General features: G+C 62.7%; 48 protein-coding genes and 3 tRNA genes (2 of these 51 cut by a window edge). 23 read left to right on the top strand and 28 right to left on the bottom strand.

Annotated features, from left to right (window positions below):
• On the bottom strand, positions 1–186 hold the 5' end (the start) of the coding sequence (gene purM, locus ACR0LD_RS04185; protein WP_480635681.1) for a phosphoribosylformylglycinamidine cyclo-ligase. Its footprint begins 861 nt before the window's first position; the window shows 186 of its 1,047 coding nt (coding positions 1–186); its start codon is at positions 184–186; its stop codon lies off the left edge, out of view.
• 106 nt (positions 187–292) lie between these two features.
• On the opposite strand from purM, the gene ACR0LD_RS04180 reads away from it, so the two are divergent.
• Positions 293–369, top strand: a tRNA-Ile gene (locus ACR0LD_RS04180).
• A 13-nt stretch (positions 370–382) separates the two neighbouring features.
• On the opposite strand, the gene ACR0LD_RS04175 is transcribed toward ACR0LD_RS04180, so the two are convergent.
• A complete protein-coding gene (locus ACR0LD_RS04175; RefSeq protein WP_170363378.1) occupies positions 383–1,702 on the bottom strand; it encodes an ATP-binding protein in 1,320 nt (439 codons plus the stop codon).
• A gap of 44 nt (positions 1,703–1,746) precedes the next feature.
• On the opposite strand from ACR0LD_RS04175, the gene ACR0LD_RS04170 reads away from it, so the two are divergent.
• Both ACR0LD_RS04170 and ACR0LD_RS04165 read left to right on the top strand, forming a co-directional pair.
• Positions 1,747–2,661 (top strand): MBL fold metallo-hydrolase, encoded by a 915-nt coding sequence (locus ACR0LD_RS04170; protein ID WP_480635680.1) that lies wholly within the window; start codon positions 1,747–1,749, stop codon positions 2,659–2,661.
• Between the two features lie 74 nt (positions 2,662–2,735).
• Positions 2,736–2,810 (top strand) — tRNA-Asn (locus ACR0LD_RS04165).
• Between the two features lie 258 nt (positions 2,811–3,068).
• Here ACR0LD_RS04165 and ACR0LD_RS04160 read toward each other — a convergent pair.
• Positions 3,069–4,391, bottom strand: a complete 1,323-nt coding sequence (locus tag ACR0LD_RS04160) for a metal-dependent hydrolase family protein (RefSeq protein WP_480635679.1) — start codon at positions 4,389–4,391, stop codon at positions 3,069–3,071.
• 256 nt (positions 4,392–4,647) lie between these two features.
• Between ACR0LD_RS04160 and ACR0LD_RS04155 the strand changes: the two genes are divergently transcribed.
• A tRNA-Asn gene (locus ACR0LD_RS04155) sits at positions 4,648–4,722 on the top strand.
• Between the two features lie 21 nt (positions 4,723–4,743).
• Here ACR0LD_RS04155 and ACR0LD_RS04150 read toward each other — a convergent pair.
• From ACR0LD_RS04150 to ACR0LD_RS04130, 5 genes are all read right to left on the bottom strand, one after another.
• The gene (locus tag ACR0LD_RS04150; protein WP_480635678.1) at positions 4,744–6,363 is read right to left on the bottom strand and encodes a long-chain-fatty-acid--CoA ligase; all 1,620 of its coding nucleotides are present in this window, start codon (positions 6,361–6,363) and stop codon (positions 4,744–4,746) included.
• A gap of 175 nt (positions 6,364–6,538) precedes the next feature.
• Positions 6,539–8,149 (bottom strand): glucose-6-phosphate isomerase, encoded by a 1,611-nt coding sequence (pgi, locus tag ACR0LD_RS04145; RefSeq protein WP_480635677.1) that lies wholly within the window; start codon positions 8,147–8,149, stop codon positions 6,539–6,541.
• A gap of 4 nt (positions 8,150–8,153) precedes the next feature.
• Positions 8,154–8,825 carry a 6-phosphogluconolactonase gene (gene pgl, locus ACR0LD_RS04140; protein WP_480635676.1) on the bottom strand — a complete coding sequence of 224 codons (672 nt, stop codon included), beginning with the start codon at positions 8,823–8,825 and terminating at the stop codon, positions 8,154–8,156.
• Positions 8,822–10,276, bottom strand: a complete 1,455-nt coding sequence (gene zwf / locus ACR0LD_RS04135) for a glucose-6-phosphate dehydrogenase (RefSeq protein ID WP_170359052.1) — start codon at positions 10,274–10,276, stop codon at positions 8,822–8,824. Before zwf ends, pgl begins: the two co-directional genes overlap by 4 nt.
• Positions 10,277–10,569: 293 nt before the next feature.
• A complete protein-coding gene (locus tag ACR0LD_RS04130) occupies positions 10,570–10,839 on the bottom strand; it encodes an usg protein (RefSeq protein ID WP_093962206.1) in 270 nt (89 codons plus the stop codon).
• A gap of 224 nt (positions 10,840–11,063) precedes the next feature.
• Here ACR0LD_RS04130 and gyrA point away from each other — a divergent pair, with 224 nt between their 5' ends.
• The 3 genes from gyrA (at position 11,064) to ACR0LD_RS04115 (ending at position 15,133) form a co-directional block, all read left to right on the top strand.
• Positions 11,064–13,766, top strand: a complete 2,703-nt coding sequence (gene gyrA, locus ACR0LD_RS04125; RefSeq protein ID WP_170366759.1) for a DNA gyrase subunit A — start codon at positions 11,064–11,066, stop codon at positions 13,764–13,766.
• A 138-nt stretch (positions 13,767–13,904) separates the two neighbouring features.
• Positions 13,905–14,630 carry an ArsR/SmtB family transcription factor gene (locus ACR0LD_RS04120; protein WP_170359051.1) on the top strand — a complete coding sequence of 242 codons (726 nt, stop codon included), beginning with the start codon at positions 13,905–13,907 and terminating at the stop codon, positions 14,628–14,630.
• 56 nt (positions 14,631–14,686) lie between these two features.
• Positions 14,687–15,133, top strand: coding sequence for a YqfO family protein (locus tag ACR0LD_RS04115; RefSeq protein WP_170359049.1), 447 nt, complete (start codon positions 14,687–14,689; stop codon positions 15,131–15,133).
• A gap of 38 nt (positions 15,134–15,171) precedes the next feature.
• On the opposite strand, the gene ACR0LD_RS04110 is transcribed toward ACR0LD_RS04115, so the two are convergent.
• The 3 genes from ACR0LD_RS04110 to ACR0LD_RS04100 are packed head-to-tail and all read right to left on the bottom strand — an operon-like array spanning position 15,172 to position 18,595.
• Positions 15,172–16,641, bottom strand: a complete 1,470-nt coding sequence (locus ACR0LD_RS04110) for a carboxypeptidase M32 (RefSeq protein ID WP_170439086.1) — start codon at positions 16,639–16,641, stop codon at positions 15,172–15,174.
• 4 nt (positions 16,642–16,645) lie between these two features.
• On the bottom strand, positions 16,646–17,791 hold the full coding sequence (gene ctaA / locus ACR0LD_RS04105) for a heme A synthase (protein ID WP_170523547.1): 1,146 nt from the start codon (positions 17,789–17,791) through the stop codon (positions 16,646–16,648).
• A gap of 60 nt (positions 17,792–17,851) precedes the next feature.
• On the bottom strand, positions 17,852–18,595 hold the full coding sequence (locus ACR0LD_RS04100; RefSeq protein ID WP_005982870.1) for an RNA methyltransferase: 744 nt from the start codon (positions 18,593–18,595) through the stop codon (positions 17,852–17,854).
• Positions 18,596–18,757: 162 nt separating this feature from the next.
• Here ACR0LD_RS04100 and ACR0LD_RS04095 point away from each other — a divergent pair, with 162 nt between their 5' ends.
• Positions 18,758–19,387, top strand: coding sequence for a thiamine phosphate synthase (locus ACR0LD_RS04095; protein ID WP_170599677.1), 630 nt, complete (start codon positions 18,758–18,760; stop codon positions 19,385–19,387).
• Here the strand turns inward: ACR0LD_RS04095 and ACR0LD_RS04090 are convergent.
• Positions 19,384–20,460 carry a HupE/UreJ family protein gene (locus ACR0LD_RS04090; protein WP_480635675.1) on the bottom strand — a complete coding sequence of 359 codons (1,077 nt, stop codon included), beginning with the start codon at positions 20,458–20,460 and terminating at the stop codon, positions 19,384–19,386. The two genes, ACR0LD_RS04095 and ACR0LD_RS04090, sit on opposite strands and share 4 nt — an antisense overlap.
• Before the next feature lie 203 nt (positions 20,461–20,663).
• On the opposite strand from ACR0LD_RS04090, the gene ACR0LD_RS04085 reads away from it, so the two are divergent.
• From ACR0LD_RS04085 to ACR0LD_RS04075, 3 genes are all read left to right on the top strand, one after another.
• A complete protein-coding gene (locus tag ACR0LD_RS04085; protein ID WP_170366069.1) occupies positions 20,664–21,557 on the top strand; it encodes a PfkB family carbohydrate kinase in 894 nt (297 codons plus the stop codon).
• Positions 21,554–22,468: a pseudouridine-5'-phosphate glycosidase gene (locus ACR0LD_RS04080; protein WP_170528706.1), complete on the top strand. Its 915-nt coding sequence runs from the start codon at positions 21,554–21,556 to the stop codon at positions 22,466–22,468. The genes ACR0LD_RS04085 and ACR0LD_RS04080 overlap by 4 nt, the downstream gene beginning before the upstream one ends.
• A 70-nt stretch (positions 22,469–22,538) precedes the next feature.
• Entirely contained in the window at positions 22,539–23,216 is a 678-nt protein-coding gene (locus ACR0LD_RS04075; RefSeq protein WP_149774457.1) for a DUF502 domain-containing protein, read from the top strand.
• On the opposite strand, the gene ACR0LD_RS04070 is transcribed toward ACR0LD_RS04075, so the two are convergent.
• A complete protein-coding gene (locus ACR0LD_RS04070; RefSeq protein ID WP_260063053.1) occupies positions 23,217–24,245 on the bottom strand; it encodes a patatin-like phospholipase family protein in 1,029 nt (342 codons plus the stop codon).
• A 28-nt stretch (positions 24,246–24,273) separates the two neighbouring features.
• The gene (locus ACR0LD_RS04065) at positions 24,274–25,047 is read right to left on the bottom strand and encodes a 3-hydroxybutyrate dehydrogenase (protein ID WP_480635674.1); all 774 of its coding nucleotides are present in this window, start codon (positions 25,045–25,047) and stop codon (positions 24,274–24,276) included.
• Between the two features lie 313 nt (positions 25,048–25,360).
• Between ACR0LD_RS04065 and ACR0LD_RS04060 the strand changes: the two genes are divergently transcribed.
• Positions 25,361–27,187 carry an extracellular solute-binding protein gene (locus ACR0LD_RS04060; RefSeq protein ID WP_480635673.1) on the top strand — a complete coding sequence of 609 codons (1,827 nt, stop codon included), beginning with the start codon at positions 25,361–25,363 and terminating at the stop codon, positions 27,185–27,187.
• Positions 27,188–27,664: 477 nt separating this feature from the next.
• Entirely contained in the window at positions 27,665–27,892 is a 228-nt protein-coding gene (locus ACR0LD_RS04055; RefSeq protein ID WP_093962974.1) for a hypothetical protein, read from the top strand.
• Here ACR0LD_RS04055 and ACR0LD_RS04050 read toward each other — a convergent pair.
• Positions 27,889–28,512 (bottom strand): helix-turn-helix domain-containing protein, encoded by a 624-nt coding sequence (locus ACR0LD_RS04050; RefSeq protein WP_093962221.1) that lies wholly within the window; start codon positions 28,510–28,512, stop codon positions 27,889–27,891. The genes ACR0LD_RS04055 and ACR0LD_RS04050 overlap by 4 nt on opposite strands.
• 65 nt (positions 28,513–28,577) lie before the next feature.
• Between ACR0LD_RS04050 and ACR0LD_RS04045 the strand changes: the two genes are divergently transcribed.
• From ACR0LD_RS04045 to ACR0LD_RS04025, 5 genes are all read left to right on the top strand, one after another.
• Positions 28,578–30,095 carry a class I adenylate-forming enzyme family protein gene (locus tag ACR0LD_RS04045; protein ID WP_480635672.1) on the top strand — a complete coding sequence of 506 codons (1,518 nt, stop codon included), beginning with the start codon at positions 28,578–28,580 and terminating at the stop codon, positions 30,093–30,095.
• Positions 30,092–30,751 (top strand): DsbA family oxidoreductase, encoded by a 660-nt coding sequence (locus ACR0LD_RS04040; RefSeq protein WP_480635671.1) that lies wholly within the window; start codon positions 30,092–30,094, stop codon positions 30,749–30,751. Before ACR0LD_RS04045 ends, ACR0LD_RS04040 begins: the two co-directional genes overlap by 4 nt.
• A gap of 76 nt (positions 30,752–30,827) precedes the next feature.
• On the top strand, positions 30,828–32,036 hold the full coding sequence (locus ACR0LD_RS04035; RefSeq protein WP_480635670.1) for a multidrug effflux MFS transporter: 1,209 nt from the start codon (positions 30,828–30,830) through the stop codon (positions 32,034–32,036).
• Positions 32,037–32,091: 55 nt separating this feature from the next.
• Positions 32,092–33,756, top strand: coding sequence for a hypothetical protein (locus ACR0LD_RS04030; RefSeq protein WP_480635669.1), 1,665 nt, complete (start codon positions 32,092–32,094; stop codon positions 33,754–33,756).
• Positions 33,753–34,430: an SH3 domain-containing protein gene (locus ACR0LD_RS04025; protein ID WP_480635668.1), complete on the top strand. Its 678-nt coding sequence runs from the start codon at positions 33,753–33,755 to the stop codon at positions 34,428–34,430. Before ACR0LD_RS04030 ends, ACR0LD_RS04025 begins: the two co-directional genes overlap by 4 nt.
• A 9-nt stretch (positions 34,431–34,439) precedes the next feature.
• On the opposite strand, the gene mfd is transcribed toward ACR0LD_RS04025, so the two are convergent.
• Complete coding sequence (gene mfd / locus ACR0LD_RS04020; RefSeq protein ID WP_480635667.1) at positions 34,440–37,898, bottom strand: transcription-repair coupling factor; 3,459 nt, start codon at positions 37,896–37,898, stop codon at positions 34,440–34,442.
• 21 nt (positions 37,899–37,919) lie between these two features.
• Positions 37,920–38,444 carry a component of SufBCD complex gene (locus ACR0LD_RS04015; RefSeq protein ID WP_170338382.1) on the bottom strand — a complete coding sequence of 175 codons (525 nt, stop codon included), beginning with the start codon at positions 38,442–38,444 and terminating at the stop codon, positions 37,920–37,922.
• Positions 38,445–38,563: 119 nt separating this feature from the next.
• Between ACR0LD_RS04015 and hemB the strand changes: the two genes are divergently transcribed.
• The 4 genes from hemB to ACR0LD_RS03995 all read left to right on the top strand — a co-directional run bounded on the left by hemB (position 38,564) and on the right by ACR0LD_RS03995 (position 43,397).
• Positions 38,564–39,562: a porphobilinogen synthase gene (hemB, locus tag ACR0LD_RS04010; protein ID WP_480635666.1), complete on the top strand. Its 999-nt coding sequence runs from the start codon at positions 38,564–38,566 to the stop codon at positions 39,560–39,562.
• Positions 39,563–39,706: 144 nt separating this feature from the next.
• A complete protein-coding gene (locus tag ACR0LD_RS04005; RefSeq protein ID WP_093962230.1) occupies positions 39,707–40,279 on the top strand; it encodes a lipid-binding SYLF domain-containing protein in 573 nt (190 codons plus the stop codon).
• Between the two features lie 151 nt (positions 40,280–40,430).
• Positions 40,431–42,893, top strand: coding sequence for a penicillin acylase family protein (locus ACR0LD_RS04000; protein ID WP_480635665.1), 2,463 nt, complete (start codon positions 40,431–40,433; stop codon positions 42,891–42,893).
• A gap of 108 nt (positions 42,894–43,001) precedes the next feature.
• Positions 43,002–43,397 (top strand): nuclear transport factor 2 family protein, encoded by a 396-nt coding sequence (locus ACR0LD_RS03995; protein WP_170359016.1) that lies wholly within the window; start codon positions 43,002–43,004, stop codon positions 43,395–43,397.
• Between the two features lie 3 nt (positions 43,398–43,400).
• Here the strand turns inward: ACR0LD_RS03995 and hflX are convergent, their stop codons facing one another.
• The 4 genes from hflX to trkA all read right to left on the bottom strand — a co-directional run bounded on the left by hflX (position 43,401) and on the right by trkA (position 47,959).
• Positions 43,401–44,672 carry a GTPase HflX gene (gene hflX / locus ACR0LD_RS03990; RefSeq protein WP_480635664.1) on the bottom strand — a complete coding sequence of 424 codons (1,272 nt, stop codon included), beginning with the start codon at positions 44,670–44,672 and terminating at the stop codon, positions 43,401–43,403.
• A complete protein-coding gene (gene hfq / locus ACR0LD_RS03985; protein WP_005982826.1) occupies positions 44,672–44,911 on the bottom strand; it encodes an RNA chaperone Hfq in 240 nt (79 codons plus the stop codon). Before hfq ends, hflX begins: the two co-directional genes overlap by 1 nt.
• 133 nt (positions 44,912–45,044) lie before the next feature.
• Positions 45,045–46,583, bottom strand: a complete 1,539-nt coding sequence (locus ACR0LD_RS03980; protein WP_170437710.1) for a TrkH family potassium uptake protein — start codon at positions 46,581–46,583, stop codon at positions 45,045–45,047.
• Positions 46,583–47,959 carry a Trk system potassium transporter TrkA gene (trkA, locus tag ACR0LD_RS03975; RefSeq protein WP_093962234.1) on the bottom strand — a complete coding sequence of 459 codons (1,377 nt, stop codon included), beginning with the start codon at positions 47,957–47,959 and terminating at the stop codon, positions 46,583–46,585. The genes ACR0LD_RS03980 and trkA overlap by 1 nt, the downstream gene beginning before the upstream one ends.
• 96 nt (positions 47,960–48,055) lie before the next feature.
• Between trkA and ACR0LD_RS03970 the strand changes: the two genes are divergently transcribed.
• Positions 48,056–48,535, top strand: a complete 480-nt coding sequence (locus ACR0LD_RS03970) for a hypothetical protein (protein WP_480635663.1) — start codon at positions 48,056–48,058, stop codon at positions 48,533–48,535.
• Between the two features lie 10 nt (positions 48,536–48,545).
• On the opposite strand, the gene ACR0LD_RS03965 is transcribed toward ACR0LD_RS03970, so the two are convergent.
• From ACR0LD_RS03965 to dusB, 7 genes are all read right to left on the bottom strand, one after another.
• A complete protein-coding gene (locus tag ACR0LD_RS03965; RefSeq protein WP_480635662.1) occupies positions 48,546–49,727 on the bottom strand; it encodes an MFS transporter in 1,182 nt (393 codons plus the stop codon).
• 43 nt (positions 49,728–49,770) lie between these two features.
• Entirely contained in the window at positions 49,771–50,343 is a 573-nt protein-coding gene (locus ACR0LD_RS03960; RefSeq protein ID WP_254434990.1) for a helix-turn-helix domain-containing protein, read from the bottom strand.
• Positions 50,344–50,383: 40 nt separating this feature from the next.
• Entirely contained in the window at positions 50,384–51,793 is a 1,410-nt protein-coding gene (ntrX, locus tag ACR0LD_RS03955; protein ID WP_170338876.1) for a nitrogen assimilation response regulator NtrX, read from the bottom strand.
• Positions 51,790–54,078, bottom strand: coding sequence for a sensor histidine kinase NtrY-like (locus ACR0LD_RS03950; RefSeq protein ID WP_480635661.1), 2,289 nt, complete (start codon positions 54,076–54,078; stop codon positions 51,790–51,792). The genes ntrX and ACR0LD_RS03950 overlap by 4 nt, the downstream gene beginning before the upstream one ends.
• A 99-nt stretch (positions 54,079–54,177) precedes the next feature.
• The gene (locus tag ACR0LD_RS03945) at positions 54,178–55,545 is read right to left on the bottom strand and encodes a response regulator (RefSeq protein WP_170338872.1); all 1,368 of its coding nucleotides are present in this window, start codon (positions 55,543–55,545) and stop codon (positions 54,178–54,180) included.
• A 16-nt stretch (positions 55,546–55,561) separates the two neighbouring features.
• Positions 55,562–56,641, bottom strand: coding sequence for a two-component system sensor histidine kinase NtrB (locus tag ACR0LD_RS03940; RefSeq protein WP_170359005.1), 1,080 nt, complete (start codon positions 56,639–56,641; stop codon positions 55,562–55,564).
• Positions 56,638–57,553: the 3' portion of a tRNA dihydrouridine synthase DusB gene (dusB, locus tag ACR0LD_RS03935; RefSeq protein WP_480635660.1), read on the bottom strand. Its footprint extends 101 nt past the window's final position; only the last 916 of its 1,017 coding nucleotides appear in the window; the start codon falls outside the window, past its right edge; it ends in the stop codon at positions 56,638–56,640. The genes ACR0LD_RS03940 and dusB overlap by 4 nt, the downstream gene beginning before the upstream one ends.

The raw sequence follows: 57,553 nt of genomic DNA, 5'->3' as shown, positions 1-57,553 counted from the left end.
CAGGATCGGGTCGGAATACCCTGCCCCTTTCAGGTCGAAAAGCGCGCCGAACCCGCCAAGGCCGCTCATGACGCCGGGGCGGTTCGTCCGCTTGGCGGCGGGCTTGATCCGGTCGACCAGCGCGTTGCCCGCATCGATATCCACGCCCGCATCTGCATAGGTGATGCCGTTCTTGCCCGCTGTCATGGCCGTTCCCTCATGAATGCTTTCAGCGCGGGTTAGTCGATTGTGCGCCGCGTTGCAACGGTCAGGCTTGACGCGGCTGTTCTGCGTGGTACCCAAGCGCTCAGGCGGGCCTGTAGCTCAATTGGTTAGAGCAGAGCGCTCATAACGCTTTGGTTGGGGGTTCGAGTCCCTCCGGGCCTACCAAATACGGCCGAAATCACCGCCCGATGATGATGTCTGCGCACAAACCGCCCAAGCGTTCGCTTTGGCCCAAGCGCAAAACACCGCCGTGGACACGAGCGATATCTGCAACGATCGCCAGCCCGAGGCCCACCCCGCTGCCCTGATTCTGGTTCCGCGACGGGTCCAACCGGCTGAACGGCTTAACCGCCTCGGTCCGCTGTTCGGGCGGGATGCCGGGGCCATCATCCTCAACTCGAATGCGCAGCGATTTGTCAGTCAGGGTCATGCTGACCATCGCGTGCGACCCGTAGCGCACCGCGTTGCCGATCAGGTTTTCCACGGCGCGGCGGATTGCAGTCGGACGCAGCATCACTGCACCCTGCCCTTCGGGCGGCAGCAACTCGACACTTTGTCCGGCCCGTTGCGCATCATCCACGATCGAGCGCAGAAGCTCATCCGGACGAACCTCGACCTGCTCGCCCTCGGACGCGCCGCGCGAGAAATCAAGGAAGGCATCCAGGAGTGATTGCATTTCGTTCACGTCCTGAAGCAGCGGCTTTGCATCTTCCTCGGGCAGCATCGACAGGCCAAGCTTGAGCCGGGTCAGAGGCGTTCGCAGGTCATGGCTGACACCCGACAGCATCAGGGTCCGCTGCTCGATCTGCCGCTCGATCCGGGCGCGCATGTCAAGAAACGCGCTACCGGCGGCCCGCACCTCGACGGCCCCTCCGGGGGTGAACGGCACGACCCGACCGCGACCAAAAGCCTGCGCCGCATCGGCCAGCCGAGTGATCGGCCGCAACTGATTGCGCATGTACAAGAACGAAATCGAGGTCATGATCACCGCAAAGAACAGCATCGTGACGATCAACTGGTGCGGGGCGACCGTCGACAGACGCCGGCGATCAAAGCCAAGCTCCAACACACCCAGATGGGTGTTCAAGAACAAAGTCGCGACCTGACTGTCCGGCAACGATACCGCTACGAGGTTCGGCAGCAGCTCTCGAAGATCAGCGTCGATCTGCGGTGCGATGAAATCATACCAGCGCCGAGGTTCAATAGTAGGCGTTTCGTTGATCCCCAGAAAACGGGCCTGCATGTCCAGCACCCTCAGATCCGGACGCACCGCGGCCAGCGCCTGCTGTTGGGTTTCGGCACCCTGAATGTCTTCCAGAACCAGCCGCACTTCGCGCGACGCCGCCCGGGTCATCTGACCGGTCACATCCTCGAGGTGTTCACGCACGAATGCCACCGACACCACCAACAGAACCACGATCACCGGCAGCACCAGAATCAGGGCCGCCCGGGCATACAAGCTGCGGGGCAAATAGGGTTTGAGCCAGCGCGAGGACATGCGCTAAACCTAGCGGGCTGCCCCGCCAAGAGAAAGAGGCCAAGATGCTGCAAGCAGACGATTTCAACCCGAAACCGGGGATCCCTGTCGCCCTGCAGCCGGGCCTCAGGCTCTTGCTGGCCCCAAACCCGTCGCCGATGACCTATCTGGGGACAAATACATACCTCCTGGGCACCAGCGACCTTGCCGTAATCGACCCCGGACCGTTGAGCGACAGTCACATGCAGGCCATTCTGGATGCGCTGCAGCCCGGGCAAATGATCAGCCATATCGTGGTCACCCACAGCCACCTGGACCATTCGCCGCTAGCTGCTCCGCTGTCAGAGCGGACAGGTGCCCCGATCTACGCCTTTGGCGGGCCACAGGCAGGGCGCAGCGCGATCATGTCCCAACTGGCCGAGCAAGGCCTCGCCGGCGGCGGCGAGGGAATCGACACGGAATTCCGCCCGGACATCGAGTTGGCGGACGGCGACAGGATCGAGGGGAACGGATGGGGCCTTGAGGTCATTCACACGCCGGGTCATCTGGGCAATCACATCGCGCTGGCCTGGGGAGACGTGTGTTTCACCGCCGATCACGTGATGGGCTGGGCCAGTTCGCTGGTTTCGCCTCCGGATGGCGATCTGACAGACTTCATGAAAGCCTGCCACCGGCTACGCGCACGCGACTGGTCCGTCTTCCATGCCGGACACGGCGCGCCGATCACAGACCCTTCGGGTCGGCTTGACTGGTTGATCCGCCACCGGCTCGAACGTGAGGCACAAATCCTCGACGCGCTGGCCGAGCGCCCGGGCACAGCCCGGGATCTGGCCCAGCGGATCTATGTCGAAACCCCGCCTGCCCTGCTTCCAGCGGCCGAGCGCAACGTGTTTGCCCATCTGGTGGACCTGACCGGAAAAGACCGCGTCGCCCCCCGGGGCGCGCTGTCGGTGCAGACCAGTTTTCATCGCATCTCCTGAACGCACAAAAAATTCGCCCTCGGTGCTTTTCCCCTCTGGACGCCGAAAAACCGGATTGCTATATGCGCCTCAGTTCCGGCGTAGCTCAGCGGTAGAGCAGTTGACTGTTAATCAATTGGTCGTAGGTTCGATCCCTACCGCCGGAGCCAAAATCCTCTGATTTCAGAAGTTTGTGGCGCACCCAACCGCTCGCGTCCCGTGTATGGTCGGTTGCCGATCCGACAGGCCGGGTTTTCAGCTGGTTCCAGGCATACAATCAGCCTGCCCCCAAGGACCTGCGCCGTTAGTTTGGAGTTGGTCTTTCGATCAGCCCAATCCTGTCAATCACACCCGCGAAACATCAGAGAATTTTCCAGCGCCTGTGACGCAAGTTTGGTCCGCCATGCATTTGCACAGCAGATCGTCCGCTACAGTTCGTTTTTGTAGATCACCCCGCCCTTCATGATCAGATCTAAGCGCTCTTCGTATTCGGTCATGACAGACATGTCCTCAAGGGGGTTGCCGTCGATCAGAAGGATATCCGCATGAGCACCCTCCGCAATGACACCCAGCGCCCCGGGATAAGGATTGCGCGGCCCCGACAAGGCAAGCAACTCGGCTGATTTCGAGGTTGCCTGACGGAGTATTTCGGCATTGTCGAACCATTCCGTTCTCAGAACGAACTCCTCGTTTGCGCGCTTGATCATCTCAGGAGAAGTGATCACGTCCGTGCCGAAGACGATATTCTCGAATCCAAGCTCCTTGGCCATGGTGAACATCTGGTTGATGCCGTCATAGGCTTCGTCATGCTTGGCTTTTTGTTCGTCGTTGTAGCCTGCCGGATGGAATGTGTAGACGATGACCTGCGGCGACAGCCAGGCATCATGCTCCATCATCACGCGCATGGCCTCTTCGCTCATCAGATTGCCATGCTCGATGGACTTCACCCCATTCTCGACGGCGCGGATGATGCCATCCGAGTTGTAGACATGGGCGGTTACGTAGGTGTTCCAGTCTTCTGCCGCTTCGACGGCTGCACGGATTTCGTCTGCCGTGTACTGCGTGGTGTCCAGTGGATCAGCAAATGACCCGGTACCGCCACCGACCGAAATCTTGATCTGCGAGGCCCTGCGGCGCAACACCTCGCGTACGGTCTTCAGAACCTCGTCACGCCCATCGGCAACTGCGACATGGAAGTATTTCATCGGAATGCTGGGCTCGAACACCAATGACCCGGGCTCGTTTGCGTCCGTCCGATGATCCGAGTGGCCCGAGCTCTGCGAGATCATGGGACCCGAAGGATAGACCCGAGGCCCCGTCAGAATGCCCTCGTCTATGGCGCGTTTCAGTGAAAACGAGTTCCCGCCGACATCGCGGACCGTCGTGAACCCCTGCATCAGGTATTGTTCGGCGACGGTTGCGGCAACATAGGCCCAGTATTCGCGATCGGCATTGAATGCGATACCGAACGGCATCTGAAACATCAGATGCGCATGCATGTCGGCAAATCCGGGCATCAGGAACCGACCCTGCGCATCGATCACCGTCGCCCCCTCCGGCGCATCCAGATCAGGGCCAATGGCCGTGATCATGCCGTCTTGGATCAAAACGTCCTGACCCTCGATCAGGTCGGAACGGACACCGTCGAAAATCCGAGCGCCGGTGATCAGGGTTCCGGCCTCTTGGGCGATCCCCGGCGCGGCGAGAACAAAGAAGAAAAGCTTCGCTGCAATCCTGCAAGCTGTCCGCATCTTGGGTTCCTTTCCGATTTCAACAGGTTCACCGAAGAATGGTGCATTATCGAGAGGCTAGTCTCTTTCTGATCCGGATGAAACGATCACGTCGCGGCCGGTGCGTAGATCAACGCAACGTTTCACTGCCGCACGAAACAACAAACCTGTTCACCCCGATTGAAATCCGAAACGGAAACCTGGGGCGCGCAATTCGTCCAAAGAAAGCAATTTTCGTCTGGACCTCGTCTTTGCAGATTGGTACACGCCCCTCAGTTCCGGCGTAGCTCAGCGGTAGAGCAGTTGACTGTTAATCAATTGGTCGTAGGTTCGATCCCTACCGCCGGAGCCAAAAATCATTAAAAATCAAGCGTTAACCTGCCAAGGCGTCCTTGAATTCATCCCGCAGTTTGCGTTTCAGGACCTTGCCAGTCGCATTGAGTGGCAGCGCGTCGACGAAGACCACTTTGTCCGGCACCTGCCACTTGGCAATCTTGCCGTCGAAAAACTCCAGAAGCTCGGCCTCGGACGGGTCTTCGCCCTCGGCCTTGACGGCTACCAGCAGCGGGCGTTCGTCCCATTTGGGATGTGGCACGCCGATCACCGCCGCGGTGGCCAGTTTCGGGTGCGCTACGGCGATGTTTTCCAATTCGACTGAGCTGATCCACTCACCGCCCGACTTGATGATGTCCTTGGAGCGGTCGCGGATGGTCATGTAGCCATCGGGGTCCAGCGTTGCCACGTCGCCGGTGGCGAACCAGCCATCCTGCAGAAGATCTTGATCCTGCAGCTGGAAATAGCTGTCCAGCACCCAGTGTCCGCGCACCATCAGGTCGCCCTGCGTGACCCCGTCATGCGGCAAGTCGTTGCCGTCGTCATCAACGATCTTCAGCTCGACCCCAAAGGGCGGACGACCCTGATTCTCGCGCAGTTTGTGCTGTTCCTCGATCGGCAGCTTGCGATGCTTGGCCAGCGGAATGTTGGCAGTGCCCAGCGGGCTCATCTCGCTCATCCCCCAGGCATGCACGGTGTCGACGCCGTATTTTTCCCGGAAGGTCTCGATCATCGAGGGCGGGCACGCCGCACCGCCGATCACCGTACGTTCGAGGCTTTCCAGCTTGGTGCCGCATTTGGCGGCATGGGCCAGCAGGCCCTGCCAGATGGTGGGAACCCCCATCGCCAGCGTCACGCCATAGGTGCCGATCAGGTTCACCAGCGCCTCGCCATGCAGGTCGGGCCCGGGCAACACCATCTGCGAACCGGACATGGCGCAGCCATAGGGCGACCCCCAGGCGTTGACGTGGAACATGGGCACCACCGGCATCACCACATCCATCGCCGAATACCCGATGACGTCGCGGGTGTTCGAGGCAAAGCTGTGCAGAACGGTCGAACGGTGCGAATACAGCACGCCTTTGGGGTGGCCGGTCGTGCCCGAGGTGTAGCACAGGCTCGAGGCGGTGTTTTCATCGAAGACCGGCCATTCGAAATCGGCGTCGCCGGTCTCGATCAAGTCGTCATAGAATTCCAGTCCGGGGATCTGCTGCAGTGCGTCCTCGCTGCGCGGTCCCATCAGGACGAAATGCTTCACTTCGGTCAATTGATCGCGGATCGCGGCAACCAGCGGGATGAAGGTGGCGTCGAAGAACAGCACCCGGTCCTGCGCGTGGTTGATGATGTAAACCAGCTGTTCGGGGAACAGGCGCGGGTTGATCGTGTGGCAGACGAAACCCGCACCCGAGGCCGCATAGTAGATTTCCAGATGCCGGCGGTTGTTCCAGGCCAGGGTGCCGATCCGGTCCTGCGGCTGCAAGCCCAGCTTGGTCAGCGCCGACCCCAGTCGCCGGGCATTGGCGGCGATCTCGCCCCAGTTCGTCCGGGTGACGGTTCCGTCGGTTTCGACCGACACGATCTCGGTCTGACCGTGATAGCGCGCAGCATGATCGATCAGTGACGAAATCAACAGCGGCTGCGTCATCATCTGTCCCAGCATGGACATCCTCCCATTCATCGCGCCGGCCTGATGCGGCGTCTGTTGCGGCCAGGCGACACGGCGGCATGGCCGGCCCCAGGGCTTCTCCTCGGGGCCGATCCTGCCAATCATTTAATTGTCTGACAATAAAAGAATGCGGCCTGCCGTGGCGGCAGGCCGTCAGATTTGCAGGGCTTCAGCCCCGGTGCCGCAGCGCATAGGCCACAAGTGCGGCGGTCGAGCCGTCCTTGCCCTCGGTGCCCGCATCGCCATCGACGATTGGCCCCAGCGAGGTGGCCAACTCCTTGCCCAGCTCCACCCCCCACTGGTCGAACGAGTTGATGCCCAACAGCACGCCTTCGACGAACACCCGGTGTTCATACAGCGCAATGATCTGGCCCAGAACGAAGGGCGTCAGCTGCGGATAGATCAGCGTGGTCGAGGGCCGGTTGCCCGGGAACACGCGATGCCGGGCCTGACGCTCCAACTCGTCGCCATGCAGGCCCATCTCGGCCATGCGCACTCGCGCTTCCTCAAGCGACCGGCCACGCATCAACGCCTCGGACTGAGCCAGGCAGTTGGCCAGCAGCAGACGGTGATGATGGGCCAGTTCGGGCTCGTGGCCTTCGGCGGCCACCATGAATTCGCAGGGGATCACGTCGGTGCCCTGATGGATCAGTTGGTAAAACGCGTGCTGCCCGTTGGTGCCGGGCTCACCCCAGACCACCGGCCCCGAAGGCACGCTCAGCGCCGAGCCGTCCATGGCCACCGATTTGCCGTTCGATTCCATCTCGAGCTGTTGGAAATAGGCCGGCAACCGCAGCAACCGTTGATCATAGGGCAGCACCGCGCGGCTGGCATGGCCCAGCACCTGACGGTGCCAGATGCCCACCAGCGCGAGCATCACCGGCATGTTCTCGGCCCAGTCCGCGGCGCGGAAATGCACGTCCATCGCCTGCCCGCCGCGCAGGAACGCGTCAAATGCGTTCGAGCCCACCGCAATCATCACCGGCAGTCCAACCGGACCCCAGACCGAATAGCGCCCGCCGACCCAATCGGCGAAGCCGAACACGCGGTCAGACGGGATGCCGAAGTCCGCCGTCTTGTCCACGGCGCTGGACACGGCCGCGAACTGCCGCCCCGGGTCGCCGCCGCCGTCCAGCATCCAGGCCCGCGCCGTCCGCGCGTTGGTCATGGTTTCGATGGTGGTAAATGTCTTGGACGCCACGATCACCAGCGTCCGCGTCGGGTCCAGTTCGCGCAGCGTGTCGGCGATATGCGCGCCATCCACGTTAGAGACATAGTGCAGGCGCGGCCCATCGTGATAGGGCGCCAGCGCCAGCGTCGCCATCACTGGCCCAAGGTCCGAACCGCCGATCCCGATATTCACCACGTCGGTAAAGCTGCCCCCGCCCCCCTGGGCCGTTCCGCCCCGGACCTCTTCGGCGAACACGCGCATGCGCTGCAGGGTGTCCAGAACCTCGGGCATCACGTCCTGGCCGTCAACCTCGACCGGGCCGCCGTCCAGATTGCGCAGCGCCGTATGCAGCACCGCGCGGCCCTCGGTCTCGTTGATCTTGTCGCCCCGGAACATCGCGTCGCGCCGCTCGGCCAGACCAGCCTGATCACATAAGTCGATCAGCGCCGCGTGTATGTCCGCGTCGATCAGGGTCTTCGAATAGTCGAAAAGCAAATCGCCGGTCGAGGCCGAGAATCTCTGCGCCCGGTCGGGATCCTGCGCGAACAGGTCGAGGATGCGGGTATCCGCCGCCTGCGCGGCAAGGGTTCTGAGAGTGTCCAGTTGCATGAGATCAATCCGCCCAGTGTACCGTCATTCCATCCAAGACTGCCGCAATTGGCGCCTCCTCGGGCGGCAGGCTCATGGCACGCTCAAGCGCTGCGCGCTTTTGTTCACCATAGATGACCACGTGTTTGGACAGCGCCCCATCCAGAACCGGACCCGTCAGTGTGATGCGCGTCTCGGGCTGCGTCTGCGGGCGAGCAACGGCCAATGCCGGTGCGTTGCTGGCCAATGCCTGCGCCAGCCCCTCCATCCCCGGAAACAACGAGGCCGTATGCATGTCGTCGCCCATTCCAAGAACCAACACCGCCAACGGGCGCAGCGGCTCGATCAGAGCTTCGATTTGGGGCAGAACCTCTTCGGGCGCCTTGCCGGGAATATAGAGCGGGACATAGTCCGCCGCCGCCGCCCGGTTGGTCAGAAGACGGTCGCGAATCAAGCGTTCGTTCGACCGGTCACTGTCTGCCGGGACGCAGCGTTCGTCGGTAGGCAGCACACGGACACGCTCCCACTCAAGATCCGCGGCGCACAGGCTGTCGAAGATCGGTCCGGGCGTGGTGCCGCCGGGAACAGCAAAAGCCACGACATCGTTGTGCAGCAGTGCGGCCTCCAACTCTCCGGCCAGAACGTTGGCAACATCAATGGCCAGCATGTCCCTGTCGGCATATTCCTGAATCTTCATGGCTTGATCCCTTGCCAATGGCGACCGTCGCGTTTCATCAGCAGTTCGGCGTCGCCGGGACCGGTACTGCCGCTGTCATAGGGTTTTGGCACGTCGCCGCGTGCCTGCCACCCCGCAATGATCGGGTCGGTCCAGGCCCAAGCGGCCTCGACCTCGTCTCCGCGCATGAACAGGGTTTGATTGCCCCGGATCACGTCCATCACCAAACGCTCATAAGCATCCGGCGCTTCCTGGTTTTCGGGCCCGAGCGCTTCGGCAAAACTCATATCCAACGGGACGTCGATCAAACGCATTCCGCCCTGCCCCGGCTCTTTGATCGTGACTTTCAGCGTTATGCCTTCGTTCGGCTGCAGCCGGATCGACAGCGTGTTGGCATGCCGCCCGGCCTCGGCCCCGAAGATCGAATGCGGCGCATCCTTGAAGATGACGTTGATCACCGAGGACCGCGCCACCAGCCGCTTGCCGGTGCGCAAGTAAAACGGAGTCCCCGCCCACCGCCAATTGCTGACATGCGCCCGCAGCGCCACATAACTTTCGGTGGTCGAGCGCGGATTGCCCACCGCTTCGCGGTAGCCCGGCCCGTCGGGACCACCCGAATACTGCCCACGCACGATGTGGTGCGGCTGCACCGGGTCCAGCGCGCGGATTACCTTGAGCTTTTCATCGCGCACGGCGTCCGAATCGAACTTGGCAGGCGGCTCCATCGCGATCAGGCACAGAAGCTGCATCAGGTGGTTTTGCACCATGTCGCGCATTGCCCCAGCGCGCTCGTAATACTCTTCGCGACCATCCACGCCGACGGTCTCGGCGACGGTGATCTGGATATGGTCGACATACTGACTGTTCCACAGCGGCTCGAACAGCATGTTGCCGAACCGGACTGCCATCAGGTTCTGGACGGTTTCCTTGCCCAGATAATGATCGATCCGGTAGATTTGGTTTTCGCTGAAATACGAGGCCAGCGTGGCATTCAACGCCCGCGCGCTGTCCAGGTCGTGACCGAACGGCTTTTCGACGACGATCCTCGTCTGCTCGTTTGCCAGACCGTGCTGGCGGATTTTTTCCGCCAACGGGGCGAACAATCCGGGTCCGACCGAGAAATAGAAGGCGCGGATCCGCGAATCCGTCAACAGACCTGAAAGGTTTTCCCACCCATCATCAGAGCTGGCATCCAACCGCAGATACTGCAGCCGGTTCAGGAACCCATCAAGGTTGCCGGGATCTGCCGCTTGACGAGGTGCGTGCTGGGCCAGCGACTCGGCGACGATCGCACGATAGCCCGCCTGATCATGTGCGGACCTTGCTGCGGCGATTATCCGAACATCGTCATTCCACTGTCCCGCGCAATAACGGCGAAACAAGGCAGGCAAAATCTTGCGCTGCGCCAGATCCCCAGTGCCACCAAAAATGACCAGATCAAATGGGTCGACGGGTATAACGCGAGAAACCATGAGCCGTCCTTAACGCGCCATCGCCGGCATGTCCAATGTTAGCGCAATCATATCCTGGACTTTCTCTGGTTTTCCAATCTGTACCAATCGTGTGCGCCGCACCGGACCGCCACCGAAACGCACAAGAATATTCAACCGCTCAACGCGTCCGCCGTCAACGGATTGCCAAGATCTGGTTGTGTTCAGAAATTATGAGAGTGAGTAACCTGCGCCGAAACGCAGGTCGGCATTCATTCGATGATCCATCGGCCGGATCAAGGCGCATTGGCCTCGAGCGCAACCTGGCCGAAACGCTAGTTCAGCCGGTATTCTCCGACGACGTTCCGCCATTCTCCGGGTGCGATCATCTTGCGGTGGGTAAAGCGCACCGAATGCAGCGGACCCTCGATTTCGCGCTGCCAGAACTCGATGAAATTGAACAACTTGGGATGATCCGGCGCCAAGTCGTAATCCTGCCAGATGAACGTGTTCAGAACATGGATGTAATCCGGCATGCGATAGAAGATTTCAGCCGTTGTCAGGCCATACCCCTTCAGCATCAATTCGGTTTCGTTTTTCTCCATTCAGACCTCCAGATTTCCTCAAAGGTCCCTTCAGGGTAACATGATTCCTTTTCAATCCGTATTAAAACAATGTGTTACCCGAAAAACACCGCGGTTTCAGGCCACTTCCGGGTTGCTTGCTTGCACCCTATGTGCCGGGTCTGATAAGATGCATCCACAAGATATAGACCCAGCACAATAAACGGGCAGTTTACGTGAGCGATACGCCAGAAATCCCCGAAAACATGGATGAAACCCCGCCCGAGCGCCCGGTTTACGACGGCCCGACGGTATCCATCGAATCCGAGATGCGGACGTCCTATCTGGACTATGCGATGTCGGTCATCGTGTCCCGTGCGATCCCCGATCTGCGCGACGGCTTGAAACCGGTGCATCGGCGCATCCTCTATGCGATGCACGAGACCGGGAACACCCACGACAAAGCTTACCGCAAATCGGCCCGTCCCGTGGGCGATGTGATGGGTAAATACCACCCGCACGGTGACAGCGCGATCTATGACGCGCTGGTGCGGATGGCCCAGGATTTCTCGATGTCGCTGCCGCTGCTGGATGGTCAGGGCAACTTCGGCTCGATGGACGGCGACAACCCGGCGGCCATGCGCTACACCGAGGTCCGCATGGACAAGCCCGCCGCCGCTCTGCTGGCGGATATCGAGAAAGAGACGGTCGATTTCCAGGACAACTACGACGGCAAGGACAAGGAACCCACCGTCCTGCCCGCGCGGTTCCCCAACATGCTGGTCAACGGCGCTGGCGGCATCGCGGTGGGTATGGCCACCAACATCCCGCCGCACAACCTGGGCGAAGTGGTCGACGCGACGCTGGCGCTGATCGACGATCCGGACCTGACCAGCGAACAGCTGATCGAATACATCCCCGGCCCCGATTTCCCCACCGGCGGCGTGATGCTGGGCCGGTCCGGTGCGCGCAAGGCCTATCTGGAGGGCCGTGGCAGCGTCATCATCCGCGCCAAAACCCGCGTCGAGGAGTTGCGCAAGGACCGCTATGCCATCATCGTGGACGAGATCCCCTATCAGGTGAACAAGGCCTCGATGATCGAGAAGATCGCCGAAGCCGTGCGTGAAAAGCGCATCGAAGGCGTCAGCCACGTTCAGGACGAATCTGACCGCAACGGCGTGCGGGTGGTGGTCGAGCTGAAGCGCGACGCAACGCCCGAGGTGGTGCTGAACCAACTTTACCGGTTCACGCCGATGCAGACCTCATTCGGCTGCAACATGCTGGCGCTGAATGGCGGTCGCCCCGAGCAGCTGACCCTGCGCCGGTTCCTGACCAGCTTCATCGACTTCCGCGAAGATGTCGTTGCCCGCCGCACTGCATACGACCTGCGCAAGGCACGGGAACGCAGCCATATCCTGTGCGGTCTGGCCGTAGCGGTCTCGAACGTGGACGAGGTCGTTGCCACGATCCGGTCCTCGGCCGACGCGGCAGAGGCGCGCGAAAAGCTGATGACCCGCCGCTGGCCCGCAGCCGAGATCGAGAGCTATCTGCGGCTGATCGACGATCCGCTGTCAAAGATGAACGACGACGGCACCTACAACCTGACCGAGGTTCAGGCCCGCGCGATCCTTGATCTGCGCCTGCAACGCCTGACCCAGATTGGTGTCAAAGAGGTCACGGACGAGCTGGAAGACCTGGCCGCCAAGATCAAGGAATACCTGGACATTCTGTCCTCGCGCGAGCGCATCATGAGCATCATCGCCGACGAGCTGCGCGAGGTTCGAGAGCAGTTCGCAGTGCCGCGCCGCACTGAAATCGTCGACTGGTCCGGCGATATGGAAGACGAAGATCTGATCGAGCGCGAGGACATGGTCGTGACCGTGACCTCGGGCGGCTACATCAAGCGTACGCCGCTGGCCGACTTCCGCGCGCAGAAGCGCGGTGGCAAGGGTCTGTCGGGGATGCAGACCAAGGAAGAGGACGTCGTAACCAATCTGTTCGTGGCGAACACGCATACGCAACTGCTGTTCTTCACCACCGATGGGATGGTCTACAAGCTCAAGACATGGCGCTTGCCTCAATCTGGGCGCACCGGCAAGGGCAAGGCCATCGTCAACATCCTGCCGATTCCCACCGGTGTTTCGATTGCGGCGATCATGCCGGTCGATGTGCCGGATGAAGAATGGGAAAACCTGCAGATCGTCTTCGCCACCAGTGCCGGTGACGTGCGCCGAAACGCGCTGAGCGATTTCACCAACGTCAAGCGCAACGGCAAGATCGCGATGGATCTGCCCGAGGGTGTGGAACTGGTCAACGCGCGCATCTGTTCCGAGGATGACGACGTGATGCTGGTCACCAACTCCGGCCGGGCAATCCGCTTCCCGACCACTGCCGTGCGCGTGTTCAAGGGCCGCAAATCGACCGGTGTGCGCGGCATCAAACTGACGAATGGCGATCGAGTCGTCTCGATGTCCGTCATTCGCCACTTCGAGGCCACGGCAGACGAGCGCGCCGCCTACCTGAAGATGCGCCGCCTGATGGCAGGCGTCACCGAAGAGACCGAAACCGACGAAGACGAAGGCAACGCAGACAGCATCCTGCCTCAGGAGCGCTATGCCGAGATGTCTGCGGCGGAAAACCTTATCCTGACTATCACGGCTGGCGGGTCGGGCAAGCTCAGCTCGTCGCATGACTACCCGGTGCGCGGCCGCGGTGGAATGGGCGTGATGGCGATGGACAAGGCGATGCGGGGCGGCCCGCTGGTGGCCTCGTTCCCCGTCGAAATCGACGACCAGATCATGCTGGCCACGTCCAAGGGGCAGTCGATCCGGGTTCCGGTCGACGGTATATCGTTCCGGTCCCGCAGTGCGGGCGGGGTCAAGGTGTTCAACACCGGCAAAGGCGAGGAAGTCGTCAGCGTCGCTTGGATCGCAGACCAGGGTGACGAGGAAGACGATAGCGAAACGTAAGGATGGCCGCCTCTGATCGGCGGCCCTCATTTCAACGACGACGGAGCGGCTCTGCAACAGCAGCCGCTCCTTTTCGTTTCGGCGAATGTCGAAGCGTTCTTTCTGGGGTCAAGCCGGGTTTTGCGGTAGGCTCATCCAATGAGACCCGAACCCAGACTGGACATCATCGGCGCCGCCCTCGCCGACCCAACCCGCGCACGCATCCTGTGCAAAATGATGGACGGGCGGGCGTTCACCAACAAAGAGTTGTCCTGCGCAGCCAACATAACGCCGCCAACTGCAACGGCCCATCTCAAGCAGTTGGAGCAGGCCGGCCTGACCACTTCGATACGCAGCGGCAGGCATGTCTATCACCGGGTCGCAAACGCACAGGTCGCATCGGTTTTGGAAAAGCTGTCCACGCTAACCCCCAGCGATCATGTCCGGCGGGCCGCGAAACCGGACTCGGGCGTCCTGTTGGCCCGTTGCTGCTATAACCATCTTGCCGGGCGTCTCGGTGTGTGGATCACGGACAACCTGCTGGATACGGGCGTTCTGCAACTGGCACATGGGGCTCTGGCGCCGGGTCCGCGATATCACGCGTTTCTGACCGATCTCGACCTGGACCCACCGCGGATCAGCGCCCACCGACCGGTCGCCAAATTCTGTCTGGACTGGACGGAACGCCGCCATCATATTTCAGGCCCCTTGGGAATCGCGATTCTGGAAAAAGCTCTGAAAGAAAAATGGTTGGCGCGCCAAAGGTCCAGCCGCTCCCTGACCATCACGCCGGACGGCAAGGCCGCTCTGGCTCGTCATTTCGGCATGTCGGACGCCGCGCTTGATTGCCTCGGGCCGTCAGTTCGGTCGATGGCGAAGCGATAAGTCACACTTGAGGTGCAAACCCGGCCATTCTGACGTTGCTTGGTTAGGAGACTGGAATGACGCAAAAACCACAGGATACCGAACGGTATCTGACAGACGAAGGTTGGCGCGTGATCGTTCAGGTTCCCGAGGACCGCGCGCAGGCGGTGATTGATGCTGTTCTGGCCGAAGCCAACCTGGTTTACGGCGATTATGATCACGTCACCTTCCGGTCGACGCCCGGAACTCAGAGCTTTCGGTCACTCGGGACCGGACGCAATGCCGTCACCTGCGACACGGTCGATGTTCCCTGCGTCGAAGTCTCGTTCTTTCTGGATGTGTCGGACGGCGTGCGTTCGAAGGTGCTGCGCGCAATCTACGCGGCCCATCCCTATGAAGAACCGGTGATCTTTCTGCACCCGTGTTTTCGAACGCTGCACATCCGCGGGCAGGACGAAAACAACCCGAACCGGTTCTGGAACCGGCCACTGGAAGACTGGGTGCCTGATGCACACCGCGGCTAGATGACCCCTATCATACCCATAGCGGTCATCTTTCGAGGTCAAAGGCCGTAGAGCGTGCCGAATTTGTCTTCGAGATAAGCCAACAGCGGCTCGGGTCCGGGTTCCATGCCGCTGGCGCGGCGGATAACATCGCGTGGGGCATACAGACCGCCATGCTGCTGAACATGCTCGCGCAGCCATCCGGTTGCCGCGGAGGTATCGCCCTGCGCCAGTTGATCATCCAGACCTGGAACTGCCGCCCGCAGAGCCTGATACAGACAGCCTGCGTACACATTGCCCAGCGAATAGGTCGGGAAGTAGCCAAACAGGCCGACCGACCAATGCACGTCCTGCAGGCACCCGTTCGACGGCTTGTCGACCGCATAGCCGAAATCGGCATGGAAGCGGTCGTTCCACGCGGCCTCGAGGTCCTGCACCTGCAGATCGCCCGACATAAGTGCGCGTTCCAGATCGAACCGCAGCATGACGTGCAGATTGTACTGAACTTCGTCCGCTTCGGTGCGGATGTATCCGTTGTGCACCCGGTTGACGGCGGCATAGAAGGCATCTTCATCCGCTATGCCGAAATCACCGAAGGTGCCCGTCATCTGCCGGAACAGCCAGCCCGTGAAGGCACGCGAGCGGCCCAGTTGATTTTCGTAGATGCGGCTCTGACTTTCATGGACGCCCATCGAAACGCCCTCACCCAGCGGTGTCAGAGCGTAAGCCGGATCGATGCCCTGCTCATAGCAGGCGTGCCCGACCTCATGGATGGTCGAATAGAAACAGTTGAACGGGTCGGTTTCGCTGGTCCGCGTCGTGATCCGCACGTCATCCCCGCTGCCCGAGCTGAACGGGTGCACCGCCTTGTCCACCCGACCGCGGTTCAGGTCGTACCCGAAAGACACGGCCAGCTTTTGCGTCAGCTTCATCTGCGCAGCTTCGTCGAACGTGCCGGTCACCCCCGCCGGGGACGGCCGGTCCAGCACAGCCGCGCGCAGCGCAACCAGGCGTGGGCGCATGGCATCAAAGATCGCACCAATCTGGGCAGCGGTCGTGTAGGGCTCGTAATCCTCGACCAGTGCGTCATAGACATCGCCGCCTTGCGCCAGAGCCGCCCCTTCCTCGCGCCGCAGCGCCACAACTTCCTCCAGAACCGGAAGAAACGCGGCAACATCCTCGTCGGCGCGGGCCTGTGCCCACTTGCCCTGCGCGGCCGATGTCACGCGGGCGATGGCGGTGGCCAGATCAGCGGGCACCTTGACCGTGCGCTCGAATGTGCGACGGATTTCGCGCAGTTGCGCCTGACCAACCTCGGTGTCGGCATGGGCGTTTTCCAACCACTCGGCCACGCGCGGATCCGAGCGGCGCGCATGCAGGACGGCTTCGATCGCGGCCATCTCCTCGGCGCGCTGGTTGGCGGCCCCGCGCGGCATGACGGTCTCCTGGTCCCAGCCCAGGCGCCCGGCGATCTGTGCCAGTGCCGAGGTTTCGCGCTGAAAGGCCATCAGGTCATTGAATGCAGTCATTGGGTCAAGCTCCGCGCAGCGAGGTTGCGATGGGATAAGCGGTCAGGAACCGGGCGCGCAGGATCAAGGTCCAGACGACCACGGCCATGAACTGGTGGAAGATGGCGATCTGCCAGGGCGCGCCATAGACCACGGTGAGGATGCCCACGACCACCTGCAGCGACAGCGCCGCGAACATGGCGTTGAAGGCGAACCGGGTCTGCGGGTGGGCGCTGCTGCTGCCGCGCCGCCAGACGAAGATGCCGAAGGCGAACAGCACATAGCCCACGCAGCGGTGGATGAACTGCACCAGCCCCGGACTTTCGAAAAAGTTGCGCCACATCGGTTCAAGCGCGGTGGCGTCCGGCGGCAGCAGTTGCCCGCCGATCAGCGGCCAGTCGGTATAGGACCGGCCGGCGTCGATACCCGCCACCAATGCGCCGATCAGGATCTGCAGAAAGGCAAAGTGCAGCAGCCCGGTCGACAGGGAGAACAGCCGCGCCTCTTTCGCGCGGCGGGCCTGCATCAGGTCGCGTTCCTCGCGCCCCAGCATGAAGATGTACCAGGCCAGAAAGCCCAGGATCACGAACGCGAGGCCAAGATGGGTGGCCAGACGATAACTGGCAACGGCGGTCATCCCTTCGCCCTGCGTCACCCCCGAGGCCACCATCCACCAACCGACGGCGCCCTGCACGCCGCCCAGCAGTCCGGGGATCGCAAGGCGCCCGGTCCAGCCTGCGGGGATCTTGCGCAGCACCAGAAAGCCAAAGAACCCAAGCGCCCAGACCAGGCCGATCACGCGGCCCAGTTGCCGGTGACCCCATTCCCACCAGTAGATGGTCTTGAAGTCATCCAGCTCCATCCACTGGTTCATGATCCGCCACTGGTCGATCTGTTTGTACTTGTCGAACTCGGCCTGCCAGTCGGCCTCGGACATCGGCGGGATCGCTCCGGTGACCGGTCGCCATTCGGTGATCGACAGGCCGCTGTCGGTCAGGCGGGTCAGCCCACCCACCGCGATCATCACGACGACAAGCGCGAACAAGATCATCAGCCAGATACGGATGGCCTTGCGTGCACCGCCCCGGCCGCGGTCGATCATGCCGGGCTGGACCGTTTCCTGCTTTTGTTCACCCGAGACTTCTTCGAAGATGCTGCGCTTGCCGCTCATGCCGTCCTCATGTCCTTGATTTTCCCGCAAGCTAGGGCCAGTGCCCGGGAAGGTCCAGCCTCAGCCCTTGTCCTTCCAGCGGACCATCTGACGCATGATCCCGTGCAGCATCTGCACATCGGCCCGCGTCATGCGCATGCGCGACCACAGGTTGCGCAGGTTCACCTTCATCCCTTCGGCCTTTTCCGGCGGGTAGAAGAACCCGGCCTCCTCCAGCCGCTGTTCGTAGTGTTCTACCAGTTTCTCGACCTCGATGCCGGTGGCCCAGTCGCCTTTGCCCAGATCGGTGGCCTCGTGCACCACGTCGCCGGTCTGGCGCATCCACTCATAGGCGGTCAGCAACACGCACTGCCCCAGGTTCAGCGAGGCGTATTCGGGGTTCACCGGCACCGAGATGATCGCATTGGCCTTGGCGATGTCTTCATTCTCCAACCCGGCCCGCTCGGGCCCGAACAGCACGGCCACCTTTTCGCCCGCCGCCACCTTTTGGGCCGCGATCTGCATGGCACGCTCGGGGCTGTAGACGGGTTTGGTCAGGCCACGCTGACGGGCGGTGGTGGCGAAAACGTATGTGCGGTCGCCCAACGCGCCGGCCAGATCGTCGAACAGTTGCGCCTCGTCCAGCAGCCGCCCGGCACCGCTCGACATGGCCACGGCCTTGGGGTTGGGCCAGCCGTCGCGCGGGGCGACGATACGCATCCGGTCCAGGCCGAAATTCCACATCGCCCGCGCCGCGGCGCCGATATTTTCGCCCATCTGCGGGCGGACAAGCACGAATGAGGGCTGGGGTCTGTCGCTGGGCATTTTGATCTCCGAAAGTTGCGCCTGCCATACTGCCGCCGCTTGCACAGGGCAAGCCCGGCCGCCCTGCCCGATTGCAAATCACGCGCTCTGCGGGCAATAAAGTTTGCTTCGCCGCCGCAATCGGCTAAACCGCGCCAAAGACCAACCGCGAAGGATCCGCCAATGGACACCCCCGAGCAGCCTCAGATCTATCTGATCACCCCGCCGACCATCGACCCGGCCACCTTTCCCGACCGGCTGGCCCGCGTTCTGGACGGGACCGAGATCGCCTGCATCCGGCTGGCGCTGGCCGGCAGCGACGAGGACGCCATCGCCCGCGCGGCCGACGCCTGCCGCGAGGTGGCCCATGCGCGCGACGTGGCGCTGGTGATCTCGAACCATGTCCTGCTGGCGCAACGGCTGGGGCTGGACGGGGTGCATCTGGAGGATGCGGCCCGCTCGGTCCGGGCCGCGCGCAAAGAGCTGGGTGCGGATGCCATCGTCGGCAGTTTCTGCGGAACCTCGCGCCATGACGGGATGACCGCGGGCGAAGCCGGGGCCGACTATGTGGCCTTTGGGCCCGTGGGGGACGTGTCGTTGGGCAAAGGGACCCGCGCCGAGCGTGATCTGTTCCAATGGTGGTCCGAGATGATCGAGGTTCCGGTTGTCGCCGAAGGCGGCCTGACACCCGAACTGGTTGCCGAACTGGCTGAATGTACCGACTTCTTCGGTATCGGAGACGAGATCTGGGCCGCAGAGGACCCGCTAAGCGCCCTGAACACGCTGATCGCGCCGATGAATACCGGCGGTTAGGACATAACCGCCCAGTACAGACCCAAGCCCGCCAACAACAGCGAGGCTACTGTGGAAATACGGCCGCGCAGCCTGGGCGAATCCGGCAAGAGCACGGTCAGGGTGGCGAGGATCAGGATCGCGACTCCGCTCAGCGCCAACAGGATGCCAGCGGCAAAACCCAGCACCGCCGGCGCGACATGGTGCGGCGGCACACCAAGGCGCGACGATGCTTCTGACAGTGTCAGGCCAAGGACTGCACCGGCCGCCAAAAGGAACAGCACGCGCCAGACCCCCAACCGGTCGGTGACGAGGTTCCAAAGCGCCAACAAGGCGATGGCAGCCGGCACGACCGGCCACGGCAGGAACGGCCTCGCACTCAACACGTCGAACATCCCAAGCGGCAGCGTCACCAGAACGCCCAGCCCCAGCGCGGCAAGTTGAACAAGGACCGGGCGCAACTTCAGTGACAAGAAAACCAGCACCGAGGCCAGCGCCAGAAGCTGTGCCCCCGCGCCCGCGACATGCAGCAGCCCGGCCCGGAAAAAAGCCTCGGCCGCTTGCTGCGCCCCCAGCCCGGCCCCGCCTGCCAAGGGAATGCGAGGACTGACCTCGCCGCCGCTCAGAAACCCGGTATAAGGCGCCTCGACCCCTTGCTGGCGCAAGACCACGGGGCCGATTCCTTCAGGCCAGGTCAGGCGCAGACTGCTTGCATCGGGTGGCAGAGGACCGGCCAACAGCACTCGGGAAATCCGCGGCACGTCCGGGTTGCCGACCACCGGAATACTTGCGCCTTCATAGGACAACGCAACCGGCCCGTTCACGTCGATCTGCAAGGATTGCTTCCAATCCGTTACAAAATCGTGGACGTGTTCCTCAAGCTCGGACGAGACAAGCCGGCGCAGCTGTGCGTAGCGCGCGCTCCCGCCGTCGCCGCCCTGCGCGACTTCTTGCGGATCGAACCCGGCCAGAACGGCCTCGGCGTTCATGGCGATTTCGACCAGAAGCCGACCGTCCCGGACCTGAAAGTCAACGATTGTCCGTCCGCTTTGTTGCGCCCATGCAGGCATGGCCAAAAAAATAAATGCCAGCAATGGCGCAATTATCCAGGCGCGAAACCTCAGGAAGGTCAGCAAACGGATATTGAGACCCATCCGAAAAAATCCAAAAGAACCAAAAAACACTGTGTCCGAGTGTTTCGTCCCTCCAAACAATTGGCAAGCCAAATCGCCGACGTGGACCCAGCCCGCGCAGCTTCCGGCTTGCGCGCGCCCTGCGCCTGCGGCATGACGAGGAAATGACTCAGAACAGCGACATCCTGTGTATCGGATCCGTCCTGTGGGACGTGATCGGACGATCCGCCAGCCACATGCGGCAAGGATCGGACGTGCCCGGCCGCATCACGCGCCTGCCCGGTGGCGTGGCGATGAACATCGCCATGACCCTTGTGCGCTTCGGCATGACCCCGACCCTTCTGACCGCCATCGGCAGCGACCCCGAGGGCGACGAGTTGGTCCATGCCTGCAAGCGGCTCGGTATGGACACGACCCATATCTATCGCTCGCAGGACCTGCCCACCGACCGTTACATGGCGGTCGAAGGCGCAAACGGACTGATCGCCGCCATTGCCGACGCCCACTCGCTGGAGGCCGCCGGCGCCAAGATCCTGCGCCCGCTGATCCATGGCCCGCTGGGCTATGAAAACACCCCGTTCGAGGGGCAGATCGCGCTGGACGGCAACCTGACGCTGGACCTTCTGGAAGAAATCGCCGTCAGCCCGGCCTTCGCCCGTGCCGACCTGCGCGTAGCCCCGGCCTCGCCCGGCAAGGCCGAGCGGCTGCTGCCTTTCCTCAAGCACGGCCGGGCCACGCTGTATGTGAACCTCGAAGAAGCCGGGCTGCTGTGCCAGCGCGAGTTCGCCGATTCCGAAACCGCCGCCCGCGCTCTGCTGGACCGGGGCGCGCTGCGTGCGCTGGTGACCGACGGGGGCAACTCGGCCACCGTGGCCAGTGCCCAGGCGGTGATCACCCAGAAACCCCCGTCGGTTCTGGTCACGCGCGTGACCGGCGCGGGCGACACGTTCATGGCGGCCCATATCGCCGCCGAAGCCAATGGCGCCAGCATCGACGAGGCGCTGACCCGCGCCCTGCATGCCGCCGCAACCTATGTATCCGGAGAGACCCCCCTGTGATCGACATCCAGTATTCCGCCGAAGTGCGCGCGGCCAAGGACGATGGAACCCCCATCGTTGCCTTGGAAAGCACCATCATCACCCACGGCATGCCCTACCCGCAGAACATCGAGGTGGCGGCCCAGGTCGAGCAGGACATCCGCGATGCGGGCGCCGTTCCGGCCACGATCGCGGTGATAGACGGTCGGCTGCACGTAGGGCTGGAACCCGATCAGCTGAAGGATCTGGGACAGGCGCAGGGCGTGGCCAAGATCTCGCGCGCGGATATGGCGGCCTGCATCGCTTCGGGCGGGACCGGGGCCACCACCGTTGCCGCCACGATGATCGCGGCCCATTTCGCAGGGATCGAGGTCTTTGCCACCGGCGGCATCGGCGGGGTGCATCGCGGCGCGGAAACCAGCTTTGACATCTCGGCCGACCTGCACGAACTGGCGCAGACCCCGGTCACGGTCGTGGCTGCCGGGGCCAAGGCCATCCTCGATCTGGCCAAAACGCTCGAAGTGCTTGAAACGCTTGGCGTGCCGGTCATCGCCCATGGGCAGGATGAATTCCCGGCCTTCTGGTCGGCCAAGTCGCCCTTCGCCGCGCCCTTGCGGATGGACACGGCCGAGCAGATCGCCAAGGCCCATGCGACGCGCCGCGCTCTGGGTCTGCCCGGGGGGCAACTGGTGGCCAACCCGATCCCGCTGGCCGATCAGATCCCGTCCGAGGAACTTGACCCGATCATCGCCTCGGCCCAGCAAGACGCCGAAGCGCATCGCATTACCGGCAAGGCCGTCACGCCCTATCTGCTGCAGCGCATCTACGAGCGGACCGAGGGCCGATCCCTGATCGCCAATATCGCCCTGGTGCGCAACAATGCGCGCCTTGCGGCTGGTATAGCCAAGTCTTTGAAGGCTCAGGCTGACTAAGCGTCAAACGGACCTATTGTACCAAGGCGCCGGACTGATTAACTAGTCCGGCAAACCGCTCGGAACCGCGATGAACACACCGTTTGATGAAGAACCCCACCGCCGCCCCGGCCTGCTGTCGCGGCTACGCGCGTCGTTTCTGACGGGTATCGTCGTCATCGCACCGGTCTGGCTGACGCTGTGGCTGATCCTGTCGGTGGTCGGCTGGATCGACAGCGCGGTCCTGCCCCTGATCCCGCACCAGTTCCGCCCCGAACAATATGTGGGTATCAACCTGCGCGGCGTGGGCGTCCTGTTCTTCCTGATCTTCACGGTTCTGGTCGGCTGGATCGCCAAAGGTATCCTGGGCCGGTCACTGATCCATTTTGCCGAAAGCCTGGTCAACCGGATGCCCGTCGTCCGGTCGATCTATTCCGGGATCAAACAGATCTCGGAAACCGTCTTTGCCCAGACCGAGCGGTCGTTCGAGAAGGCCTGCCTGGTGCAATATCCCCGCCGGGGCATCTGGGCCATCGGCTTCGTCTCGACCGAGGCCAAGGGCGAGATCAACAAACGCGCCGAAACCGGCGGCGGCCTGCTGAGCGTGTTCATCCCAACCACGCCGAACCCAACCTCGGGTTTTCTGCTGTTCTTCCCCGAGGAAGACGTGATCCTGCTGGACATGACGATCGAGGATGCCGCCAAACTGGTGATCTCGGCCGGGCTGGTCTATCCGAACCAGAAAGACCCCACGCAGCCGCCCGAGTGATCAGCCGAACATCGCGGGCAGATCAACGGAGCTTCGCGCACCCAGATCGGGTTTGTGATCGGCCAGAAACCGGTCGGCCGCGGCCCGTCCCGCCTGTTTCAGGCTGTGCAGAACCACCGGGTTGGGCACTGTCTTGGTCGCCACCGACAGGCTGTTCATCAGCGCGTCATCGGCGATCATGTGCACGAAGACCCGGCTCATTTCACCCGCCTTCAGCTTGCCCTTGGCCAACAGGCGCTGCACGAAGTTGATCGCCCGCAGCTCGCGCAGAAGGGAAGAATTGAAGCTGATCTCGTTGATCCGGTTCTGAATCTGCTGCGGGGTCTTGGGAACCTCGTCGCGCTCCAGCGGGTTGATGTTCACGATCACAACATCTTCGGGCAGGCCCGCGTTGAACAGCGGAAACAGCGCCGGGTTGCCGGTATAGCCGCCATCCCAATAGGCTTCGGTCCGGTCGGTTTCGGGGTCGTGGATTTCAACCGCCTGGAACAGGTTCGGCAGGCAGGCCGAGGCGAGAATCGCGTCAGTCGTCACCTCATCGCCCGTGAAAACACGGATCTTGCCGCTGCGCACACAGGTGGCGCAGACGAACAGGCGTGGCCCCTGATCGGCGCAGACCTCGCCAAAATCAAACGCCTCGACCACCGGGGCCAGCGGATTGCGGTAGAACGGTCCATAGGCATAGGGCGACACCATCCGCGACCAGGTATCAGCCACCGAGAACGGCAAGGAATACTCCATCGCCTGCGCGATCTGGGCGGGTTCCATCCCGGCCAGCCAGTTGGCGATGCGCATGTCGCCCACCGCGCCCATCCTCTCCCACAGGGCGTTCAGGGTCTCGCGCGCGCCATCGCGACCGGCATGAACCATGCCGGCCTTGAACGCGGCTCCGTTCAGCGCCCCGGCCGAGGTTCCGGTAATCGCCGCAACCTCAATGTCTTCGTCGTCCAGCAGACGGTCCAGCACGCCCCAGGTAAATGCGCCATGCGCGCCGCCGCCCTGCAGGGCAAGATTGATGCGCTTTACCATGTCCGCCGGCCCCGGCGCGCGCCGCGGATCACAAGGCGGTCCAGCCGCCGTCGACCGAGATCGTGGTGCCGGTGATCTGGGCCGCGGCGTCCGAGCACAGGAACACGGTGGTTCCACCCAGCTGTTCGACGGTCGCGAACTCTTTCGAGGGTTGCCGTTCGAGCATGACGTTCTTGATCACGTCCTCGCGGCTCATGTTGTATTCCTTCATCGTGTCGGGAATCTGAGCCTCGACCAGCGGCGTCAGCACATAGCCCGGGCAGATGGCGTTGCAGGTGATCGGCTCCTGCGCGGTTTCCAGCGCAACGGTCTTGGTCATGCCGACGACCCCGTGCTTGGCCGCCACATAAGCCGCCTTGTAGGGCGATGCAGTCAACCCATGCGCCGAGGCAATGTTGACGATCCGCCCCCACTCGGCCTTGCGCATCATCGGAAGCGTCGCCGCCATCGTGTGAAAGGCCGAGTTCATGTTGATGGCGATGATCGCGTCCCATTTCTCGACCGGGAACTGGTCGATCGGCGCGACGTGCTGGATGCCTGCATTGTTGACCAGGATATCGCAGGCTCCGGCCTGTTCGATCAGCGCGCGGCATTCCTCGCCCTTGGACATGTCGGCCTTGATGTAGCGCGCGTTGGTTCCGGTCTCCTTGCTGATCTCGGCCGCCAGCGCGTGATCTTCATCGCGGTCTGTGAACGAGTTCAGAACCACGTCGGCCCCCGCCTTGGCCAATTCGCGCGCAATGCCCAACCCGATGCCCGAGTTCGATCCGGTGATGATTGCTGTTTTTCCCGACAGGTTCATTTTGGGTCTCCCACAGACTCATGATTTGGAGACACAGTGCCATGCTGCACCTGCAAAATAAACGGGAAAGACCCGGTTGCGGATACGGTCAATTTATGGGCGGGAAGTTCGGAGCTCGAGGCAGAAAAAAACGCCCGCACGAAGCGGGCGTTAAGTTATTGAGGCAGGTTTCATACAGGCAAGAAACCTATCGAGCAGTGGAACCTTTATAAGCAATTCCGCGCCGTCATCCAAGCTAAAAGTTTGATAATAAGAAAAATCATCGGTACGGTGAATCCCAACAAAATAAGGCCAGAGCAGGATTGTTTCCAAAATGAGCCCCGATATTCTCCGTCCCATCCGCCCGTTGATCGCGGGAATCGCTGCCTCGGTTGTCGCCACGTTAGCGCAAGCAGAATCGACCCATGGCATAGCTATGTATGGAGACCCGGCCCTACCACCGGATTTTGTGTCGCTGCCTTATGCCAACCCCGACGCGCCCAAGGGCGGCAAGGTCGTGTTCGGCAATACCGGCGGCTATAACAGTCTCAACCCGTTTGTGCAAAAAGGCACCGCCCCTTGGCAGCTGAGATTTTGGACCCACGAGGGGTTGATGGGCCGTTCGTGGGACGAACCTTTCACTCTTTACGGGCTTTTGGCCGAATCAATCGACACCGCGCCGGACCGATCCTGGGTCGAATTCACCCTGCGTGAGACTGCCCGATTCTCTGACGGATCGCCGGTCACGGTTGACGATGTGATCTGGTCTTACGAGACCCTCGGAACGCAGGGGCATCTGCGCTATCGCGGTCTGTGGGCCAAGATCGACAGTATTCAGCAGACCGGACCACGCTCGGTCCGGATCATCTTCAACGAGCCAGACCGCGAGCTGGCCCTGATCGCAGGGCTGCGGCCGATCCTCAAGAAAGCCCAATGGGAGGGCAAGGATTTCGCCGAGGCATCCCTGCAAGATGTCCCGATTGGCACCGGCCCCTATGTCATCGATGACTACGAGGCCGGGCGTTTCGTGAACCTCGAACGCAATCCGGATTATTGGGGCAACGATGTCCCGTTCCGCCGGGGTACCATGAATTTCGACGAGATGCGGTTGGAGTTCTACGGCGACCAGACGGTTCTGTTCGAGGCCTTCAAGGCCGGCGCGCTGTCGGCCGTCCGCGAGTTCAACGCCGACAAATGGGCCACGCAATACGATTTCCCGGCCGTTCAGCGCGGCGATGTCGTCAAAACCGAGATTCCGCATAAAAAGCCCTCGGGCATGACAGGTCTGGTCATGAACACGCGCAAAGCGCCCTTTGACGATTGGCGCGTGCGCGAGGCGCTGACCCTTGCGTTCAATTTTGAATTCATCAACGGCACGATCACTGGCGGTGCTCAGCCTCGGATCACCTCGTATTTCTCGGGGTCTGAACTGGCGATGCAACCCGGACCGGCAACCGGTCGGGTGGCTGAGATGTTGCAACCCTACGCGGCTGATCTGCTGCCGGGAACCTTGGAAGGGTATGTTCTGCCCGAAGGCGACGACTCGGTTCGCAACCGAAGGGACATCCGCAAGGCGGCTGATCTGCTGGAGCAAGCCGGATGGACAATCCAAGACGGCGTGCTGAAGAACGCAGCGGGAGAGCCCCTCAAGATAACCCTGGTCATCAGTCAGGGAAGCTTGAATGTGGTTCAGAACGTGGATGCGATCGCCGAGATGTATGCCCGCGCGCTGGAACGGCTGGGGATCGAGCTGACCGTCGACAAGGTGGATGACGCACAATACACCCAGCGGGTGTCCGAGCTGGATTTCGACATGACCCCGTTCCGCCGCGCGCTGTCGCTGTCGCCGGGCAACGAACAACGCCTCTACTGGGGCAGCGAAGGCGCGGATGCTTCAGGGACACGCAACCTGATGGGGGTCACCTCTCCGGCAGTGGATGGGCTGATCGATGCGATGCTGGCCTCGGAAAGCCGTGAGGATTTCGTGGCCGCCACCCGCGCGCTTGACAGGGTTCTGACCGCCGGACGGTATGTCATTCCAATCTGGAGCTTTGATGTTGGCCGCATCGCCCATGTGAAGGAAATGAAGCATCCTCAGATCTTGCCAATCTACGGCGACGGACCGCAGTTCATGCCCGATGTCTGGTGGTACGAGGAGTAGCAGGCAACCGGTAGGGGCTTGTGCCCCTGCCCATTTCAAGTGATGCACTTAGCTCGGATCGGACGCCGCGCGGGCGTCGGCAATTTTCGGCACATGTGACCAAACACCAAAAGGCGATCGAACAAATCCGCTGGCCGCTATTTCTAGAGCATTTGACTACTTTTTGCGGGTGGAACGCTTGTTACCACGATATCTCGCAATCCAAGTGAGGATCGACGCAACGGACACCTGCACCGAAAACAGATTTCTTAGATAGAACAAAGCCCTGTATTCGGCGCAGTCCAGAGTGCGAGCATTTGAACGATCGCCAAAACCGACAGTGAGTGGGAAAACGGGCCGAGCACGGCGTGAAAAACCGCTTTGATTTTCCAGCACCCCGACCTGCGACATTTTGTCATGTCTTCGCGCGGGCTGCGCGCTCCGTACGCTGGTCTGGGGAAGAGCAGTCCTGAAACCCGAACCACGGAAGGCTCGCAGATGTTGAACTGGACTGATTTGACACAAGACTGGAGCGCGTCCTACGCACGCGCCAAGCGCCGTTTTCCGAACCTGCGCGATCAGGATATGGCGCGCGTGAGGACGGACAGGAAACGCTTTGAGGCCTATCTGGCCGAGCGGCACCACCTGACGGTGAACGAGGCCCATGAAGAGGTCGAGGATTTCCTTTACACCGAAGGCCTGAACCGCGAGCTTGCCCGGCGTTAGGCCAGCGACGTGACCCACAGGATGGTTGCATCCTCATCGCTTACCGAGATCACGTTGTGCCCCATGCTGCCGTCGTAATAGGCGCTGTCGCCCCGACGCATCTCAACCGGTTCATAAAACTCGGTGTACAGGCGGATCACGCCGGTCAGCACATACAGGAATTCTTCGCCATCGTGACGCACCCAGCCGTCGAACTCGTCCATTGACCGGGCGCGCACGCGGGCCCGATAGGGCAGCATCTGCTTCTTGGTCAGCGTTTCGGCCAGCAACTCGTGCTCGTAGGTCGTTGTGGCGTGCGCGGTGCCTTCGCCCATCTTGGTCACTGCCATGCGACCGATCACCTGATCCCGCTCAGGCGGGGTGAACAGCTGCGGTACAGAGATTTCGAGCCCGATCGCCAGCTTCTTGAGCGCGTCATAGGTCGGCGACATTTGGCCATTCTCGATCTTGCTGAGCGTGGACCGGGCCAACCCGGCCTGGTTCGCCGCCTGCTCGAGGGTCCATTTCCGCGCCTTGCGCAGTTCACGCACGCGGGCACCCAGATCTACCGGCTCCAGCTCGGTGCGGGAACCGTTGTCGCGGGCGATGCGTACGATGGATTTGTGGTCTTTGCTCGTCATGCGTCATTCTATAGGGCCAGCGCCGCGCGCTTGCAACGCGTGACAAAGGGCAATAGCCAAGGCGCATGTTGTCGATCTTCGATCAGGGGCCGCCGACGCCCTGCCCCGCGCTGTTCAACCTGGCCGCCCATGTGCTGCGCCGCGCCGATGCCACGCCCGACAAGGTGGCCCTGTCCGTGCTGCGCCCTGACGGTTCGGACGACTGGACCTTTGCGAAGTTGAAATCCGCGGTTCTGGGCACCGGAACCGGGCTGCTGCGTGCGGGCCTGGTGCCCGGCGACATCGTGCTGATGCGTCTGGGCAATACGGTCGATTTTCCCATAGCCTATCTGGGGGCGATCGCCGTCGGGCTGATCCCGGTACCGACCTCCTCGCAACTGATCGAGCCGGAAACGGAGCGGATGATCCGGGAACTGTCTCCAGCCGCCATTCTGCGCGATCCGTCCGTGGCCTGTGCCGCGCACCCCAACCAGATCGGCCTGGCCGACCTTGCCGCCATGCGCGACCTGCCGCCCGCGTCGTTCGACATGGGCGATCCGGAACGCATGGCCTATGTCGTCTATACCTCGGGCACCTCGGGCAAACCGCGCGCCGTGGCCCATGCGCATCGCGCGATCTGGGCACGGCAGATGATGGTCGATGGCTGGTACGGCCTGCGCGAGGCTGACCGCCTGTGCCACGCGGGCGCGTTCAACTGGACCTACACGCTGGGCACCGGCCTGATGGACCCGTGGACCATCGGCGCCACAGCGCTGATCCCCGAACCCGGAACCGACCCGGCCGCCCTGCCCGGGTTGCTGCGCCGCCACCGCGCCTCGATCTTTGCGGCCGCCCCCGGCGTGTACCGCAAGATGCTGAACGCGGCGGACACGCTGCCTCTGCCCGATCTGCGCCACGGCCTGAGCGCCGGCGAGAAGCTGTCGCGCGCCTTGCACGAACGCTGGGTTCAGGCCACCGGGACCGAGCTGTACGAGGCCTACGGCATGTCGGAATGCTCGACCTTCATCTCATCCAGCCCGTCCCACCCCGCGCGCGGCGATGCGCTGGGCCAGCCTCAAACGGGGCGCCGCGTGGCGATCCTGGGGCCTGACGGGCCGGTTCCGCAGGGGCAGGAAGGCACCATCGCCATTCACCGCTCGGACCCGGGGCTGATGCTGACCTACCTCAACGCCCCGGACGAGGCCCGCGCGCGCATGCAGGGCGACTGGTTCCTGACCGGCGATCAGGGGGCGATGGCCGTGGATGGGCAGATCACCTATCTGGGGCGCGACGACGACATGATGAACGCCGGCGGCTACCGGGTGTCCCCGGTCGAGGTCGAATCCGTCCTGTCGCGGTTTCCCGGAATCGCTCAGGTCGGCGCGGCGGCGGTCGAGGTCAAACCGGACACTTTCGTGATCGCCGCCTTCTATTCCGGGCCGGAAAAACTGGACGAAACCGCCCTGCGCGCTTATGTCGAGGCCAACCTGGCGCGCTACAAGCAACCCCGCGCCTTCATCCACCTTCCCGAACTGCCCACCGGGGGCAACGGAAAACTCCTGCGCCGTGCATTGCCGGCCTATTTCAAGGCACCCGAAGAATGACCCAGACCGTCAAGCTTGATATCCTGTCCGACCCGATCTGCCCGTGGTGCTATATCGGCAAGACCAACCTGGACAAGGCGCTGGCCTCGGTCCCGGACCATCCCTTCGTGATCGAATGGCATCCGTTCCAGCTGAACCCCGACATGCCCGAAGGCGGCATGGACCGGCGCGAATACCTGGAACGCAAATTCGGTGGCAAGGAGGGTGCGGTTCGCGCCTATGCGCCGGTGGTGGAGCATGCCGAAAAGGCCGGCCTGAACATCGATTTCGAGGCAATGAAACGCACCCCGAACACGCTGGACGCCCATCGCCTGATCCATTGGGCATTGATCGAGGGTAAGCAGAACCAGGTGGTGGATGCGCTGTTCACTGCGTATTTCGTGCAGGGCCGCGACATCGGCGACCACGAGGTTTTGGCCGACATCGCCGACAGCGTGGGCATGGACGCCGCAGTTGTTCTGAAGCTGCTGAAATCCGACGCCGACCGGGACGACATTCGTCAGCGGGATACGCACTCGCGTGAGATGGGCGTAAACTCGGTCCCCACCTTCATCGTCGCCAACCAGCACGCGGTCCCTGGGGCGCAACCACCGGAATTGTGGGCGCAAGTGATCGGCGAAATCATGTCTCAGCTTGAGCCTTCCTCTGCAGAATAGCACAGAGTTCTGTGCGCGATTGCACCTAGCCCACCTTGCCCTGTCGTGTTAGCGCGTTGGGGCAAGGAGTCCCCGCATGGCTGACCGTATTTCCAAGGCCGAATTCATCGCGCTGATCGCGATGATGTTTGCCACGATCGCATTTTCGATTGATTCAATGCTGCCTGCCCTGCCCGAGATCGGCGCGCAGCTCAGCCCTGATGACGTGAACCGGGCGCAGTTGATCCTGACCAGCTTTGTTCTTGGCATGGGAATCGGCACGTTCTTCACCGGCCCGATCTCGGATGCGGTCGGACGCAGGCCGGTGATCTTTGCCGGAGCAGCAGTCTATATTCTGGCATCGGCCGTGGCTTGGGCCAGTTCGTCGCTGGAGTTGGTTCTGGCTGCCCGGGTGGTTCAGGGACTGGGGGCCGCCGGGCCCCGCGTAGTCGCGATGGCGATCATCCGCGATCTGTTCTCGGGCCGGGAAATGGCGCGGATCGTGTCCATCGCGATGATGATCTTCACCCTAGTGCCCGCCATCGCGCCCATGGCCGGTGCCGCCGTGATCGCCTTTGCCGGTTGGCGCGGCGTGTTCATGTCGTTTATCCTGTTTGCGTTGGTCATCATTGTCTGGATGGGGTTCCGTCTGCCGGAGTCCCTCGCGCCGAAAAACCGCCGCCCGTTCCGCCTGCCACTGATGGTCGGTGCCGTGAAAGAGATGTTTGCCCACCCCACCGTGCGCCTGTCGATCTTTGTCCAGACCCTGTGCATGGGCATGCTGTTCACCATGCTGACCATGGTGCAGCCGGTCTATGACGTGATCCACGACCGCGCCGACAGCTTCCCTTTCTGGTTCGGATTCGTGGCGCTGATGTCCGGCTCGGCCAGCCTGCTGAACGCGGCCGTCGTGGTGCGCGTGGGCATGCGCCGGATGGTGACCTGGGCGCTGGCCGGACAGATCCTGATCACCTCGTTGGTGATTGCCCTCAACATGTCGAACCTGTCGTCCCAGGCCTCGTTTGCGCTTTTCGTGTTCTGGCAGACCACGGTCTTTTTCATGGCCGGCGTCACCATGGGCAACCTGAATGCCATCGCGATGGAGCCGATGGGTCATATCGCCGGCATGGCGGCCTCGGTCATCGGGTCGATCTCGACCGTGCTGGCCGCCGCCATCGCCGCGCCTGTGGGGCTGCTGTTTGACGGTACGCTGGGGCCGCTGACCTTCGGCATCCTGACCATGTGTGTGCTGGCCTTCGGGCTGATGGTCCATATGGGCCGGATCGAAGAACGCGTTCCCGCCTGACCTGTCCCGCGCGCCCGAACTGCGCTAGACTCGCCCCAGTCAGGGGGAATTCGGCATGAGCGACTATTACGATCTGGGCACGCATAGCTGCCCCGTCACCACGTCCTCGGATCAGGCGCAGCTTTGGTTCGACCGGGGCCTTGTCTGGACCTACGGCTACAACCATGAAGAGGCGGTCGTGTGTTTCCAGCGCGCGCTGGAGCATGACCCGGACTGCGCCATGGCCCATTGGGGCGTGGCCTATGCCGCCGGGCCCAACTACAACCTGCCCTGGGATCTGCTGGACGACCGCGGTAAGGCCAAGGCCCTGAACTGCGCCTATGACGCAACCCAGTGCGCACTGGCCCTGCTGGATCGCTGCACGCCGGTCGAACGCGAACTGATACGCGCCCTGCCTGCCCGCTATCCCCAGCGGGACCCGGCGCCCGACATGCACCGCTGGGACCATGATTTTGCGGACGCCATGCGCGCCGCCTTCGCGGCCCGACCCGACCATCTGGACCTGCGCACCATCTATGCGGAGTCGCTGCTGAACCTGACCCCCTGGCAGATGTGGGACCTTAGGACAGGCCAGCCTGCCGAGGGCGCCGCGACGCTTGAAGCGCAGGAGGCGTTGGAATGGGCCATGGCCAACGATCCGGCGGCGATGTCGCATCCGGGGCTGCTGCACCTCTATGTGCATCTGATGGAGATGTCGCCCACACCGGAAAAAGCGCTGAATGCCGGTGATGTGCTGCGCACGCTGGTGCCCGATGCCGGACATCTGGTGCACATGCCCACCCATATCGACGTGCTGTGCGGCCACTACCAGAACGTCGTCCACTGGAACGAACAGGCGGTCATCGCCGATCTGAAATATTACCAGCGCGAAGGCGCGTTCAACATCTACACCGGCTATCGCCAGCACAATTACCACTTCGTCATCTATGGCGCGTTGTTCCTCGGTCAGATGGAGCCCGCCCTGCGCGCCAACAAGGGCCTGTGGGACACCACGCCCGAGGAAATGCTGCGCATCGAAAGCCCGCCGATGGCGGATTACTTCGAAAGCTACATGGCCATGGGGCCGCATATCCTGATCCGCTTTGGCCGGTGGGAAGAAGCCAAGGCCCTGCCCCTGCCCGCCGATCCCGGCCTGTATCTGACGGTGACGGCCACCACGCATTACGCCCGCGCCATCGCCCATGCCGCCACCGGCGACGTGGCCGAGGCCGAGGCCGAAGAGCGCCTGTTTCTGGCCGCCAAGGACCGCGTGCCCGAAACCCGCCTGCTGCACAACAACCGCGTGACCGACCTGCTGGAGATCGCGCGCGAGATGCTGCGGGGCGAGATCGAGTACCGTAAAGGCAATTTCGACACGGCCTTCGCCCATTTGCGCCGCTCGGTCGAGTTGGACGACAATCTGCCCTATGACGAGCCCTGGGGCTGGATGCAGCCCACCCGCCACGCGCTGGGGGCGCTGCTGTTCGAGCGGGGCCACGTGGCCGAGGCCGAAGCCGTCTACCGCGAGGATCTGGGTCTGGGCGGCAACCTCAGCCGCGCCTCGATCCATCCCGACAATGTCTGGAGCCTCAAGGGCTTGCACGATTGCCTCAAGGCGCGTGGCGCGGTAGAGGAATTGCAGCTGATCCGACAACGACTTGACCTGGCCCTGGCGCGGGCCGACCGCAGCGTCGGCGCCTCGTGCTTCTGCGCCCAGGCCGCGATGAGAGCCGCTGAATGAAACTGTTGAACGCTGCGCTGATCGCGCTGTGCTGCGGTCCCGCTTGGGCCGACCGTCAGACCTTTCCGCCTGTGGACGAGGCCAGCCAAGACCCGGCACTGGAAGCCTTTCGTGCGGACCTGCGCGCAAAGGTCGCCGCCCGCGACCTCGAGGGCGTGATGGCCGCCACCTGCCCCGAGATCTACACCAGCCACGGCGACGAGGACGGCCCCGAGACGTTCCGCGCCAATCTGACGGTCGATCCCGAAACCCTGCCCGAGGCCGACCGCCGCCACGCCGCCACCATCCGCGAGGACTACTGGCGCGACCTCGAGACCACGCTGGCCCAGCCCGGCTATTTCGACGAGGATGGCGAATTCTGGATGCCGCACCAGTGGCGGCTTACCCTGCCAGCGAAGCTGGATCCGTTCACCGCCTATTTCGTGACCGGTCAGGATGTCACCCTGCGCCAGGCCCCAAACCGCGGCGCGCCCATTCTGGACCTGATCAGCCACGAGGTGGTGATCGTGCCGGACTATCTGGAAGAGGCCGAATATCAGGGCGTCATCCTGACCGACGGAACGCGCGGCTATATCTATTCCGAATTCCTGTGGTCGATGGTCGGCTATCGCGCGGCCTTCGTGAAGTCGGACAGCGGAAACTGGCAGCTGTGTACATTCGTGGCCGGGGACTAGGCCGCGCCCTCAGGCGCTGGCCTTCTTCTTTTTCTCGGCGGCGACCTTCTCGGCCAGATCGCGGGCAATGGCAAAGGCGCCCTTGATCTTGTCGCTGTCCTTTTTCCAGTCGCGCCGCACCACGATCTTGTTGTCCTTGACCTTGGCCAGCCCGCGCTGGCTCTGGATGAACTCGACCAGACCTTGCGGCGAGGCAAACTTGTCATTGTGGAACTGGATCGTGGCCCCTTTGGGTCCGCCGTCCAGCTTGGCGATGCCCGCGCGTTTGCACATGGCCTTGATCCGCACGACCAAGAGCAGCGTGTTCACCTCTTTCGGCAGAGGGCCGAACCTGTCGATCAACTCGGCGGCAAAGCCCTCCAGCTCGACCTTGGTCGACAGCGACGAAAGGCGGCGGTAGAGGCCCAAACGCACGTCCAGATCGGGCACATAGTCTTCGGGGATCAGTACCGGAACGCCCAGGTTGATCTGCGGCGCCCACTGATCGTCGGCCTCGCTCAACCCTTCCATCTCGCCGGCCTTGATCTTGGCGATCGCCTCTTCCAGCATCGACTGGTAGAGCTCGTATCCCACGTCGCGCATCTGGCCCGACTGTTCCTCGCCCAGCAGGTTGCCCGCGCCGCGAATGTCCAGATCCTGGCTGGCCAGCGTGAACCCCGCCCCCAGCGTATCGAGCGAGCCCAGAACCCGCAGCCGCTTTTCGGCCGCCGGGGTGAGCCGCGCGCGCGGCTTGGTGGTCAGATAGGCATAGGCGCGGGTCTTGGACCGCCCCACCCGGCCCCGGATCTGATAAAGCTGCGCCAGCCCGAACATGTCGGCCCGGTGCACAACCATCGTGTTGGCGGTGGGAATGTCCAGCCCGCTTTCGACGATCGTGGTGGCCAGCAGGATGTCATACTTGCCGTCATAGAAGGCATTCATCCGATCATCCAACTCGCCCGCCGCCATCTGGCCGTGGGCCACCACATAGGTCAGTTCGGGCAGCTGTTCTTTCAGGAATTCCTCGATCTCGGGCAAGTCCGAGATGCGCGGGACCACATAGAAACTCTGCCCGCCGCGATAATGCTCGCGCAGCAGCGCCTCGCGGATGGTGACGGCGTCGAACTCGCTGACATAGGTGCGGATCGCAAGGCGATCGACGGGCGGCGTGCCGATGATCGACAGGTCGCGCACGCCGGTCAGGCTCAGTTGCAGGGTACGCGGAATGGGCGTCGCGGTCAGCGTTAGCACATGCACGTCCGAGCGCAGTTGCTTCAGCCGCTCCTTGTGGGCCACGCCGAAATGCTGCTCTTCGTCGATGATCAGCAGGCCCAGATTCTGGAACCGGATGCCCTTGGCCAGCAGCGCATGGGTCCCGATCACGATATCGACCGTGCCCTTTGCCAGCCCTTCGCGGGTCTGCTGCGCCTCTTTGGCCGAGACGAAGCGTGACAATTGCCGGACTTCCAGCGGGAAGCCCCGGAACCGGTCCTTGAAGCTGGCGGCGTGCTGACGGGCCAGCAGCGTTGTGGGCGCAATCACCGCCACCTGCAGGCCGGACATGGCCGCAACAAAGGCCGCGCGCATGGCGACCTCGGTCTTGCCAAAGCCCACGTCGCCGCAGATTAGGCGATCCATCGGCGTGCCCGAGTGCAGGTCCTCCATCACGTCGGCGATGGCGCGCAACTGGTCTTCGGTTTCCTGATAGGGAAATCGGGCGCTGAACTCCTCCCACGCGTGGGGCGGCGGGTCCATGATCGGGGCCTTGCGCAAGGCGCGTTCGGCGGCAATGCGGATCAGCCGGTCGGCCATCTCGCGGATGCGTTCCTTGAGCTTGGCCTTCTTGGCCTGCCATGCGCCACCGCCCAGCTTGTCGAGCAAACCTTCCTCGTGCCCGTATTTCGATAGCAGTTCGATGTTTTCGACCGGCAGGTACAGCTTGGCGCCTTCGGCATATTCCAGCAGCAGGCATTCATGCGCGGCGCCCAGGGCGCTCACGACCTCCATGCCCATGTACCGGCCGATGCCGTGATCGACATGCACCACCAAATCGCCGGGGCTGAGCGACTGGGTCTCGGTCAGGAAATTCTCGGCCTTGCGGCGTTTCTTGGGCTGGCGGATCAGGCGGTCGCCCAGCACGTCCTGTTCCGAGATCACGGTCATGTCGGGCGTCTCGAAGCCGTGCTCCAACGCCCAGACCGCCAAGTGCAGGCCGCGTTTGCCGATGCGCGAGCCGTCGGAAACGGGAATTGCCTCGGCCAGGCCCTCATCCTCGATCAACCCGGTCAGGCGTTCGCGCGCGCCCTCGGAGTACGAAGCGACCAGAACCGGCCCCTTCTCAAGCTTGTTCTTGATGTGGCTTGCCAGCGCGCCGAACAGGCTGATGCTTTCCTGCTGGCGCTCGGGGGCAAAGTTGCGCCCGATCCGACCGCCCGCGTCGATCACCCCCGGGCCGCTGGCCTGCGGCAGGGGGCTGAACTGCAGCACCCGCCGCTGCGCCACCGCCCGGGTCCAGGCGTCATCGTCCAGATACAGCAGGCCCGGCGGCGTGGGTTTATAGACCGAATCCATCCGCGAGCGGTTCTCGAGCGCCAGACGCCGGGTTTCGTATTGATCGGCGATGCTGTCCCACCGGGCCAGACGCGCGGGCGTGACCTGATCGTCCAGCGTGATCGGCGCATCCGGCAGATAGTCGAACAGCGTTTCCAGCTTTTCGTGGAACAGGGGCAGCCAGTGCTCCATGCCCTGATGCTTGCGCCCGGCGCTGACCGCCTCGTACAGCGGATCATCCGTGCCGGCCGCACCAAATTCGATGCGATAGTTCTGACGGAACCGGGTGATGGCGGCGTCGTCCAGTATCACCTCGGAAACCGGGGCCAGTTCGACCAGATCAAGCTTTTCGGTGGTGCGCTGAGTGGCCGGATCGAACCGGCGCGCGCCGTCCAGCACGTCACCGAACAGGTCCAGCCGCACCGGCCCTGCTTCGCCCGGCGGGAAGATGTCGATGATCCCGCCGCGCACGGCATAGTCGCCGGGCTCCATCACCGTGGGGCTTTGGCTGAAACCCATGCGCACCAGAAAATCGCGCAGCGCGGCCTCGTCGATGCGCTGGCCGACCCGAGCGGTGAACGCCGCCTGCCGCAGCACGTCGCGCGCCGGCACGCGCTGGGTGGCCGCGTTCAGCGTGGTCAGCAGAACGAACCGCTCGGGCATCTGGTGCACCAGTGCCGCCAGGGTCGCCACCCGCGCCGCCGCGATGTCGGGGTTGGGCGACACCCGGTCAAAAGGCAGGCAATCCCAGCCGGGAAACAGGATCACCGGCATGTCGGGCGCAAAGAAACGCAGCGCGGCGCGCATCGCCTCGGCACGTTTGTCGTCGCGCGCCACATGCAAAACCGGCCCGCCCGAGCGGGCAACCTCGTTCAGCACCAGCTGCGCGTCAAACCCCTCGGGGGCGCCGCCGACTGTCACGTGGTTCGGAGCCTTCATCACGCTGCCTTTCTGAATCTGCTATCCCAGAACGCCTATCGAAAGGTTCTGATACATGCCCCACATCGAAGTGACCAGTATCGCAAACATGCCGATGACCTGCGTCGCCAGCCGGCATCGATGCAGCGCCTTGGACACAGCTTCAATCGTCAACTCCTGCCGCCGCAGGTTCCGGGCCACCCGCAGGCTGTTTGCGCCGACAAGAACCATCGGGAACAACAGCAGGAACACGGCCTGGGCGAACTCGACCTGATAGTAAAACCCAAGCGTCGCCAGCCCTGCGAACAGGAAACAGCACAGCGCCAAGATTACGACCCCCGAAACGTCGGCAATGTAGAGGATGCGGTTGGTGTTGATCCGTACGATGTCCAGCAGGTCGGTCTCGGCCTGGCCTCCGACGCGGCGGGCGCGCACGACCAGATCATAGGGAACGCCCATCACCCAATGGCTGGCTGTCGACCACAGCACCGCAAGCGCGATCCAGTACCACAGATTCGAGAAACTGCGCATGTCGATGAGCTCGAAGATCGTGGAGTACCAGTCCAAACTTGCCTCATTGTTCAAAATTCTCAGGCGGTTCTATCGCAACGGCGCGGCCATTGGTACCCTTGAGACCTGTGCAAATTCATGCCACCCAATGCGCGACTGTTCAAGGAGAACGCGCCATGAAACCGACAATCGCCCCCTACCCCCACGGCCGCTTTCGTCGCGCCCGCCAGTCCGAGGCGATCCGGGGCTTGGTGCGCGAGAACACCCTGACCGTGGATGACCTGATCTGGCCGGTTTTCGTGCGCGACGGCGAGGGCATCGAAGAGCCCGTGCCCTCGATGCCCGGCGTGGTGCGCCGCTCGGTCGATCTGATCGCCAGGGCCGCAGCCGAGGCGCAGGCTATGGGCATTCCGGCGATCTGCCTGTTTCCCTACACCGATCCCAGCCTCAAGACGCAGGATTGCGCCGAGGCGTGGAACCCCGACAACCTGTCGAACCGCGCCATCCGCGCGATCAAGCAGGCCGCGCCCGAGATCGCGGTGATGACCGACGTGGCGCTGGACCCCTACAACATCAACGGCCACGACGGATACGTGGTGGACGGCAAAATCGTGAATGACGAAACGGTCGAGGCGCTGGTCAAGATGACGCTGGCCCAGGCCGAGGCCGGAGCCGACATCATCGGCCCGTCCGACATGATGGACGGCCGGATCGGCGCGATGCGCCAGGCACTCGAGGCCGCCGGCCATCACGACGTCATGATCCTCAGCTATGCCGCGAAATATGCCAGCGCCTTCTACGGACCTTTCCGCGATGCGGTGGGCGCCTCGGGCGCGTTGACCGGCGACAAGAAGACCTATCAGATGGACCCGGCCAACTCGAACGAGGCGCTGCGCTTGATCGAACGCGACCTGACCGAGGGCGCCGACATGGTGATGATCAAGCCCGGCATGCCCTATCTGGACATCTGCCGGAGGGTCAAGGACACGTTTGGCGCACCCACCTATGCCTATCAGGTGTCGGGTGAATACGCGATGATCCAGGCCGCGGCGCAGAACGGTTGGATCGACGGCGAAAAGGTGATGCTGGAAAGCCTGCTGGCCTTCAAACGCGCGGGCTGTGACGGCATACTGACCTATTTCGCACCGCAGGTCGCCCGGCTTCTGCACGGCTAATCCCGCGGGACTCCGCGATTTTTCGCCGATCGGCCGGCCTTGGCCTGCCGGTTTTCCCGTGACACCCGACGCCGTTCGGCGTATTCTTGCACACAAGACCGGGACCACCCGGCTTTTCAGGCACATCGACAGAGAAAAAGAAACATGAGCAGTTCCAACACACCACGACTGAGCCGTCGCGGCTTTGCCTTTGGCATGGCCGGACTGACCCTGACCGCCGCTTGCGGCAACGGCGTCGGAAACTCGAACGCGGCAACGATCGATGCACGCGTCGATGCCACGCTGACCGAGATGTATACCCGCTACCCGAACACCCAGGAAATCGCCAACAAGGCCAACGGGATGCTGGTCATGCCGCTTATCACCGAGGCGGGGTTCGTCTTTGGCGGTGGCTACGGAAAAGGCGCCTTGCGCATCAATGGCGCGACGGTCGACTACTACTCGGCTGTCAAAGGCACCGCCGGGCTGCAGATTGGCGCCCAGCAATACGCCCATGTCCTGTTCTTCATGACCGAGGACGCCCTGAACGATTTCCGCCGCTCAAGCGGATGGACCGCCGGCGCGGACATTGGATATGTCGTCAGCGACCAGGCGGACCAGTTGTCGACCGACCTGACTACCCTGCGCAAACCTGTGCTGGCGGCGGTCTTCGGTCAGGCTGGGCTGCAATTGGGCGCGACGGTCGAGGGCATCAAATACACGCGCATCATTCCCTGACCCCCTGCCCCCTCAAGAAAACTCCGTCACTGGCCAATGCCGTGGCGGAGTTTTTCGTTTCGGACGCAGATTCCGCGGCGCGGCCTCTTTCGGTCGCCAGAGCCATGAATTAACCTTCGCCTGATCTGCAAATTCAAATGGTGCGCTGCTGATGGGTGTCGTCTTTCGCTGGTTGATGCGTATCGCCTCGGGTCTGGTCCTGCTGACCCTCGCGGCGATCGGTCTGGTGTATTTCCTGGCCAGCCAGTCGCTGCCTGACTACGATCAAACGCTGCAGGTCAAAGGCCTGAATGCCCCGGTCGAGATCGTGCGCGACACCGCCAACGTGCCTCACATCCTGGGGCGGACCGACCCCGACGTGTTCTTCGGTCTGGGCTATGCGCATGCCCAGGACCGGTTGTGGCAGATGACAGTCATGCGCCGGACCGTGCAGGGGCGCCTGTCCGAGGTTTTTGGCCAGCGAACCGTGCATATCGACAAGCTCATGCGTCGGCTGGATCTATACGGGCTGGCGCATCAGTCCTTCGAGGTTCAGGACGATTACACCAAGGCCGCTCTTCGCGCCTATGCCGCAGGTGTCAATGCACGGCTGGACGAAATCAACGAAAACGCCTTGGGCCGCGGAGCGCCCGAAATGTTCTTGTTCAACGCACCGGTTGCTCCTTGGCAACCGGGTGACAGCATAGCCATGATCAAGCTGATGGCGATTCAGCTGTCCGGGCACTTGCAGGACGAAGTGCTGCGGGCGCGCACCTCGTTGATGCTGAACGATCCGCAGCGGCTGTCAGATATTCTGCCCGACGTGCCTGGCGCGGGCATTGCAGCGCTGCCCGAATATGCGGCGTTGTTTCCCGACCTGCCCCGCTATGCCGCCAGTTCTGAACCCGCGGCCGCATGGCTGAACCCGGTCCCGCAGCGCGGGTTGGCGGGTGCCTCGAATGCATGGTCTGCGGCTCCTTCGCGTTCGGCCACCGGTGGAACCCTGTTGGCCAACGATCCGCATCTGGGCCTGACTGCGCCGGGGATCTGGTATCTGGCGCGTCTTGAACTGGCCAAGGGCGGCGTGATCGGCGCCACCATCCCCGGCATTCCGGCGGTTATGTCCGGCCGCAGCGACCGGCTGGGATGGGGCCTGACCTCTTCCTATCTGGACGATCAGGACGTGCATATCGAAAGAGTGAATCCCGACAACCCCGAGGAATACCTGACGCCTGAAGGCTTCAAACCCTTCAAGTCGCGCCCTTCAATCATCGAGATCAAGGGCGCCCCACCGATCACTCTGACTCTGCGCTGGACCGAGAACGGCCCCGTCCTGCCCGGCACCCATTACAACCTGGAAACCATCACACCGCCGGGGCATGTCGCCTCGCTGTCCTGGACGGCGCTCAGCCCGCGCGACACCTCGATCAGCGCGTCGATGGCGCTGATGAGCGCGGATACCGTGCGTGAAGCGATTGAAGCTGCCGAGCGGTTCATCGCACCGTCGCAAAACCTGTCGGTGGTCGACAAGACGACCGTCGGCATGAAACTCATCGGCGCAATGCCCAGCCGCGACCTCAACAACCAAAGCCGCGGCCGCATCCCGACGCCGGGCTGGATCGCGGCAAACCGCTGGCAGGGGCGTCTGCCCTATTCCGACAACCCCGAATTCGTGGCCCCCGCCGGCGGCGTTTTGGGCAACACCAACAACAAGATCATCGACCGGCCCTTCCCCCTGCATGTGTCCTATGAATGGGGCGATACGCAGCGCGTCCACCGCTGGGAATTCCTGATGCAATCCCGCGAGGTGCACACCCGCGACAGCTTCATCGAGGCGCAGCTGGACACGGTCAGCTTCACCGCGCGGTCGCTGCTACCGTTGATCGGGGCCGACCTGTGGTTCACCGGCGAGGCCGCGCCCGAAGGCACCCCCGAACGCCAGCGCCAGATCGCCTTGACCCTGCTGGCCGAATGGAACGGCGAGATGAACGAGCACCTGCCCGAGCCGCTGATCTATGCGGCCTGGGTCCGCGCGCTACAAAAACGACTGATCGCCGATGACCTCGGGCCGCTGGCCAAGGAATTCAAGCATGTCGAGCCCTTGTTCATCGAACGCGTCTTTCGCGACATCGACGGGGCCTCGGCCTGGTGCGACGTCCGGCAGAGCGCACCGGTGGAAACCTGCACCGACATGGCCCGGCTGGCCCTTGACGATGCGCTGGTCTGGATCTCCGAACGTTATGGCAGCCAACTGGAATCCTTGCGCTGGGGCGATGCCCACCAGGCCACCCATGACCACCCGGTGCTGGGCGAGGTTCCGGTGCTGCGCTATTTCGTCAACATCCGCCAATCGACCAGCGGCGGCGACAACACCCTGCTGCGCGGGCGCACGTCGGGCGAAGGGCCTGACCCGTTCCAGAACGTGCACGGCGCGGGCTATCGCGGGGTCTATGACTTTGCCGATCCCGACAGCTCGGTCTTCATCACGGCCACCGGGCAATCGGGCCATTTCCTGTCGCGCTACTATGACGATCAGGCGCAGCTGTGGCGCAGGGGTGAGTACATTCCAATGTCGCTGGATCTGGATCTGGCCCGCGCCGCCGCTGTCGGGACCACCCGTCTGATGCCGCAATAGGCGGGATTTCGGCGGACCCCCGCCCCTTTTTTGTCGCCCCGTGGACGTGGCCCCGTGGCTTGGCCTACCATTCCGGAGCGCCCGGACCGCAGCGCGAGGGGGAAAATCATGGCCAGTTTGCGCGATACCCTGAACAATCTAGCCCGCGACTATGCCATCGCCTGGAGCTCGGGTGACGCCGATGCCGTGGCCGAATTCTTTACGTCGGACGGGCAGATCACGATCAATCGCGGCGACCCCATTGTCGGGCGGGCAGCCATCGCCGACATGGCGCGCGGGTTTCATACCGACTTTCCCGATCTTGAGGTGCGCTGCGACATGCTGCGATGGGCCGGTCCCCACGCCATTTTCGTGTGGACCCTTGAAGGGCACCACGCCCGGACCGGCAATGCGGTGATCACGCGCGGCTGGGAAGAATGGGAGCTGGATGCAGAGTACAAAATCCGCTCGTCGTTGGGCTGGTTCGATGCCGACGACCATCAGCGCCAGATCGACGGGGCCTGACCGTCAGAGGCCCGCGAACTGGTTGGCCTGCTTGTCGGTCCACAGAACGGTGATCTCGAACCCGTCCTCGGTCTGTTTTTCGCCGCGCACCACGTCCTGCCGGAATAGCCAGGCGCGTTTGTCGCCATCGGCAAAGCCCAGCTTCAAAACCTCTTCCCGGCGCACGCCCTGCAGGATCGTGGCGATCTCGGTCAGCAGCGGATCGATCCCCTCGCCGGTCACGGCCGAGATCGGAAACACCGCCGGATCGCGCTCGGCCCGGGCCTGCACGGCCTGCCAGTCTTCGTCGGACAGCAGGTCGATCTTGTTCCAGACTTCAAGCTGAGGGCGGGTGTCGTCCACACCCAGCGAGGCCATGATCGTGCGCACATCCTCGGCCTGCTCTTCGGTCTCGGCATGGCTGATGTCGCGCACATGCACGATCAGGTCGGCGGCCAGAACCTCTTCGAGCGTGGCGCGGAAGGCCGCGACCAGTTCGGTCGGCAGGTTCGAGATGAACCCCACCGTGTCCGACAGGATCACTTCGGGTCCGTCGGGCAGTTCGATCCGGCGCATGGTCGGGTCCAGCGTGGCAAACAGCATGTCCTTGGCCATGACTTCGGCCCCGGTCAGGCGGTTGAACAACGTGGACTTGCCTGCGTTGGTGTAGCCGACCAGCGCCACGATCGGATAGGGCACCTTGGCCCGCGCGGCCCGGTGGAGCGTCCGGGTCTTCACGACCTTCTGCAACTGGCGGCGCAAGCGCACCAGTTGATCGTCGATCGCGCGCCGGTCGGCCTCGATCTGGGTTTCCCCCGGTCCGCCGACGAAGCCCAGCCCACCGCGCTGACGTTCCAGGTGGGTCCAGGCCCGCACCAGGCGCGTGCGCTGATAGCTGAGCGCGGCCATCTCGACCTGCAACACACCCTCGCGCGTGCGGGCGCGGTCCGAGAAGATTTCCAGAATCAGCCCCGTCCGGTCGAGGATCTTGACCTTCCACGCCTTCTCCAGATTGCGCTGCTGAACCGGGGTGACCGGCCCGTCGATCAGAACCAGCTCGATCTCGTTTTCCGCAAAACGCGCGCCCAGTTCCTCGATCTTGCCGCTGCCGAACAGCAGGCCGGGCTGCGCCCGCGGCAGGCGTACGATCTCGGACCCGATCACATCCAGATCGGGCAAGGCGGCAGCCAGTGCCACCGCCTCTTCCAGCGCCGGAACGGGGTCGCGGCGCTGGTCATCTGACTTGATATCGGGATGCAGCACCCAAGCCCGGGTGCGCCTCCGGTCATGTTCCATCAAGAGGCGTCTTCGCCCTCATACAGGTTGATCGGCTGCGACGGCATGATGGTCGAGATCGCGTGCTTGTAGACAAGCTGCGACTGTCCGTCGCGGCGCAACAATACGCAGAAATTGTCGAACCAGGTGATGACACCCTGCAATTTCACGCCGTTGATCAGGAAAATTGTAACGGGAACCTTTGCTTTCCGTACATTGTTCAGGAAGGCATCCTGAAGATTCTGTCTGTCCGAAGCCATATTTTGTTATCTCGCCGTTGTTCTTGCTTACGCGCTGCGGACCAACGCGCTCCCTCCGCGCGAGTATGGAGTGACGCGCAGAGATATTCCAGATGAAAAATCAGGCAGTAACGTGAAGGTCCGAATTGCCGGTTCAATCCCGCCACAGGGCCGGAGTGATCAACGCGATGATCGCCAGAGTCTCCAGCCGGCCGATCACCATCCCGGCGCACATGGTCAGCTTGGACCCGGCCGACAGATCGATCAGGCGGATCGGCAGATCAGTGGCCAGTTCGATCAACGGACCGGTCGTGCTCAGCACCGCGACGCTCAGCACCATGGCGCGCTCAAACCCAACCCCCTCGGCGGCCAGAACGACATCAAGCAACGCGAGCGTCAGCGCGAACATCATCAGAAAGACCCACGCGATGAACGCGCCCTGGCTTTGGATGCGGCGGTTGCCACCGCCCGCCCCGCTGACCGATGACGGGTGGATCAGCCTGTCCAGTTCACGCGCGCCATTCAGGTACAAAGCATAGACCCGCAACAGCTTGACCCCGCCGGCGGTGGTGGCGACCCCGCCCCCGATAAGCGCAAGCCCCATCAACACAAGCCCCGGTGTTCCCAGGCCAGACAACTGTTGCGCATCGTTCCAATAAGCGCTTTCGAACCCGGCCGTCGTCAGGAACGACATCACCGTGAACAACATGCCCCAGATGACGTTCAGCGTTTGCAGGCCCGTCACTTGCCCGCCGATCTCGGCAACGCCGGCCAGCACTCGGAAGACCAACAATGCCGCCACGCCGACGACGATCATCAGGCCGATCCGAAATTCCGGATCGTGGTCCAGCCGGGAATAGCCGGTTGTTGCGGTGTCCTTTGAGAATGTCAGGCGGGACAAGGCAAAGAACAGGAACAGAAACAGGATGGCCTCGCCGGTGATCCCGGCGGTGGACCCTTCCAACCCGCCCACTGGCGATATGCCGGACGTGGCCATCACCGACATTGCGTGGCAGATGGCCGTCAGGCCCTTTTCTCCGGCGATCAACAGCAAGACCCAGATTACCGCTGTGAGGCTGGCGTAAACCGGCGTCAGTGTCGCCGTCACACGGAGCAGTCGCCCCCGCGGGTCGACCTTTTCGCTCTGGGCTACGCCCGAAACCGGGCGGCCCGGCTGCCCGCGCGCGGTAATCTCGAACCCGCCCAACGACAGTGGCGCCAGGATCGCAGCTGCCGAGATCCACATCAGCAGCCCACCCATCCAGCCGACGAGCGCCCGCCACAGGTGAACCGGCGCCGACAGGCGCTCGGGGTCAGGAAACAGGTCCGCTCCGGTGGTGGTGATGGCGCTGACCATGTCAAAATAGGCGTTCAGAAAGGTCGTGTTCCCCAACGCGTCATGGACCGGAACGGCCAGAAACAGCGGCAATACCGTCAGCGAGCCCAGCAGGACCGCCAACTGTCCCAAGGTCCCGCGCCGCGGTTGCCTGCTGGCCGTCGCCAGACCAACGATCGTGACCAGGAACAGCCCAACCAAACCCGAATAAAAAAACGAACGCGACGTGGGGTGGTCATCCAAGGCAAGGGCGTAGATTGCCGGGATCCACATGGCCAGGGACACAACCGCCGTGATCAACAGAAACAGCGGCAGCCGCCGAATAACGCTGATTTTGGGTGCGCGGGCGACAGCCATCAGAAAAAGTCGATCGAAACCTGCATCAGGCGTTCGACCTCGGGTACATCATTGGCCATTGCGAAGATCGCAACCACGTCCTTTTCGTCAATCCGCAGACTGCCAGTGGGCCGCAGGACCTCGTCGCCCTTGCGCACCGCGCCGACCAGGACGCCTTCGGGAAAGTCGATGTCGCGCAGTTTCTGCCCGGCCATTGGCGAGGTTGATAGCACTTCGGCCTCGATTACTTCGGCCTCGGCATCGCCGATCGAATAGACCTGTCGCACCCGGCCATGCCGGATATGGCGCAGGATCGAACTGACGGTCGTGGCCCGCGGGTTGATATAGGCGTCAATCCCCAACGGCCCCATCAGGGCCACCATGCTGGGGTCGTTGATCAACGCAATCGCCAGCGGGCAACCTTCGGCCTTGGCCCGGACCGCAGCCAGCATGTTGGTCCGGTCGTCATCGGTGACGGCCAGCATCGCGTCCGCGCGCTCGATCCCCGCTTCGCTCAACAGCGCGGAATCCAGACCGTCGCCGTTCAGAACGATCGTACGCTCCAGCGACTCGGCGGCCAGTTCCGCACAGCGCCGGTCACGCTCGATAACCTTTGCACGGATGCGGCCCTCGCGTTCTTCCAGTGTCCGGGCGACTTCAAGGCCGACGTTCCCGCCACCCACGATGACCACGCGATCCTGCTTTTTCTGTGATTTACCAAAGACCTCCATCGTGCGGTCAACGTCTTGGACGCTGGTAAATACATAGCATTCGTCACCGACGAACAATTGGTCCTCGGATTCCGGCGCGAACAGCGTTCCGTCGCGGCGAATACCCACCACGATGGCGCTGAGCGTTGAAAACAGGTCTGTCAGTTGGCGCAAGGGCGTGTTGACGATCGGGCAATCCTCGGCGATCCGAATGCCCAGAAGCTGCGCCTTGCCATCCATGAACAGTTCCGTGTCAAAAGCCGCAGGCGCCGACAGGCGGCGCATGGCTGCGGCGGCCACTTCACGTTCGGGGCTGATCACCACGTCGATCGGAAGATGGTCGCGGCGGTACAAGTCGCGATGGATCGCTTCGAGGTAGGATTTTGACCGCAACCGCGCGATCTTGCGCTGGATCGAGAACACCGAGTGCGCCATCTGGCAGGTGACCATGTTCACCTCGTCCGAATGGGTCGCGGCGATGATCATGTCGGCGTCACGGGCTCCGGCCCGCTCGAGCACGTCGGGATAGCTGGCAAAGCCGGCGATGCCCTGAACGTCCAGCGTCTCGGTCGCCCGGCGTACCAGGTCAGGGTTGTTGTCCACAACGGTGACGTCATTCAACTCGCCCGAAAGGTGCCGAGCAATCTGCCAGCCCACCTGGCCGGCGCCACAAATGATGACCTTCATGCCTTTGGCCTTTCTGCCTGAGCGTTTTGAATGACAGATGCCCACAGAGCGGTCAATCGAATTGTCATGACGGCCTGTGTGATGCAAGATAAGCGAATGAAAACAGTGCTTCGATTGCTTGTTCCCCTTGCCCTGCTGGCCGGATGCGGGCCGTTGTCGATGTATTATCGCGAAGGCGAAAGCGTCTCGCGGATGCAGGCCGAAACGACCGAATGCCAAGTGCAGGCGCTGAAGGATGCACCGGTTGCAAACCAGGTGCGCCAAAGCCCGCCCACCTATTGGCCGGGCCGCACCTATTGCGACGGGCGCGGGCGATGCTACCACACCGGAGGATGGTGGGAGCCGGGCCGCGTTTACACCGTAGATGTAAATCAGGGGCTGCGAAACACGGTCGAGGCGCAGTGCATGGCCAAGAAGGGCTACCGCCCCATCAGCCTGCCGCCCTGCAAACAGTCGGTCAAGTCGGGCGTTCCACCGACCCGAACAACCGTACTGCCGCCATTGGGCACGGCCTCTTGTTTCGTAAAATTCGACGACGGCTCATTCCAGATCATCACGCCGGGGTTGCCGGGCTGACCGGCTGACCTCAGGCCAGATCGCCAGGCGACGATCGCCGGCGGAGTGACAGGAACAGATGTGCTGCGATGGCGGCTGCATAGAATACAAGTACGGCCACGAACATCGAGCCTTCTCCGGCACGCCATAGGATTGCAAGCAGAACAGGTGTGCCCAGCAGGTTGCCCGCATTTCCCATCTGCGCCATCGCCCCATAGCTCAGCGCCTGATCCCGGGCCGAGCCATTCAGTTGAGGAACCGCCGCGAAACTGCCGCCCTGCACCAGGCCCAACACCGCAAACAGTGCAATGCCGATAATGGGCAGAGGCGCTCCGAAAAACAGCAGGGCAAGGGCAGCCATCCCGGCCGCAAAACCAAGATTTACAACCGTGACCGCGGTCAGGAACGTCAAGAGCACGGGTACCGCGATCCACGACAGCACGATACCTGCCAGCGGCATCAGACTGGCTACAAGAACCGACTGATCTTCGGGCATACGGCCGGGCAGGATCGCCAGCAACGACACGAAGGTCAGTGTGTAGAAGAACCATCCGATCGCCGGTGCTGCCATGCGAGGCGAGCGGTAGGTTTCTAGATGCGTCTGCAGGATGGATCCCAGCCCCCACCCATGCCGTTCCGTCGCGATGGGCGGAACCTTTGGCGGAAACAGGGCGACTAGTCCTGCAATCAGCGCCATCAGGAACCCGTGGCCCATGAAGAAATCCGCCAATCCAAAACGCTGGATCAACGGAAGGCCGAACCAAGCGTTCAGCGCAAAGGCAACTCCAAAGAAAGAACTCCACAACACCATGGCGGCATTGCGCGCGGCTCCGCGTGTGATCTGTGCGATCAGCGTCGGAGCGGCAACCACGATCGCCAGATGCGAAACGCCCTCGATGATCCGGCTGCCCACCATCACGTGAAAACCGGGAATGGTGGACTGGAACACCGATACAACGCCGCCCAGCAGCAAACCGAACACCAGCAGGCGGACCGGTCCGAACTGCGCGGTAATGGCGCCTGACATGGCCCCCAGCACAGCGCCCATCAAACTGATGATCGACAACAACCAGCCGATCGAATCCCCATAGCCTGGGTACAATGCACCAACCGCGTCGAAGGCAACGGCGATCTTGGCGAACTGCGTGGCCGCGCCCAGTCCGGCCACCCATAACAGGATCACCTGCAGGAATATGCGAAAAGATTGTGTCACACCCGCGTTCTACCCTCGGCCTCCGGCGAGGTGAACGCATATATTATGCGGCGCGTACGCGCGTGCCGCTGACAAGGCGCACTGGGGTTCCATCGGCCAGATACAGTCGCTCCCACACGATTTGGCCTGCGCTGATGGTGATCTGGTCGTGCACGGCCTGAGAAGTGATGAAAGCTTTGGGATTTGGCACCTGCAGGTCCCACCAACCCTCGTCCGTCAGCTCCATTTCGGCCTGGCGGATCTCGTCGGTCGCAAACTGCCACAGCGACACCCCCAACAACGAGTGCTGGCTGGCTGACCAATCCCGTGCGCGGCTGGGTGAATAGGCCAGACAAACATGGCTCGCTTCGTCCACCAGATGCAGACAGGCTTGCGAACTGCCGACAAGCCGCTTCAGTGCTGCATCGTCGGCGCGGTGATCCGAAAGCGCCGTGAAAACCGCAGCTTGTTGTTCAGGGCTTGGGGTCTGGACCCCGTTTTCCCAGCGCGACACCGTGGCCTGATCGACCCGCATCACATGTGCAAGCGCCGCCTGCTTCATCCCGGTGGCCCGCCGAAGCCGTTTGAGACGACGACCAAAGGCGGGAAATCCCTTCTGGATCATCGATAGCGTCATGGCCGGGCGCCTCCCGTTGTCCTGCCGGTATGGCCGGCCCCTATTCCGCCGGTTCAGGCTCGTCCAGTTGCGCCACCCGCGCGCCCGACTTGTTCGACGTGACTACACCCAGTGATTTCAGCTTGCGGTGCAAGGCGCTGCGTTCCATTCCAACGAAACTGGCCGTGCGGCTGATATTGCCGCCAAAGCGATTGATCTGGGTCAGCAGATACTCACGCTCGAACGCCTCTCGTGCCTCGCGCAGTGGCAGCGTTGCCAGAGCGCCCGACAGCACGACCCGGCCGGAATCGTCGGCCTTTTCCTCCTCATTCGGCAATTCCCGCGCTTCGATCGGTCCGGTGCCATCACCAAGGATCAAGACCCGCTCGACCAGGTTCTTCAACTGGCGCACGTTGCCGGGCCAACTCATGGTCTGCAGCAGAGCGACGGCCTCTTCCGACAACTCGCGCACGGGGAGGCCCTGGGTTTCGTTGCACATCTCGATGAAATGCTTGGCTAGGACAGGAATATCTTCGCGCCGTTCTTCCAAAGACGGAACCGCGATCGGGACGACGTTGAGGCGGTGATACAGCTCTTCGCGGAACCGGTCCGCGGCAATCTCGGTTTCAAGGTCGCGGTTGGTGGAAGAGATCACACGCAGATCGACACGGACGTTGTCCGAGCCACCCACCCGCTGAAACTGCTGATCAACGAGAACGCGCAAGATCTTGGACTGCGTGCCCAACGGCATGTCGGCCACCTCGTCGAAATAGACCACACCGCCATGGGCCTGTTCGAGCAGACCGGATTCAACGCCGCGTTCGGCGGATTCACGGCCGAACAGAACTTCTTCCATGCGCTCGGGTTCGACGCCGGCGCAGTTGACCGTGACAAAGGGCGCGTTCGCCCGGTTCGAGTGCGCATGAATGTAGCGCGCGGCGATTTCCTTGCCCGATCCGGCGGGACCGCGCAGCATGACCCGACCGTTGGATTTGGTCACCTTGTCCAACTGGCTCAGCATCGCGCGGAACGCAGCCGACTTGCCGATCATATCGGAATTGCTGACTTCCTTGCGCTTGAGCGAGGCATTCTCGCGACGAAGGCGCGACGTTTCCATCGCGCGGCGGATCACCACCATCAACTGATCGATGTTGAAGGGTTTTTCGATAAAATCATATGCCCCCTGCTTGATCGCAGCGACGGCGATTTCGATATTTCCGTGCCCCGATATGATCACCACCGGAACATCCGGATTGTCGCGTTTGACCGCCTTCAGAATGTCGATCCCATCCATGCGGCTGTCCTTGAGCCAGATGTCCAGGATCAGCAGCCCGGGTGGTTCTGCGTTGATCGCGGCCATGCACTCGTCCGAGTTGCCGGCCAGCCGGGTGGAATATCCTTCGTCCTCCAGAATGTCGGACACCAGTTCGCGAATATCGCGCTCGTCATCTACGATCAGAATGTCGCTCATCTTTGGCCTGCTTTCAGTGTCTTGGATTTAATTGCCTGCTTCTGCGGCGCTGCGACCGGGGCCGTGTTGGCCTTCGGCAACCGGATCACGGCCATTGCGCCAAAATGGTCCTGTCCGTCGAACACGGGCGCGTCCTCAAGGGTCAGCGTACCGCCGTGTTCTTCAATAATTTTCTTGACGATGGGCAGGCCGAGGCCAGTCCCTTCGTCGCGCGTCGTCACATAGGGCTCGAACAGCCGCGCCCGGTCTTCCGGCAGCCCGATGCCGTTGTCCGCGATGGTGATCAGTGTTCCGTCGTCATCCGTGGACAGGCGCACCTTGATCTGCGGGCTGAGGTTGTCGGGCGGGCCCTTCTTTTTCAGGGTTTCGATCGCTTCGCCGGCGTTCTTGATCAGATTCGTGAGCGCTTGGTTCAACATCGTCGCGTCCACATCAGCCAATACTGGCTGGTCCGGGATCTCCGCATCGATCTGAACGCCCGGCTGACCGGCCTGCTGCAGCAGAACCGCCTCACGCACCAAGCCCGCGATGTCTTCCTCGTGCCGGTCGGGCTCGGGCATGCGCGCGAACTTCGAGAATTCGTCGACGATCCGGCGCAGATCGTTGGTCTGGCGAACGATCACGTCGGTCATGGACTCAAGGCTGGCGCTGTCCTCTTCATCCAGCTTCCGCGCAAACTTCCGCCGGATGCGTTCGGCGCTCAGCTGAATGGGGGTCAGCGGGTTCTTGATCTCATGCGCGATGCGGCGTGCCACATCACCCCAGGCCGCCATCCGCTGGGCACTGACCAGATCGGTAACGTCGTCAAAGGCGACCACGTAACCTTCCAGCCTGCCGTCCTCGCCGCGTCGGGTCGCCATCCGGACCAGCAGGTTTTCCAACTGTCCCTTGCGGGTGACCTTGATTTCGTCCTGAATTGCTTCCTGGCTGCCTTCTTTCAGCGCTTCGAACAAAGGCAGGAACTCGGGCACGGCGATGCCGATAGCCAGTTGTTGTTCATGGCCTTTCCAGTCAAGCAAGCGCTCGGCCGAGCGGTTGACGAATGTCACCTGACCATCCGGATCCACCCCGACCACGCCCGAAGTCACCGAGCTGAGCACGGAGTCGAACAGCCGGCGGCGGCTTTCGATCTGGCGGGTGTTTTCCAGCAGCGTACCCCGCTGCACCTTCAATTGCCGGGTCATCTGGTTGAAATACCGCCCCAGCATGGCGATTTCGTCGTCGCTGGCCTCTTCGATGACCTGCACGTCCAGATCACCGGCCCCGACCCGCTGCGCGGCCGTGGTCAGGCGACCAACCGGGCGCGAGAGCCGCTCGGCGAACCACATGCCCAGCGAAACGGCCGCCAAGATGAGGATTACCGCGAACCCCAGATACAGCAGCCCGAACTCGAACAGCACCCTGCCCCGTTCGTTTTCCAACTGTTGATAAAACTGCGCGGTTTCCTTGGTGTCATCCAAAAGGGTCAACAACTGGCCATCTACTGCGCGGCTGACATACAGATATCGGTCCAGATAGGCTCGCAGCGGCACCAGAGCCCGGAATTCGTTGTTGGGCCAGTCCGCGATGATCAACAGCCCCTCGTCTCGGGCCTGCTCCAACTGCTCGGGTGTCGGCGGTTCGTAGTTGAACAGATAAGACCTGTCTCCGCGGGCCCGGATTTCGCCACTGCCGTCAATCACGTAGGCTTCGCGCAGTCCGCGCTGAATCTGTGCCTGCCCCTGGGCCAGCACCTCGCGCAGCTCGGCATCCGAGATGTAGAAGTCCAGCTTGCGTGCATTGTCCAGAAACCGCGCAAGAACCGAGGCATCCTGCGTCAGACCCTGTTCGTGCTCTTGTTCATAGGCCTCGGCCGCCGTCAGCGAAGATCCGACAACCTGCCTGACCCGGTCCGAGAACCATCCCTCAAGCCCGATATTCACGGTCAGACCGGCAAAAATCGCAACCGTCACCGTTGGCACCAGCGCCAACAGCGTGAACGCCCCGATCAGCCTCAGGTGTAGGCGAGAGCCCGCCGATTTGGCTCGACGCGCCGCAACCAGATTGCCCAGCTGCCCCAGAACCAGGGCCGCCACGACCAGGATGTAAACAAGGTCTGCCAGCAGAATCAGCCGAAGCGTGGGCGCATTCGCACCCAGGTCAAACGGCCCGATAACAAGGTAGGTCGCAAGGGTCAGGACCGGTCCCAACACAACCAGCCCCAATGTGCCGAAATTGCGCAGTTTCCGGGACTTACGCCACCGATTCAGGGATAATACCGGCCGTTTCTGTGCCCGGGATACCACCGTCTGCCCTCATCCTGATGTGCCGCTTTCGCGGCGTACCGCCATATGTCGTGGTCTTTTCCGGGACTGTGCTCGGATGCCACGGTTTGTGTGGCGAGATTACATCAGTTTGCGCCGACGTGTCACCTGAATATCGAGATCAGTGATTTTTTTGCGCAGCGTATTCCGGTTGATCCCCAGCAAATCGGCACATTTTGCCTGATTTCCTCCGGTCGCATCCAGCGCGATTTCGATCAGCGGAGCCTCGACCTCGCGCAGAATGCGCTGGTACAGACCCGGTGGCGGCAGCATGTTTCCATGAAGGTCAAAGTAGCGCCGCAGATGCCGCGCAACCGACGAAGACAGCTTCTCTCGTTCGCTCCCGCTCAGCAGTGGTTCGGCCTCGGGCTGACTGCCCAAGACGGCCTCGACCTCGGACTTGGTGATTTCGTCGGATCGGCTTGTCAGGCTCAGCCGCCGGATAGCGTTTTCCAGTTGGCGCACGTTGCCGGGCCAGGAATACCGGCGCACAAGTTCGATCGCGTCAGGGCCCAACCGCCGCTTTGTGCCGTTTTCGCGTTCTTCACGGGCCAGAAAATGCTCGGCCAGCAGCAGGATGTCGTCGACCCGCTCGCGCAGGGCTGGCACATGGATGGTGGCACCGCAGAGGCGGTAATAAAGGTCCTGCCGCACCCGCCCGCTTTCCATCGCCTCTGTCAGGTCCGACTGGCTGGTCGCCATGAAGCGCGGAACGTGGTCGCCGGGCGTGTCCATCATCCGCACGATCCGGGCCTGGATTTCATCGTCCAGGTCTGCAATTTCGTCGATCAGCAAGGTACCGCCGCGCACCCGGGCCATGACCCGGGCCGGACCCTCCAGGTCGCGCAGGTCTGCTGCAGTAGCAGTCACAAAGGGCAGTGTCCGCCGGTCTGAGAAATCGTGAATTGCCCTCGCAATCAACGACTTGCCCGTGCCACTTTCACCGGAAATCATGACCGAAAGATCGGTGTTCATGACCCGGGCGACCAACCTGTACAGGGCTTGCATCACCGGAGTTCGACCGACCAATGGCAACTCGTCGGGGCGGTCTTCGGATGTGTCCGCGGGTTCGATCTGAACCCGCTGCTTGCGGTCCAACGCCCGGGCGGTGCGCTTCATCAGATCCGGCAGGTCGAACGGTTTGGGCAGATAGTCATAGGCATCCGCCTCGGCCGCCTGGATCGCCGTCATGATCGTGTTCTGGGCCGAGATCACGATCACCGGCAGGCCCGGCCGGTCCTGTGCGATCTTGGGCAGCATTTCCAGCCCGTTGCCATCGGGCATGACCACGTCCGAGATCACCACGTCGCCCTTGCCCTCGCCGACCCAACGCATCAGCGTCGTCAGGGACGAGGTCGCATGCACCTTGCAGCCCGCCCGCGTCAGGGCCTGGGTCAGAACCGTCCGGATCGTTCTGTCATCATCTGCAACCAGTACCGTGCCATCCATCTGGTGTTCTCCTTGATTATTCTTTGTCCTGCCCTGCCTCGCGCGGCGCGCGGCGCAGTGACAGCCGGAAGACTGTCCGCCCCGGCACCGACTCGGCCGTGATCCAACCGTCGTGGTCGGATACGATCTTGCTGACCAGTGCCAAGCCAAGGCCGGTGCCGTTTTCCTTGCCGGAAACGAACGGGTCGAAAATATCGCCGCGGATGTCCTCGGGCAGGCCCGGGCCATCGTCGATGATCTCGATCTGCAACGGCAACGAGTGACCCGAGCCATCACTGCGCCGCAGACGGAAGGAATGTTCGAAATAGGTGTGCAGGCGGATCGTCCCGCCCTCGGGGCCGGCGGCCTCGGACGCGTTCTTGAGCAGGTTCAGAACCACCTGCAACAGCTGATCCGGATCACCATAGGCCAATGGCAGCGACGGGTCGTAGTCCTCGATGATAGTCATGTCCGCGCCAAAGCCCAGCAGCGCCGAGCGGCGCGCGCGGTCCAGAACATCGTGGATGTTGACCGGCTTGAACTCGGGCCGCGAGAGGTTTCCGAACTGCTCGACCTGCTCAAGCAGCTTCACGATCCGGCGACTCTCGGCCACGATAAGGTCTGTCAACTCAAGATCTTGCGGGCCGATATTCATGCTCAGCAACTGTGCAGCACCGGTGATCCCAGCCAGCGGGTTCTTGATTTCATGCGCCAGCATCTCGGCCATGCCGATCGCCGACTGCGCCGCCGATTTGACCGTGTTGCCGCGAGTCATGCGGGTGGCCAGTTCGCGCGGCGAGACGATCATGATCATCGACCCCGGATGCCCCAGCAGAGGCGCGATCTGCAGCGCGCATTGCAGCGGCGCGCGATTGCCCGAACCCACATCCACGTCATTCACGAACAACGGCGTGCCCTGCGCGCGGGCGCGCGTGAACGCCTCTTCCAGCGGCGCGTCCACGGCGATCTGGTCCCAGACCGGATGCCCGACCACCGATTTGCGCGAAGCGTTCAGGAACCCCTCACCCGAGGAATTGACATCCGCGATGCGATCCTCGGGGTCGATGATGAAGGCGGGAACCGGCAGCGAAGCCCAGATGACCTGATCCGAAATCATGCTGCCACCTCGGAATTTTCCGTCAACGCGTCGCCGATCAGCCGCAGAACCTCGGCCGGATCGCGCGAGGTCAGGACCGCGCGGCGCAGGGACGCCGGCGTTCTGGCCTCGTCCATGTACCAGCCCAGATGCTTGCGCGCGACACGCAGGCCCAGATCGGCGCCATAGAACCCCAGCATCGCTTCATAATGCACCCGCACCATGTCGGCCAGATCGTCGCCCTCGGGAACCTCTGGCGCCGGCGTTTCCCACAGCGCGTGCGCGATCTGCGCCAGCAGCCAAGGTTTGCCCTGCGCGCCACGGCCCACCATGACGCCATCCGCGCCCGACTGCCCCAGCGCTGTCTGCGCACGCTCGGGGCTGGTGATGTCGCCATTGGCCACGACCGGAATGCTGACGGCCTCTTTGACCGCCCGGATCGCGGCCCAATCCGCCTCACCCTTGTAGAACTGACAGCGCGTGCGCCCGTGGATCGTCACCATCTGAACGCCGGCCTCCTGCGCCCGCCGCGCCACGTCCGGCGCGTTAAGCAGCGTGTCGTCCCACCCCAGCCGGGTCTTGAGCGTCACCGGAACGTCCACTGCGCCCACGACCGCCTCGATCAGGGTCAGGGCATGGTCGGGCGTCTTCAGCAGGGCCGAGCCGGAATAGCCGTTCGTCACCTTCTTGGCCGGGCAGCCCATGTTGATGTCGATCACCCGCGCGCCCCGATCGGCAACCTGCCGCGCGGCCTCGGCCATCCAATAGGCGTCGCGCCCGGCTAGCTGTACGGCAGTGTTTTCCACATCCGCCGACAGCTCGGCCCGTTCGCGCACCCCGGGCTTGGCCTGCACCATTTCCTGGCTGGCGACCATCTCGCTGACCACCATGCCGGCGCCGAACCGCATGACGAGGTCGCGAAACGGCCGGTCG

It is taken from the genome of Ruegeria sp. BF8, from assembly GCF_056538625.1.
The sequence above is the reverse complement of the archived record's forward strand: the minus strand, read 5'-3'. Positions and strand labels throughout refer to the sequence as shown.

What these genes read in the sequence shown, in the direction of transcription:
- ACR0LD_RS04005 (WP_093962230.1), top strand. Translation starts at nt 39,707, where the DNA reads ATGAGCAGTTCCAACACACCACGACTGAGCCGTCGCGGCTTTGCCTTT.
- ACR0LD_RS03940 (WP_170359005.1), bottom strand. Translation starts at nt 56,641, where the DNA reads ATGATTTCGGATCAGGTCATCTGGGCTTCGCTGCCGGTTCCCGCCTTC.
- trkA (WP_093962234.1), bottom strand. Translation starts at nt 47,959, where the DNA reads ATGAAGGTCATCATTTGTGGCGCCGGCCAGGTGGGCTGGCAGATTGCT.
- ACR0LD_RS04175 (WP_170363378.1), bottom strand. Translation starts at nt 1,702, where the DNA reads ATGTCCTCGCGCTGGCTCAAACCCTATTTGCCCCGCAGCTTGTATGCC.
- hfq (WP_005982826.1), bottom strand. Translation starts at nt 44,911, where the DNA reads ATGGCTTCGGACAGACAGAATCTTCAGGATGCCTTCCTGAACAATGTA.
- pgl (WP_480635676.1), bottom strand. Translation starts at nt 8,825, where the DNA reads ATGAAGATTCAGGAATATGCCGACAGGGACATGCTGGCCATTGATGTT.
- ACR0LD_RS04055 (WP_093962974.1), top strand. Translation starts at nt 27,665, where the DNA reads ATGTTGAACTGGACTGATTTGACACAAGACTGGAGCGCGTCCTACGCA.
- ctaA (WP_170523547.1), bottom strand. Translation starts at nt 17,791, where the DNA reads ATGAGCGGCAAGCGCAGCATCTTCGAAGAAGTCTCGGGTGAACAAAAG.
- ACR0LD_RS03970 (WP_480635663.1), top strand. Translation starts at nt 48,056, where the DNA reads ATGAAAACAGTGCTTCGATTGCTTGTTCCCCTTGCCCTGCTGGCCGGA.
- ACR0LD_RS04110 (WP_170439086.1), bottom strand. Translation starts at nt 16,641, where the DNA reads ATGACTGCATTCAATGACCTGATGGCCTTTCAGCGCGAAACCTCGGCA.
- ACR0LD_RS04040 (WP_480635671.1), top strand. Translation starts at nt 30,092, where the DNA reads ATGACCCAGACCGTCAAGCTTGATATCCTGTCCGACCCGATCTGCCCG.
- ACR0LD_RS04030 (WP_480635669.1), top strand. Translation starts at nt 32,092, where the DNA reads ATGAGCGACTATTACGATCTGGGCACGCATAGCTGCCCCGTCACCACG.
- pgi (WP_480635677.1), bottom strand. Translation starts at nt 8,149, where the DNA reads ATGCAACTGGACACTCTCAGAACCCTTGCCGCGCAGGCGGCGGATACC.
- ACR0LD_RS04120 (WP_170359051.1), top strand. Translation starts at nt 13,905, where the DNA reads ATGAGACCCGAACCCAGACTGGACATCATCGGCGCCGCCCTCGCCGAC.
- ACR0LD_RS04060 (WP_480635673.1), top strand. Translation starts at nt 25,361, where the DNA reads ATGAGCCCCGATATTCTCCGTCCCATCCGCCCGTTGATCGCGGGAATC.
- ACR0LD_RS04065 (WP_480635674.1), bottom strand. Translation starts at nt 25,047, where the DNA reads ATGAACCTGTCGGGAAAAACAGCAATCATCACCGGATCGAACTCGGGC.
- gyrA (WP_170366759.1), top strand. Translation starts at nt 11,064, where the DNA reads ATGGATGAAACCCCGCCCGAGCGCCCGGTTTACGACGGCCCGACGGTA.
- ACR0LD_RS04045 (WP_480635672.1), top strand. Translation starts at nt 28,578, where the DNA reads ATGTTGTCGATCTTCGATCAGGGGCCGCCGACGCCCTGCCCCGCGCTG.
- ACR0LD_RS04070 (WP_260063053.1), bottom strand. Translation starts at nt 24,245, where the DNA reads ATGGTAAAGCGCATCAATCTTGCCCTGCAGGGCGGCGGCGCGCATGGC.
- ACR0LD_RS04095 (WP_170599677.1), top strand. Translation starts at nt 18,758, where the DNA reads ATGGACACCCCCGAGCAGCCTCAGATCTATCTGATCACCCCGCCGACC.
- ACR0LD_RS04075 (WP_149774457.1), top strand. Translation starts at nt 22,539, where the DNA reads ATGAACACACCGTTTGATGAAGAACCCCACCGCCGCCCCGGCCTGCTG.
- ACR0LD_RS04170 (WP_480635680.1), top strand. Translation starts at nt 1,747, where the DNA reads ATGCTGCAAGCAGACGATTTCAACCCGAAACCGGGGATCCCTGTCGCC.
- ACR0LD_RS03995 (WP_170359016.1), top strand. Translation starts at nt 43,002, where the DNA reads ATGGCCAGTTTGCGCGATACCCTGAACAATCTAGCCCGCGACTATGCC.
- hflX (WP_480635664.1), bottom strand. Translation starts at nt 44,672, where the DNA reads ATGGAACATGACCGGAGGCGCACCCGGGCTTGGGTGCTGCATCCCGAT.
- ACR0LD_RS04025 (WP_480635668.1), top strand. Translation starts at nt 33,753, where the DNA reads ATGAAACTGTTGAACGCTGCGCTGATCGCGCTGTGCTGCGGTCCCGCT.
- ACR0LD_RS04050 (WP_093962221.1), bottom strand. Translation starts at nt 28,512, where the DNA reads ATGACGAGCAAAGACCACAAATCCATCGTACGCATCGCCCGCGACAAC.
- ACR0LD_RS04035 (WP_480635670.1), top strand. Translation starts at nt 30,828, where the DNA reads ATGGCTGACCGTATTTCCAAGGCCGAATTCATCGCGCTGATCGCGATG.
- ACR0LD_RS03945 (WP_170338872.1), bottom strand. Translation starts at nt 55,545, where the DNA reads ATGGATGGCACGGTACTGGTTGCAGATGATGACAGAACGATCCGGACG.
- ACR0LD_RS03960 (WP_254434990.1), bottom strand. Translation starts at nt 50,343, where the DNA reads ATGACGCTATCGATGATCCAGAAGGGATTTCCCGCCTTTGGTCGTCGT.
- ACR0LD_RS04000 (WP_480635665.1), top strand. Translation starts at nt 40,431, where the DNA reads ATGGGTGTCGTCTTTCGCTGGTTGATGCGTATCGCCTCGGGTCTGGTC.
- ACR0LD_RS04130 (WP_093962206.1), bottom strand. Translation starts at nt 10,839, where the DNA reads ATGGAGAAAAACGAAACCGAATTGATGCTGAAGGGGTATGGCCTGACA.
- hemB (WP_480635666.1), top strand. Translation starts at nt 38,564, where the DNA reads ATGAAACCGACAATCGCCCCCTACCCCCACGGCCGCTTTCGTCGCGCC.
- ACR0LD_RS04085 (WP_170366069.1), top strand. Translation starts at nt 20,664, where the DNA reads ATGACTCAGAACAGCGACATCCTGTGTATCGGATCCGTCCTGTGGGAC.
- ACR0LD_RS04160 (WP_480635679.1), bottom strand. Translation starts at nt 4,391, where the DNA reads ATGCGGACAGCTTGCAGGATTGCAGCGAAGCTTTTCTTCTTTGTTCTC.
- ntrX (WP_170338876.1), bottom strand. Translation starts at nt 51,793, where the DNA reads ATGAGCGACATTCTGATCGTAGATGACGAGCGCGATATTCGCGAACTG.
- ACR0LD_RS04100 (WP_005982870.1), bottom strand. Translation starts at nt 18,595, where the DNA reads ATGCCCAGCGACAGACCCCAGCCCTCATTCGTGCTTGTCCGCCCGCAG.
- mfd (WP_480635667.1), bottom strand. Translation starts at nt 37,898, where the DNA reads ATGAAGGCTCCGAACCACGTGACAGTCGGCGGCGCCCCCGAGGGGTTT.
- ACR0LD_RS03980 (WP_170437710.1), bottom strand. Translation starts at nt 46,583, where the DNA reads ATGGCTGTCGCCCGCGCACCCAAAATCAGCGTTATTCGGCGGCTGCCG.
- ACR0LD_RS04150 (WP_480635678.1), bottom strand. Translation starts at nt 6,363, where the DNA reads ATGCTGGGACAGATGATGACGCAGCCGCTGTTGATTTCGTCACTGATC.
- zwf (WP_170359052.1), bottom strand. Translation starts at nt 10,276, where the DNA reads ATGGTTTCTCGCGTTATACCCGTCGACCCATTTGATCTGGTCATTTTT.
- ACR0LD_RS04115 (WP_170359049.1), top strand. Translation starts at nt 14,687, where the DNA reads ATGACGCAAAAACCACAGGATACCGAACGGTATCTGACAGACGAAGGT.